The 57,671-nt window shown below is 43.1% G+C and carries 42 protein-coding genes and 1 pseudogene (1 of these 43 running past the window's edge); 29 read left to right on the top strand and 14 right to left on the bottom strand.

Translation table 11 applies throughout. From position 1 onward, the window contains the following. The 14 genes from accD to C8N29_RS13265 form a co-directional block, all read left to right on the top strand. Positions 1–845: the 3' portion of an acetyl-CoA carboxylase, carboxyltransferase subunit beta gene (accD, locus tag C8N29_RS13330; protein WP_107866566.1), read on the top strand. The gene continues 16 nt to the left of window position 1, outside the view; 845 of the gene's 861 nt are visible here — the last part of the coding sequence; the start codon falls outside the window, past its left edge; its stop codon occupies positions 843–845. Between the two features lie 109 nt (positions 846–954). Next, entirely contained in the window at positions 955–2,211 is a 1,257-nt protein-coding gene (folC, locus tag C8N29_RS13325) for a bifunctional tetrahydrofolate synthase/dihydrofolate synthase (protein ID WP_107866565.1), read from the top strand. Positions 2,212–2,214: 3 nt separating this feature from the next. After that, the gene (locus C8N29_RS13320; protein WP_107866564.1) at positions 2,215–3,480 is read left to right on the top strand and encodes an SPOR domain-containing protein; all 1,266 of its coding nucleotides are present in this window, start codon (positions 2,215–2,217) and stop codon (positions 3,478–3,480) included. Then, positions 3,456–3,983, top strand: a complete 528-nt coding sequence (locus C8N29_RS13315; RefSeq protein WP_107866563.1) for a DUF2726 domain-containing protein — start codon at positions 3,456–3,458, stop codon at positions 3,981–3,983. Before C8N29_RS13320 ends, C8N29_RS13315 begins: the two co-directional genes overlap by 25 nt. Before the next feature lie 7 nt (positions 3,984–3,990). Continuing rightward, the gene (gene rlmKL / locus C8N29_RS13310; RefSeq protein WP_107866562.1) at positions 3,991–6,132 is read left to right on the top strand and encodes a bifunctional 23S rRNA (guanine(2069)-N(7))-methyltransferase RlmK/23S rRNA (guanine(2445)-N(2))-methyltransferase RlmL; all 2,142 of its coding nucleotides are present in this window, start codon (positions 3,991–3,993) and stop codon (positions 6,130–6,132) included. Then, positions 6,129–6,398, top strand: coding sequence for a glutaredoxin family protein (locus C8N29_RS13305; RefSeq protein WP_107866561.1), 270 nt, complete (start codon positions 6,129–6,131; stop codon positions 6,396–6,398). Before rlmKL ends, C8N29_RS13305 begins: the two co-directional genes overlap by 4 nt. A gap of 460 nt (positions 6,399–6,858) precedes the next feature. Continuing rightward, positions 6,859–7,242, top strand: coding sequence for a twitching motility response regulator PilG (gene pilG, locus C8N29_RS13300; protein WP_107866560.1), 384 nt, complete (start codon positions 6,859–6,861; stop codon positions 7,240–7,242). Positions 7,243–7,272: 30 nt separating this feature from the next. Further along, positions 7,273–7,641: a twitching motility response regulator PilH gene (pilH, locus tag C8N29_RS13295; RefSeq protein ID WP_107866559.1), complete on the top strand. Its 369-nt coding sequence runs from the start codon at positions 7,273–7,275 to the stop codon at positions 7,639–7,641. Between the two features lie 15 nt (positions 7,642–7,656). Beyond that, a complete protein-coding gene (locus C8N29_RS13290; protein WP_107866558.1) occupies positions 7,657–8,187 on the top strand; it encodes a chemotaxis protein CheW in 531 nt (176 codons plus the stop codon). Positions 8,188–8,240: 53 nt separating this feature from the next. Beyond that, positions 8,241–10,361: a methyl-accepting chemotaxis protein gene (locus C8N29_RS13285; RefSeq protein ID WP_107866557.1), complete on the top strand. Its 2,121-nt coding sequence runs from the start codon at positions 8,241–8,243 to the stop codon at positions 10,359–10,361. 33 nt (positions 10,362–10,394) lie between these two features. Continuing rightward, positions 10,395–11,258, top strand: a complete 864-nt coding sequence (locus tag C8N29_RS13280) for a CheR family methyltransferase (RefSeq protein WP_107866556.1) — start codon at positions 10,395–10,397, stop codon at positions 11,256–11,258. Positions 11,259–11,509: 251 nt separating this feature from the next. Further along, a complete protein-coding gene (locus tag C8N29_RS13275) occupies positions 11,510–19,312 on the top strand; it encodes an Hpt domain-containing protein (protein WP_107866555.1) in 7,803 nt (2,600 codons plus the stop codon). A 50-nt stretch (positions 19,313–19,362) separates the two neighbouring features. Beyond that, positions 19,363–20,331: a chemotaxis protein CheB gene (locus tag C8N29_RS13270; RefSeq protein ID WP_170106991.1), complete on the top strand. Its 969-nt coding sequence runs from the start codon at positions 19,363–19,365 to the stop codon at positions 20,329–20,331. A 60-nt stretch (positions 20,332–20,391) separates the two neighbouring features. Continuing rightward, positions 20,392–20,886, top strand: a complete 495-nt coding sequence (locus tag C8N29_RS13265) for a hypothetical protein (protein WP_107866553.1) — start codon at positions 20,392–20,394, stop codon at positions 20,884–20,886. Positions 20,887–21,260: 374 nt separating this feature from the next. On the opposite strand, the gene C8N29_RS13260 is transcribed toward C8N29_RS13265, so the two are convergent. Next, complete coding sequence (locus C8N29_RS13260; RefSeq protein WP_107866552.1) at positions 21,261–22,136, bottom strand: crotonase/enoyl-CoA hydratase family protein; 876 nt, start codon at positions 22,134–22,136, stop codon at positions 21,261–21,263. Between the two features lie 103 nt (positions 22,137–22,239). On the opposite strand from C8N29_RS13260, the gene C8N29_RS13255 reads away from it, so the two are divergent. The 5 genes and pseudogenes from C8N29_RS13255 to C8N29_RS13240 all read left to right on the top strand — a co-directional run bounded on the left by C8N29_RS13255 (position 22,240) and on the right by C8N29_RS13240 (position 26,436). Further along, positions 22,240–22,941, top strand: a complete 702-nt coding sequence (locus C8N29_RS13255) for an NAD(P)H-dependent oxidoreductase (RefSeq protein ID WP_107866551.1) — start codon at positions 22,240–22,242, stop codon at positions 22,939–22,941. A gap of 65 nt (positions 22,942–23,006) precedes the next feature. After that, complete coding sequence (locus C8N29_RS13250; protein WP_107866550.1) at positions 23,007–23,201, top strand: type II toxin-antitoxin system VapB family antitoxin; 195 nt, start codon at positions 23,007–23,009, stop codon at positions 23,199–23,201. Then, entirely contained in the window at positions 23,198–23,599 is a 402-nt protein-coding gene (gene vapC, locus C8N29_RS13245; RefSeq protein ID WP_107866549.1) for a type II toxin-antitoxin system VapC family toxin, read from the top strand. The genes C8N29_RS13250 and vapC overlap by 4 nt, the downstream gene beginning before the upstream one ends. 36 nt (positions 23,600–23,635) lie before the next feature. Further along, positions 23,636–24,099: pseudogene (locus C8N29_RS17435) on the top strand (type IIL restriction-modification enzyme MmeI); the annotation flags it as partial. Positions 24,100–24,129: 30 nt separating this feature from the next. Then, entirely contained in the window at positions 24,130–26,436 is a 2,307-nt protein-coding gene (locus tag C8N29_RS13240; RefSeq protein ID WP_420836672.1) for a class I SAM-dependent DNA methyltransferase, read from the top strand. A 143-nt stretch (positions 26,437–26,579) separates the two neighbouring features. Here the strand turns inward: C8N29_RS13240 and C8N29_RS13235 are convergent, their stop codons facing one another. After that, positions 26,580–26,891, bottom strand: a complete 312-nt coding sequence (locus C8N29_RS13235; RefSeq protein ID WP_107866548.1) for a GIY-YIG nuclease family protein — start codon at positions 26,889–26,891, stop codon at positions 26,580–26,582. A gap of 123 nt (positions 26,892–27,014) precedes the next feature. Next, positions 27,015–27,971, bottom strand: coding sequence for a lipoyl synthase (gene lipA / locus C8N29_RS13230; protein ID WP_107866547.1), 957 nt, complete (start codon positions 27,969–27,971; stop codon positions 27,015–27,017). Between the two features lie 237 nt (positions 27,972–28,208). Here lipA and sthA point away from each other — a divergent pair, with 237 nt between their 5' ends. Then, positions 28,209–29,606, top strand: a complete 1,398-nt coding sequence (gene sthA / locus C8N29_RS13225) for a Si-specific NAD(P)(+) transhydrogenase (RefSeq protein WP_107866546.1) — start codon at positions 28,209–28,211, stop codon at positions 29,604–29,606. Between the two features lie 42 nt (positions 29,607–29,648). Here sthA and C8N29_RS13220 read toward each other — a convergent pair whose 3' ends face one another. From C8N29_RS13220 to C8N29_RS13185, 8 genes are all read right to left on the bottom strand, one after another. Beyond that, complete coding sequence (locus C8N29_RS13220; protein WP_107866545.1) at positions 29,649–30,350, bottom strand: SRPBCC family protein; 702 nt, start codon at positions 30,348–30,350, stop codon at positions 29,649–29,651. A 187-nt stretch (positions 30,351–30,537) separates the two neighbouring features. Then, positions 30,538–31,239: an START domain-containing protein gene (locus C8N29_RS13215; RefSeq protein ID WP_107866544.1), complete on the bottom strand. Its 702-nt coding sequence runs from the start codon at positions 31,237–31,239 to the stop codon at positions 30,538–30,540. Positions 31,240–31,585: 346 nt separating this feature from the next. Continuing rightward, a complete protein-coding gene (gene lipB / locus C8N29_RS13210) occupies positions 31,586–32,194 on the bottom strand; it encodes a lipoyl(octanoyl) transferase LipB (RefSeq protein WP_107866543.1) in 609 nt (202 codons plus the stop codon). Beyond that, positions 32,194–32,478, bottom strand: coding sequence for a YbeD family protein (locus C8N29_RS13205; RefSeq protein WP_170106990.1), 285 nt, complete (start codon positions 32,476–32,478; stop codon positions 32,194–32,196). Before C8N29_RS13205 ends, lipB begins: the two co-directional genes overlap by 1 nt. 527 nt (positions 32,479–33,005) lie before the next feature. Then, positions 33,006–33,581 carry a flavodoxin family protein gene (locus tag C8N29_RS13200; protein WP_107866541.1) on the bottom strand — a complete coding sequence of 192 codons (576 nt, stop codon included), beginning with the start codon at positions 33,579–33,581 and terminating at the stop codon, positions 33,006–33,008. Positions 33,582–33,873: 292 nt separating this feature from the next. Next, positions 33,874–35,028 carry a D-alanyl-D-alanine carboxypeptidase family protein gene (locus C8N29_RS13195; RefSeq protein ID WP_107866540.1) on the bottom strand — a complete coding sequence of 385 codons (1,155 nt, stop codon included), beginning with the start codon at positions 35,026–35,028 and terminating at the stop codon, positions 33,874–33,876. A gap of 87 nt (positions 35,029–35,115) precedes the next feature. Beyond that, the gene (locus C8N29_RS13190; protein ID WP_107866539.1) at positions 35,116–36,813 is read right to left on the bottom strand and encodes a bifunctional protein-serine/threonine kinase/phosphatase; all 1,698 of its coding nucleotides are present in this window, start codon (positions 36,811–36,813) and stop codon (positions 35,116–35,118) included. A gap of 140 nt (positions 36,814–36,953) precedes the next feature. Continuing rightward, positions 36,954–38,543, bottom strand: a complete 1,590-nt coding sequence (locus C8N29_RS13185) for an MFS transporter (RefSeq protein ID WP_239987170.1) — start codon at positions 38,541–38,543, stop codon at positions 36,954–36,956. Positions 38,544–38,932: 389 nt separating this feature from the next. Between C8N29_RS13185 and C8N29_RS13180 the strand changes: the two genes are divergently transcribed. The 4 genes from C8N29_RS13180 to nirD all read left to right on the top strand — a co-directional run bounded on the left by C8N29_RS13180 (position 38,933) and on the right by nirD (position 46,000). Further along, positions 38,933–40,132 carry an NAD(P)/FAD-dependent oxidoreductase gene (locus C8N29_RS13180; protein ID WP_107866538.1) on the top strand — a complete coding sequence of 400 codons (1,200 nt, stop codon included), beginning with the start codon at positions 38,933–38,935 and terminating at the stop codon, positions 40,130–40,132. 11 nt (positions 40,133–40,143) lie between these two features. Continuing rightward, positions 40,144–42,828, top strand: coding sequence for a nitrate reductase (locus tag C8N29_RS13175; RefSeq protein WP_107866537.1), 2,685 nt, complete (start codon positions 40,144–40,146; stop codon positions 42,826–42,828). 176 nt (positions 42,829–43,004) lie between these two features. Then, positions 43,005–45,533, top strand: a complete 2,529-nt coding sequence (nirB, locus tag C8N29_RS13170) for a nitrite reductase large subunit NirB (protein ID WP_107866536.1) — start codon at positions 43,005–43,007, stop codon at positions 45,531–45,533. A gap of 143 nt (positions 45,534–45,676) precedes the next feature. After that, complete coding sequence (nirD, locus tag C8N29_RS13165) at positions 45,677–46,000, top strand: nitrite reductase small subunit NirD (protein WP_107866535.1); 324 nt, start codon at positions 45,677–45,679, stop codon at positions 45,998–46,000. Positions 46,001–46,019: 19 nt separating this feature from the next. On the opposite strand, the gene C8N29_RS13160 is transcribed toward nirD, so the two are convergent. Further along, a complete protein-coding gene (locus C8N29_RS13160; protein WP_107866534.1) occupies positions 46,020–46,604 on the bottom strand; it encodes a Maf family protein in 585 nt (194 codons plus the stop codon). Between C8N29_RS13160 and C8N29_RS13155 the strand changes: the two genes are divergently transcribed. Next, positions 46,603–46,983, top strand: a complete 381-nt coding sequence (locus C8N29_RS13155; protein WP_107866533.1) for a gamma-glutamylcyclotransferase family protein — start codon at positions 46,603–46,605, stop codon at positions 46,981–46,983. The genes C8N29_RS13160 and C8N29_RS13155 overlap by 2 nt on opposite strands. Here C8N29_RS13155 and C8N29_RS13150 read toward each other — a convergent pair. Further along, on the bottom strand, positions 46,949–49,072 hold the full coding sequence (locus C8N29_RS13150; protein WP_107866532.1) for a carboxy terminal-processing peptidase: 2,124 nt from the start codon (positions 49,070–49,072) through the stop codon (positions 46,949–46,951). The genes C8N29_RS13155 and C8N29_RS13150 overlap by 35 nt on opposite strands. 179 nt (positions 49,073–49,251) lie before the next feature. On the opposite strand from C8N29_RS13150, the gene nagZ reads away from it, so the two are divergent. After that, the gene (nagZ, locus tag C8N29_RS13145) at positions 49,252–50,265 is read left to right on the top strand and encodes a beta-N-acetylhexosaminidase (protein WP_107866531.1); all 1,014 of its coding nucleotides are present in this window, start codon (positions 49,252–49,254) and stop codon (positions 50,263–50,265) included. A gap of 296 nt (positions 50,266–50,561) precedes the next feature. On the opposite strand, the gene C8N29_RS13140 is transcribed toward nagZ, so the two are convergent. Continuing rightward, positions 50,562–50,858, bottom strand: a complete 297-nt coding sequence (locus C8N29_RS13140) for a hypothetical protein (RefSeq protein WP_107866530.1) — start codon at positions 50,856–50,858, stop codon at positions 50,562–50,564. A 302-nt stretch (positions 50,859–51,160) separates the two neighbouring features. Between C8N29_RS13140 and C8N29_RS13135 the strand changes: the two genes are divergently transcribed. The 3 genes from C8N29_RS13135 to C8N29_RS13125 all read left to right on the top strand — a co-directional run bounded on the left by C8N29_RS13135 (position 51,161) and on the right by C8N29_RS13125 (position 57,621). Beyond that, a complete protein-coding gene (locus C8N29_RS13135) occupies positions 51,161–52,381 on the top strand; it encodes an RCC1 domain-containing protein (RefSeq protein ID WP_107866529.1) in 1,221 nt (406 codons plus the stop codon). 230 nt (positions 52,382–52,611) lie between these two features. Further along, complete coding sequence (locus C8N29_RS13130) at positions 52,612–53,823, top strand: RCC1 domain-containing protein (protein WP_107866528.1); 1,212 nt, start codon at positions 52,612–52,614, stop codon at positions 53,821–53,823. Positions 53,824–53,856: 33 nt separating this feature from the next. After that, entirely contained in the window at positions 53,857–57,621 is a 3,765-nt protein-coding gene (locus C8N29_RS13125; protein WP_107866527.1) for a calcium-binding protein, read from the top strand. Positions 57,622–57,671: the final 50 nt, after the last annotated feature.

Genomic DNA, 57,671 nt, shown 5'->3' with positions numbered 1-57,671 from the left:
AGATTTTACCGAATGCGAGCAGAAACAACGTCGACGAGCGTAAAGTGTCTGTCCCAGAAGGGGTATGGCGTAAATGCCCTAAATGTGATGGAGTGCTGTATCAAGCGGAAGTTGAACGTAACTTACATGTTTGTCCCAAATGCGACCATCATTTGCGTATCAGTGCCCGTCAACGTATTGACTTATTTTTAGATGGCGAAGGGCGCGAAGAAGTCGCCATGCAGTTGCTGCCCGAAGACCGATTAAACTTCAAAGACAGTAAACGTTACGTTGACCGTTTAGCTGATGCACAAAAAGAGACGGGTGAAACCGACGCACTTGTTGCCGTCAAAGGGACTGTTAATGGCATGCCTGTGGTCGTGGTCGCTTTTGAATTCAATTTTATGGGCGGCTCTATGGGGGCAGTCGTAGGCGCACGTTTTGTGCGTGCGGCTGAAGTGTCACTGCGTGAAAAGATACCTTTGATTTGTTTCTCCACCTCAGGTGGGGCACGTATGCAGGAAGCCCTTTTTTCATTGATGCAAATGGCACGTACATCGGCCATGATTGAGCAGTTAAAATTACAAGCAATACCTTACATTTCGGTACTCACTGACCCTGTCTATGGCGGAGTATCAGCAAGTTTGGCCATGCTGGGCGATATCAATGTCGCTGAGCCTTATGCCTTAATTGGTTTTGCTGGCCCGCGAGTGATTGAACAAACGGTCAGACAGGTATTGCCTGAAGGGTTCCAGCGCTCGGAATTTTTACTAGAGCACGGTACTGTAGACATGATTGTACATCGTCATGAAATGCGCGATACCCTATACCGTATTTTATCTAAATTAATGGGGCGTGCGGTTTAACCTTAGCCTATAGTCCCCATACGAACCCCCATGAGCCTTTCATCATGACGACATCATAACGGCGTATCATTGGGGCGTTTTATTTGAAAATATTCATTAGTAACTTCGCATGTCTTTAGAACTTCAAACACTGTCAGATTGGTTGCGCCATTTAGAAGGACAACATGTTAAGTCCATTGATATGGGTTTAGAACGTGTACAACGTGTGGCCGATGAGTTATGCGTTTGTGACTTGGGGTGTCCTGTGATTACGGTCGCAGGGACAAATGGTAAAGGCTCGACTGTGACGACACTGACAGCTATTTATCAACAAGCGGCGTATCGAGTAGGGACATATACTTCACCACATATTCACTTATTTAACGAACGTATCGCCCTAAACGGACAGATGGTCGATGACCAAACCCTAATCGCTGCCTTTGTTCAGGTTGAGGCTGCGCGTGAGCGCGCTGCGATATCATTAACCTATTTTGAATTTACTACCTTAGCGGCCTTTTATATCTTTCAACAGGCAAAGTTAGATATTGTAATTCTAGAAGTTGGCCTAGGTGGGCGTTTAGATGCTGTTAATATCATTGATGCCGATGTGGCAGTCATTACGTCTATTGGTATAGACCACACAGATTGGTTAGGTGATACCCGAGAAGCGATTAGCCGCGAAAAAGCAGGGATATTTCGCTCGCAGCGGCCTGCGATTTGTGGTGATTCAAATCCGCCACAACCTTTATTAGATTACGCAGCAGAATTAGCTGTGCCGTTGCAACGTGTTGGCCAAGACTATCGCTATCATGTTCAAGAGAACTCATGGTCATGGTCTAATAATCAGCATCATTATGAAGGCTTGGCTATCCCCAAATTAGCGATAGCAAATGTGGCAACTGCCTTGGCCGCCGTACACGCCGCTCCCTTAGTCGTTGATGCAAAAACTATCCATATCGCCATTCAGCAGGCACAGCTCGCAGGTAGAGCCGAACGAATTGTCTATCACGGCAAAGAAATCATCTTAGATGTTGCACATAATCCTCACGGTGCAGCCTTTTTTATGCAACAATTACCCCATGCCTCACACAGAACCCTAGCCGTATTTGCGATGTTGGCTGATAAAGATATAGCAGGTACGCTAGATGTCTGTTTGGGGATGGTAGATGAATGGTTTATTGCGGGCTTGTCTGTCCCCAGAGGTACAACGGCTCAACAGCTTGCTCCATTGCTTATTGAGCGTGGCATGCATATAGGTGGAACATATCATTCTGTGGCAGCGGCAATCCGTAGTGCGTGCCAGCATGCGCAAACAGGCGATAGAATCTTAGTATTTGGCTCTTTTTATACTGTAGCTCATGCTAAACAGTGGTTACAGACACATTAAATTATGGATACAGCAGTTAAGCAACGTCTTTTAGGTGGTCTCGTTCTTGTCACGGGTGCTGCTATTTTATTGCCTCTTATGTTAGATGGTTCTGGTGCAAAACTATTAAGCCATTTAGAGCCTATTCCTGCCAAACCTGTTGCAGCAACGGTATCACCGACAGAGCCAAAACTGAATCAACAGCAGCAAGAAGCGGAAGCTGCGATTGATGAAGCCAATCAAACAGACCCTGAGTTTTACTCTTTAACGAAACCAGACACCCCCGTTGTTGCAGCCGTTCCTCCTGTTGCAAAAACACCAGAGCAGTTGGCTGCCGAACAAGCTGCACGAGAGCGTGCTGCCCAACTTTTAGCCAGTCCTGACGAAATCTCGGTAGAAGAAGCACAAGCCCAAAAACAAGCGGCAGATAAAATAGAGCGTGATTTAGAAAAACAAGCCCAAACGCAAGCCGTAACGCCAATCCTGACGCCAGCGGATAATCATTTGCAAGCCATCGACGCCCAACAAAAAGAAAAAGAGCGTCTAAAAAAGTTAGAAGCCGAAAAAGCCTTGGCAATATTAGAAGCTAAAGATAGTCAAGCGCAAAAAAATGCCGAAAAACTAGCTCAAGAAAAAGCAAAAAAGGCTGAAGAACAGCTCAAAGCGGATAAATTTGCGCAAGAGCAACTAAAAGCTGACAAAGAAGCACAACTGAAAGCCGAAAAATTAGCCGCTGACAAAGCGAAAGCAGACGCCAAAAAGAAAGAAGAGGAAAAAGCTAAACTCGCACTAGAGGCTAAAAAAGCGGAAGATAAAGACAAAGCAGAGCGTTTAGCGGCGGAAAAGGCAGAAAAAGAAGCACAACTCAAGGCGGATAAACTAGCGGCTGAGAAAGCTAAAAAAGCGAAGGAAGAGAAGCTCGCTCAAGAACAAGCAAAGGCTGAAAAATTAGCTGCTGACAAAGCGAAAGCAGACGCCAAAAAGAAAGAAGAGGAAAAAGCTAAACTCGCCTTAGAAGGCAAGGCTAAAGAAAAAGCAAAAGAAGAAAAGTCACAATCGGCATGGGTCGTACAAGTGGCCAGTCTCAGTGATAAAAACAAAGCGGAAGGTTTGAGCGCCAAATTAGCCGCCAAAGGTTATCGTAGCCGAGTGGTGAAAAGTGGCGACACTTGGAAAATTGTTGTTGGGCCAGAACTCGAAAAAGAAACCGCGAATAGCTTAAAGGCTAAGATTAGTGCCGAAAGTGGCTTGGGTGTGTCTGGCGCATGGGTTGCACCTTGGAAACCCTAAGTACATTAAATGGCACATTATGGTTGTTAATTTTAGGCTGTCTGTTAATTCTGTTTGTCGCACTGCTGTTTAGGGGGACAAATAAAAAAGATGAGCCTATGGATGTTGATGACATGGCGGTGTGGCCTTATGTGCCGAGAGAGTTGATGACCCCACCCGAACGTGTCTTGTATGTGCGTTTACGCCAAGCCTTGCCAGAGTATTTAATTTTTAGCCAAGTACAGTTATGTCGAATGATTGAAGTGTCTCCTGAGGCCGATAAACAGTCATGGTTTAATCGTATCAATCGTATGAGTGTTGATTTTGTGATTTGTGCGCCAGATGGTGCGCGTATCTTAGCTGCTATCGAACTAGATGATAGTAGCCATCAACGTGCTGACCGTGTGAAAGCAGATAACAAAAAAGACAAGGCTCTTGCTTCGGCGGGCATTCGTATTATTCGCTGGCCTGTCAAAGGTATGCCAAACGCACAACAAATACGTGCCGATTTTTTAAGACGTTGAGAAAGTTATGTCCTTATCTACTTGGGTCGTTGCCTGTGCAGATGGCCTAGAATCCTTATTGGCACAAGAAGTGAGTACCATCGGTGCAACGGTGGTCAAACAAGAACCGAGTGCAGTGTGGGTTGATGCAGACTTAAAAACAGCATATCGCCTTTGTCTGTGGTCGCGCTTGGCTTCTCGTGTCTATAAACCCTTATTCAAAATTCAGAGCGACACCCCCGAAGATTTATACCATGAAGCCAAACAATATCCGTGGCAGGATATTTTTAGCTTAGACAAAACCTTTGCTGTACGCGCTGTCGCTACCAAAGGGGTAGTTGCCCATACACAATATATGGCATTGAAGTTAAAAGATGCCATCGTTGACCATTTTCGTCAACAGACTGGTCAGCGTCCGAGCGTGGATACACAAGCCAGCGACATCAATATTCATGTCTTAATTCAGCCAAGTAGTATTACCGTCAGTTTAGATATGTCGGGGGAAAGTCTACATCGTCGTGGTTATCGACGTATGATTGGTGATGCCCCGTTAAAAGAAACCTTAGCCGCCGCCATTTTGATGCAAGCAGGTTGGCCACACCAAAAATTTGAGGCATTAGTAGACCCCATGTGTGGCTCAGGCACGTTTTTAACCGAAGCGGCCTTAATGTTTGGCGATGTTGCGCCGGGTTTAATGCGTGACTATTTTGGCTTTTTAGCATGGGAAGGCCATCAGCAATCTGTCTGGCAAACCTGTTGGCAAGAAGCTAAGGAGCGTCAGCGTGTTGCGTTAGATAAAACATGGCCTCATCTATATGGTTATGATGCAGACCCCGAAGCACTCAAAGCAGCCACTAAAAATATTCAAGCCGCAGGTCTAAGTCGTTTTATTCAATTGGGTGTGCGAGAGTTAGCCTTTTTAGAGCCAAAGCCAGTCGCGATGGGGCTATTAGTCACCAATCCCCCTTATGGTGAGCGTTTGGGTGAAGATGACACAGCGATTTATTTGTATAAAGCATTAGGACGGCTAGCAAAGGAACGTTTTGGTCATTGGCAAGCGGCAGTATTGGCAGCAAAAATTGAACATGTAGATGCCCTCGGCTTTGAGCATCTGCACACACAAAAATTACGTAATGGCGACCTCAATATTTTTGTCCGACATGGCCAGATACAATCCGTTCCCAGACCGACCCCATACCACTTTAGGGAAGTAGAAAATAGTCAAATCCCACCTGAAGCGGATGGGTTTGCTAATCGACTACGCAAAAATATTCAACACACCTTAAAACAAGCCGAAAGAGAACACGTGGTTTGTTATCGGGTATATGATGCCGATTTGCCTGAGTTTAATATTGCGATTGATATTTATGGCGATTGTTTACACGTACAAGAATATGCCCCTCCCAAAACAATTGACCCTGAAAAAGCGGCAACCCGTTTTAAGTTAGCCTTACAAGTGATTCGGCAAGTGTTTGGTTTACATCGTGACAAAGTCTTTATTAAAGTCCGAGCACCGCAAAAAGGCCAACAACAATACGAAAAACAAAATCAGCGTAATAAACTCAACGAAGTACAAGAAGGCGATGCACGGTTATTATTGAATTTAACGGACTATTTAGATACGGGCTTGTTTTTAGACCACCGTCCTATACGTCTTAAAATGGCGCAACAAGTTGCAGGCAAACGCTTCCTCAATTTGTTTGCGTATACGTGTACTGCCAGTGTGCATGCAGCCTTAGGCGGGGCAGAGGAAACGGTGAGCGTGGACTTATCCAACACCTATCTCAATTGGGGCAAACGTAACTTTGCTCTGAATGGGATTGCCGAACATTATCACCGTTTTATAGCTGCTGATGTAATGACATGGCTCAATGACTGTCGAGAACGTTTTGATGTTATTTTTATCGACCCTCCGACATTCTCAAACTCCAAAAAAATGCATGATGTATTTGATATACAGCGTGACCATGTAGAGTTATTAACCTTAGCGATGCGTTTATTAAATACCGATGGCATCTGTTATTTTTCAACGAATTTTCGTCGCTTTGAATTAGATGAAGTCGCGATGCAATATCTGGTTTTTAAAGAAATCAGTCCAGAAACCATTGGTTTTGACTTTAAGCGTAATGCCAAAATTCATCGTTGTTGGCAGGTGAGCTTACGACCATGATATCGACCTTATTCACCTTGTATGGGACTAAAGGCTGTCATTTATGTGATGAAGCCGAGCAAATACTGGGACAGTTACAACGGGTACAAGCGATTAAATGGCAGTATATAGATATTGCGTTAAGTGAGCGCTTAGTAGAGAATTACGGCCTAATTATTCCTGTACTTCAACATAGCTCAGGGCAAGAATTAAGATGGCCATTTTCTTTGTTAGACGTGGCTGCTTTTAATGCGCAAGTCATGTCATTGTCAGAAGTAGAGCGATAAAAACTAGAGGGTCATTAAGATAATAGAAAGTGATGACTATGTAGGGTTTGGTGCATTAAGCAGCAATAAAACCTCACATTGCTGCCTATTTGTGCAACATGACACAGCTCAAGCAAAAGAAGATTGTTTAAGTTTCTTAAAAGCGTTAACTTTGCATAAAGCATGAAGTTATCATGCTAAGCCTTTGTAATTTATTTAGGCGGAAGTTTTTGGGCTAAGTTCATTACACTATGGATTCAGCGCAAAAACTATGTTAAAAGAAAGATAAGTCCCCCCGACAATATTTGGATTTATGTGAGCTAGCTTTTACTTTGGTGTCTTGTGTTACAACGAGTCACCCTCCATGTAAACTCGATGCCAAAAACAAATAAAGCTACATAAATGATAAAACGGGGGTTCTGGTTTAACTTTCCGAATTCCACAATTGGCATTATGGCCACATAACAGGAAGGCGACTCCGATGGAAGAAAATTTTGATGGCTTAAAAGTCATGGTTATTGATGACTCTAAGACTATTCGTCGTACAGCAGAAACCTTATTACAAAAAGCAGGTTGTACGGTTATCACAGCAACAGATGGTTTTGATGCACTCGCTAAAATTGCAGACTCTAACCCTGACATTATTTTTGTTGACATTATGATGCCACGCTTAGACGGCTATCAGACTTGTGCCTTAATTAAAAATAACTCAGCCTTTAAGTCTACACCTGTCATTATGTTGTCGAGTAAAGATGGTTTGTTTGATAAAGCCAAAGGCCGTATCGTTGGTTCTGACGAATATTTGACTAAACCATTCAGTAAAGAAGAATTGTTTAGTGCTATTCGTCAGTACGTTAAGTCCTAATCTGTCAATAGTGATGATAACGAGGACAGTATGGCTCGAATATTGATTGTAGACGACTCGCCTACAGAGACCTATCGTTTTAAGGAAATTTTAGAACGTCATGGTCATGTGGCTTTAGAAGCAACTAATGGTGCCGACGGAGTGGCTGTCGCTCGTGCAGAATTGCCTGATTTGGTATTAATGGACGTGGTTATGCCTGGTATTAATGGGTTTCAGGCAACACGTCAAATTACTAAAGGTACGGATACAGCACATATCCCTGTTGTCATTGTGACGACTAAAGATCAGGAAACAGACCGTGTTTGGGGTAAGCGTCAAGGTGCACGTGATTATTTAACCAAACCTGTGGATGAGACATTATTGATGGCGGTCATCCAAAATTTAATACCCAATAAATAATAATAGGTAGACAGCATGGCAGCCAAAGGCTTTATCAAACTACTCGAGATAGCCGAACGTTCTAAAAAACGTGGAATGGGTTTGCTGGGGCAGGGAGCTGATGCTTGGACAGGTGTAGGCTTCATGCTGGCTGGAGAGTATTTTTTAGCACCCATAGGCGAAGTTGCTGAAGTTCTTAAAGTGCCGCGTTATACCATGATTCCTGGTGTAGAGTCGTGGATGAGGGGCTTGGCAAATGTTCGTGGTCGGTTGTTACCCATTTCTGATATGTTGATGTTTATGGGGCGTAAAACCAGTCTGAATGAACAAAAACGTCGGATTGTAGTTGTCGATCATCAAGATATGTTTACAGGCCTAGTTGTCGATGAAGTATTAGGGATGCAGCATTTTACCGCTGTTGATTATACGCTTGACATTAAGGCGCCATTTGTTGAAGCAGCCCCGTTTGTGCAAGGGGCTTTTGTGCGTGATGGCCGTACTTGGTATGTGCTGTTATTAAGCCGTTTAATAGAAGATCCGCGCTTTATAAAGGCTGCTGTAGCTTAGACGAAGTGCGATTTAAAGAGAATAAAAACAGGTTTAGGGGAGATCTGTCCACTATGAAATCACCAGTGCAAAATTTGCGCAAATCTCTTGTAGGGATTAACTTTAAGAGCCTGTTGTCTAAAAATACGTTTAAGGCAATCTTTAGTCGTAATTTCTGGAAGTCACTTGCAGATACGCCAGATGCGACCCGCTTCTTATTAGCGTTTATTATCTTCATTTTATTAACTGCTGGCTCCTTTGTGGTTGTGGCTAAAAAGAGCTCGACAGGTCGTCAGATGATTCAACATGCTTCTGAATTGCGTGTGTTGTCCCAAGATATTGCTAAAAACGCGACAGAAGCGGCATCGGGCAACCAACAAGCCTTCGAATCACTCAATAAAGCAGCGCAAGAATTTGAGCGTCGCTGGACGGCATTAAAGTCTTTACACGATGAGTCTTATGCGGATACTAAAGCGGTACAAGCTGTATGGGATCGCGTTTCTAAAAATATTCAGGCGGTGAGTGCTGGCGAAAAAACGGTTAGTAACTTACATGATTTAGTCGCAGGTATCGCCGATGCTGTGCCTGAATTACAAGCAGAAAATGATGCCATCGTTGATGCTATGGTGGGTTCGGGCGTCTCTTCTTCACAAGTCGTACTCGCCAAACAACAATCGGTATTAGCAGAACGTATTTTACGCTCCGTGAGTAGCGTGCTAAATGGTGATGAAAATGCAGTGATGGCAGCCGATGACTTTGGTCGTGACTCCGAGACCTTTGGTCAAGTATTGAATGGGTTATTAAAAGGTGATCCTGAGCAAGGTTTAGCCGCAGTACAAGATCAGCAAGCAAGAAGTTCATTGGTTGCAATTAGCAAGTTGTTTGAAAGCTCAGTACAACAAGGGGCTAACGAAATTTTGCAATCTTCGCCAGAATTGTTCCAAGTACGTGAGGCCTCCTCAGCTATTTTCCGTGATTCGCCAGAATTATTATCTACCTTGACTAAATTGACACAAGTCGTTGACGAAGAAGCAAACGCCGTACTAGCCACCGCAATTGGTGTATTATCGTTGGCTGCTACGTTAATTTCCTTATTCGGCTTTATTCGTGTTCGTGCCCGTCAAGACCGTGAACGTGCGCAAGCAGAAGCAGAAGCAGACCGTCAGCGCGCAGAAACGGTGGAATTAGAAAACCAACGTAACCAATCTGCGATTTTACGTTTGTTAGATGAATTAGGCGACTTGGCTGATGGTGACTTAACCGTACAAGCAACGGTATCCGAAGACTTTACGGGTGCGATTGCGGACTCTATTAACTATTCTATTGACCAGTTACGCCAATTGGTATCCACCATTAACCAAACTGCCGTACAGGTATCCGCTGCTGCGCAAGAAACACAATCTACTGCGATGCACTTAGCCGAAGCCTCCGAGCATCAAGCTCAAGAAATTGCGGGTGCGTCTGCCGCGGTGAATGAAATGGCGGTTTCGATTGACCAAGTATCTGCAAACGCAGCCGAATCTGCAGTCGTTGCGGACAGATCTGTAGCCATCGCCCATAAAGGGGCGGATGTGGTACAACGTTCTATCGAAGGTATGGATACGATTCGTGAACAAATTCAAGAAACCTCTAAACGTATTAAACGTTTGGGTGAATCATCACAAGAAATTGGTGACATCGTTTCTCTGATTAACGATATTGCTGACCAAACTAACATTCTCGCGTTGAATGCGGCCATTCAAGCGTCGATGGCGGGGGAAGCAGGTCGTGGCTTCGCGGTGGTTGCCGACGAAGTACAACGTCTTGCGGAACGTTCTGCATCAGCGACTAAGCAGATTGAACAATTGGTTAAAACCATTCAATCCGATACCAACGAAGCGGTTATTTCCATGGAGCAAACCACATCTGAAGTTGTGCGTGGTGCTCGATTAGCACAAGACGCGGGTGTGGCACTGGAAGAAATTCAAAGCGTTTCGCGTAACTTAGCGGACTTGATTCAAAACATTTCTAACGCTGCGCGTCAGCAAGCAGCCTCTGCGGGTCATATCTCTAACACGATGAATGTTATTCAAGAGATTACGACACAAACAACCGCAGGTACCATTGCAACCGCACGCTCGATTGGTAACTTAGCAGAAATGGCCGCCGAGTTACGGTTATCTGTATCTGGCTTCAAATTACCAGAGTATGCCTAACGGGAATTGATTGTCTGTGATAGGAGAGCTGGCGTGGCACTACAGGATTGGGGAATCAGGCCAGTTACTCCTATCACAGATGAGCAGTTTTCACTGTGGCAAGCACAAATTGAAGCGCGTACAGGGATTACCTTCACTCAAACACGCAGACCTTTCTTAGAAATTTCCCTATCTACACGTATGCGAGAAATTGGAATAGACGATTATGATGTCTATTATGAGCTCGTCATGTCTGGCATTAGCGGTGAAAGGGAGTGGGTTGTTTTAGTTGATAGATTAGCTGTACAAGAAACCTCTTTTTTTCGACATGCCAGCTCTTACGCTTTAGTGGAACAGTATATAAAGCAGCGCTTGGCTGATAAGTCATGCTATTCACTGAATTTATGGAGTGCAGGTTGTTCTACAGGAGAAGAACCATACTCCTTGGCTTTTTTAGTCGAGGAAATGATAACTAATCATCAGCGTCAAGATATTTTTTATGGTATCACAGCGACCGATATTAGTTTCCCGACGTTAACTAAAGCAAAACAAGGGATTTATATCGAACGTAAACTACAAGGCATGCCTGATGCGCTGAAGTTCAAATATTTCACGCAATTAGGTAATAAACGAGACTGGCAAGTTAACAGTGACATAAAAAATAGAATTGCATTTGCGCAATTAAATTTGATGGAATTAGATAAAGCTCCATTTGCCGATATGGATGTGATATTTTGTCAAAATGTACTCATTTATTTTCGGCGTTTTCGTAAACGGGATGTTGTTACACAACTGGCAATGCGTTTACGAATCGGAGGCATACTCGTGCTAGGTGTGGGAGAAATTATGGATTGGCAGCATCCTTCCCTAGAAAGAGTTGAATATGCGGACACCTTAGCCTACCGTCGTATTGTTTAGAAGGACGGTACATAAAGACGAACTTAGAATACGTTGCTCAGACAACTACCCTAAGTCATCTATGCTAAGAATGGTTACTAACCTGACCGTCCTTGGACGAGGTTGTCGTCGAGTGATAGACTCTAGACGCTAGCCTCTTTGATAAATTATATGAACCCTAAGATGATAAATAGGATATAAATTTTTAAACGCGTATTGCGCATGATTTATATTCAATAACCGCATCAAGTCCCCAGAGGGGGGGTAAAAAGATGAGTGATAACCATAATTTTCTCGCTTTGGATTGGGTTAAAAGTGAAATCCAAGAGACCTTAAAGCAGGCACAACAAGCCCTAGAAGCCTATATCACAAATCCAAGTGATGTGGCTAAATTACGCTTTTGTTTGGCTTATTTGCATCAAGTATGCGGCACCTTGCAAATGGTCGAGTTCTTTGGTGCAGCTTTGCTTGCGGAAGAAATGGAAAAGTTATGTTTATCACTGGTAAATAATAAAGTTTCAGATACACAACAAGCACATCATGCTTTAATTGAAGCGATGTTACAGTTGCCTGCCTATTTAGAGCGTTTACAAATAGCTAAACGTGACACGCCGTTTGTATTGTTGCCAACTATCAATGCATTACGTATTGCGCACGATGAAACCCCGTTGTCGGAGTTAGCTTTATTTAAGCCTGATTTTAGTCGAGTATTTTCTGTATTAGGGCAGTCAGGTGTAGCAGCTAACCCAGCGGCACTCAAAAAGCTGCGTCATGGTTATCAGTTAAGTTTATTGGGCATTATTCGTCAGCAGCAATTACAACAACAATACGAGCAGCTTCTCGTTATTTTTGAAAAACTTAGCTTATTTATGGGGGCAAAAGCCTTACAAGCCTTGTGGCAAGTTGCTTCAGCCTTAGTCGAAGGCTTAATGCATAATCACATCCCCTTAACGCCAGCAATTAAGACATTATTGGGAGAAGTAGAGCAGGAGTTGCGTAAGTTCGCAGTTTATCCTCAGCACACCCCGACCTTAGATTTATTAAAAAACATTTTGTACTATCTCGCTAAAAGTCGTGGCGAAAGTTATCGTATTGTGGCCATGCGCGCCTTGTACCGTTTAGATGAGGCCTTGCCAACTCTAGATGTCGTTGAGGCTGAAAAAGAAAAACTAGCCGCACCTGACCGCCATGCAATGCAGTCCGTGATCAAAAGTGTTTCTGATGAGTTAGCAGGCGTTAAAGAGACAATTGATGATTTGACCTATTCTGACCATCCTAATATTAGAGCCTTAGAGCCTTTATTACCTGTCTTGCGTCAAGTATCTAGCACCTTACAAGTGTTGGGCTTAGCACATTTGCAACGCAGTATTTCTGAGCAAGTACGCACATTAAATAAAGCATTAAACTTTGGTGTATTGCCTGAAGGGGCATTATTAGTTGTGGCGAGTGCTTTGATTGAAGTCGAGTCAAGTCTGCAGCAACTGACAGAAGAGCAAGTCTTTGCTATTGGTGATAGTGACTTTGGCGGTAACGCCATGATTGACCAGTTATCAGCCGCGCAAGGTGCTGTGTTAAGAGAGTCACGCACCGCCTTAGAAAAAGCGAAAGAATGTATCGTTGAATATATCAGCTCGCAATGGAGTCCACAGTACTTACAAGAATTACCCAATTTATTAAGTACAGTACGTGGTGGCCTGACCATGTTAGATTTGGCGCGTCCTGCACAAATATTGGCGCGATTATCGGAGTTTATACAACACCATTTGCTGAGTGATGATTACCGCCCCAGTTGGTCAGAGATGGATACGCTCGCAGATGTTATTTCGTCGGTAGAGTACTATTTAGAGCGTGTTGCTAATCATCATCAAAATAATAATCTGCTCGATTTGGCTGCCCAATCCTTAGAAAAGTTAGGTTATGGTTTGGTATTAGTCCCTCCGCCAGAGCCTGTTGCACGTAGAGCAGAAGCCAAAACACCTGCGGAAAAAGAGTTACCTGAAATTGATTTTGGCACATTACCAGAGTCCACTTTAGAGAAGACGCTCTTGAATATGCCCGCGGTACCACTGGATGAACCGATGGATTTAGAAAAAATTGACCAGCGCAATCCTGATGTTGACCATGTCTTAGATATGGAAAAAACCTTAGTCTCTATGCCAGCATTAAATATACCCTTGGCTTCGGATGATTTAGCTGAATTAACACAGCAGTTGGAAGATAGCGATAGCCGCACGCAAATCAATATGCCTGCTATTAAAGAACTAGAGCCAACAAAGAGTGCAACAGAGCCTGACGAAAATCTGTTTAGTAGTACCTTAACATTTGATGCAGAAGCCATTCTTGGCGATATGAGTTTTAGTCCTAAGTCTAAACATGTAGAGCCAGCATCTTCAGAACCTGTTGCGCCGCAGCCAGTACGTTTTGATGATACGGAGTCGATGTACAGTGACTCGGAAGATTTAGCCCCGACACTCGTTAATATGCAAATTCCTGCCGCATTGTTGAATATGACGGTCACCGATAATCCTCAATCTGCACCGCCAGTTGCGGTAGATGTCCCGTCAGAGCCTGTCATCGAGGCGGAACAAACACTCGAAATGACGGTGACTATGACGCAGGAGCCTGAGCTTGTAACGCCTAGTACACCAGCCATTTCACAAATGCCTGTGAGCAAGGCTGCGCCTGTATTACGTTTTGAAATCAGTGCCGTGGTTCCAGAAGATGACTTTAGTGAAGATGACGAAATTCGAGAAATCTTTATTGAAGAAGCGGAAGAAGTCTTAGAAACGATTCATACCTATCTGCCTAAGTGGGCGGCTAACTACGAGAACAAATCGGCTTTAACTGAAGTCCGTCGTGGTTTTCATACGCTCAAAGGGTCTGGGCGTATGGTAGGTGCAAAAGTCACGGCTGAATTAGCATGGTCTATTGAGAATATGCTGAATCGGGTGATAGATAAAACGGCTACGACAACCCCCGCTATGATGACGTTGATTCAGAATGTCGTCTCTGTGGTGCCTGATTTAATTGCCAACTTCCAACAAAAAGAAACCCCCAGTATAGCAACGCCCGCGCTGATGACTGCTGCCGAGATGTTTGCCAAAGCGCAAACTGTTAGTATGGAAGATGTGGAGTGGGCGCTAGCCGTTGCGCGTCATCAAGTGAGTTTAGAACCTATAGAAGACCATATTAGCAGTGAAGAGCCAGAAGTCACGAGTGCAGAGGCATTTGCCGAAACCGTGGTAATTCAGCCAGCTGCTAGTGTCACTATGCCTGCTGACACAACAGCCGATGAACTCACTTTTGAGAATATGACTATCCCCGATTTACCTGCGTTAGCCCTTAGCGATGTCAAAGACTTGACCGAAGAAGCAGAGTTATCGGAAGCAGTATATATTGAAACTGACTTGATGGATGAAGACTTTGCCGTACCGATGGATTTAGGCGAAGAAGCAGCGTTGACACCATCGCCAGCTCTCTTTGCGCAAAATGATAAGCCAGAGACTACTATCAGCACGAACGTTGAGCCTGTAAAACTCGCCGCACCTATTTTAGATGTCCCTCAACATATTGCGATGCCAGAAGACGACTTCAGTCAAGATGACGAAATTCGAGAAATTTTTATCGAAGAAGTCGAAGAAGTTTTAGAGACAATCAATACCTATTTCCCCAAATGGGCAGCAAATTTTGACAATAACGCCGCATTAACAGAGTTTCGTCGTGGATTCCACACCTTAAAAGGCTCAGGCCGTATGGTTGGAGCAAAAGTTGAAGGAGAGTTGGCATGGGGCATTGAAAACATGCTCAATCGTGTTATCGACAAAACCACAAAACCCTCAGCTGAAATGGTCAGGCTGATTACTGAGGTGATTAATGTTATCCCTGAGTTAATTAGTAACTTCCAAAATAAAGAAACGCCGCGCTTAAATACCTCCCCACTCATGAGTATCGCTGACCATTTTGCTCGTGCACAAGTGGTCTCTATTGCTCAAATTGAAGCAGCAGTTGCATGCGCAAATGGTCAAACAGGTGTTGCCCAGCAGACTGAAGCAGCAATTGAGCCGTTAGTACCTGATGTTGAGTCGGCGAATGAGTCAGTAGAGATTGACCTTGAGGCTGTTGCAGAATCATCTGAACAAGCTGAGGATAACGAAGATGAAGATCTGAGTGATGCCTTTGAAGAGTTAGCTGCTAGCTTAGCAGATATGCCGACAGCAACCATAGCGACTGAAAACGAGCATCTGCAAGACCCTGTATTGATTGATATTTTTACGACAGAGGCAAATAGCTACTTAGACGAAATTGCAAATTACCTTGCGCATTTACCCGCACAATACAATGCGATGCCTGTAACAGACCAAATTTTGCGCGCACTACATACCTTGCGCGGTAGTGCAGGGATGGCGGGGGTCAAAACGGTTGCAGAGATTGCGGCACCGATGGAGCATTTATTTAAGGATTTACGTACCCAAGGCCGTGGTTTACAAGCAAAACACATGGAGTTATTGTCAGAGACCCATCGTCTGATTAAGCAAAGTATTAATGATGTGAGTCAAGGCGGGGCGGGAACAGTCGCCGAACGTCATAGCTTGATTAGCCGTATAGAACAAGTCGCACATGCCTCAGTCTCTGATGATGCCATTACAGCGCCTATCACGACCAATACAGCAGGTTTAGTGGCGTCTTTTATTGATTTGGGCATAGAGCTATTATTAGATGCGCCTTGGGAATTGTCTGGATGGTTACAATCGCCAGAGCACGACGATATTATTCAAAGTCTACTACGCGAATTAGAATTATTAGCGCCTGCCGCCAAGCAATCGGCGGTATCGCCTTTATCGGAGCTTGCTGACCAGTTAATTTGTGTTTACCGTTTTGTTGCCGAAGATACTACCAAAGCCTTAGCAAATGAACAGTTGTTAGAAGATTTGTCGAGTGCCCATGACGAAATTATCAATATCTTTGATACTTTAGCCGCCTGTCAAACGGTACAAGCCAATCCCAAACTCATGGCACGCTTGCGTGAATGGGGTGGTGCACCTGTTCAACTAGCGACTACAACAGATACATTTGCAGCCTATGTACCCGCAGAAGCCGAAATAGATGACGGTGCAGATGCTGAGTTGTTGGCAATTTTCTTAGAAGAAGCCGAAGAGGTTCTCACTGCGGCTGATGACGAGCTCACGAACTGGCGTAATAATCTGGAAGATAAACAACCTTTACGTGTACTCCAACGCCATTTGCACACCTTAAAAGGCGGTGCACGTATGGCGGTAGTCACCAGTTTAGGTGATTTGGGGCATGAACTAGAATTCTTATACGAAGATTTAGTCAATAACCGTTATCAAGCGACACAAGTCTTACTCGATTTGTTACAGCGTTGCCATGACCGTCTGGCGCAAATGATTGAAGATTTACAACGGGAAGGCCGTTGTAAGTATGCAAAAGACTTGGTCACTGTGATTGATTTATATCGTCATACACCCAAAGATACTGTTATTTTGGATTTTTTCTCATTAGCGGCAGGTGGCTCGACTAAGGCGGCTATGCCTACATCAACACAGCCATCTGCCGCATTGCCAGAAAGCCAAGCAACGTCTGTTCAAAACCTCGAAGCAGCTACTATCAGCACCATGCCTAGTGTGGCCAGCCCTGTCGAGGTACTAGCCGAAGACTTAGACCCTGAGTTGTTAGCAATTTTCTTAGAAGAAGCACAAGAAATTGTGGATGAGACGAATGCAAGTTTACAAGCATGGGTACAAGAGCCAGCGAATATTGCGCCTGTACAAATTTTACAACGTGGTTTGCATACCTTAAAAGGGGGTGCACGTATGTCGGGTGTCAATTCACTGGGTGATTTGGCACATGAAATGGAAAATATTTACGAGGGCGTGTGTCAATTACGTTATCAAGGCGGTACAGAAGTATTCGCCTTATTACAACGCTGTCATGACCGTATTGCCGATGCTGTAGATAAACTGCAAAAAGAAGGAAAATCGCTTGCTGTGACAGATTTAGTGGAGCAATTAAAACGCTACTTAGCAAGCCCACAAAGTTATGTCGATAGTCAACCCACGATTGTCCCTGCGATTAAAATGCCTGTACCCACTGTAGAGACGAAGTCTAGTGTCTCTGAAGTGCCTGTCGCTGAAGAAGCTCCCAAACTACCTGTATTGTCATCAGGGGTAATGCCATCGATGACAGGTAATTTCCGCCAAGCGACAAATGTACAGCAAGCGGCACAAGAGATGATTCGTGTTTCCTCTGAATTGATGGAAAAACTTATTAACCTTGCAGGTGAAACGTCGATTGTTCGCTCGCGTGTAGAAATGGGTGTGCACAGTTTCGGTCAAACCGTAGAGGAAATGGGCGCAACAGTACAACGGTTGGTTGACCAATTACGTCGTATGGAAGGTGAATTAGAAGTTCAAATTTTGGCAAAACATACCCAAGAAGGTGGCAAATATGAAGATTTCGACCCCTTGGAAATGGACCAATATTCGTCGTTGAACCAGTTATCTAAGTCTTTATCCGAATCTGCATCCGACTTATTTGATATTAAAGCCACCTTGATTGAAAAAGCGCGTGATACCGAAACGTTACTTTTACAGCAATCACGTCTAAATACCGAATTGCAAGAAGGATTGATGAGCTCTCGCATGGTGCCCTTCTCGCGTTTGGTGCCACGTTTACAACGTATTGTGCGTCAAACATCAGGTGAATTACGCAAACCTGCAGAGTTGTATGTTATCAATGCTGAAGGTGAAATGGACCGTACCTTATTAGAACGGATTGTTGCTCCCTTAGAACATATGTTGCGTAACGCCGTTGACCACGGTTTAGAAAACCCTGCCGAACGTGCTGCTGCGGGTAAGGAAGCTATGGGACGCGTAACCTTATCGATTGGTCGTGAGGGGGGAGAAATTGTTCTGACACTCGCTGACGATGGTAAAGGCGTTAATATTGATGCGGTACGTAAAAAAGCCATTGAGCGTGGCTTGTTAGATGAAAATAGTACGATTAGCGAACGTGAATTATTGCAGTTTATTTTCCATGCGGGCTTTTCTACGGCGCAAAAAGTGACTCAGATTTCGGGTCGTGGTGTGGGGATGGACGTTGTTCAGAGTGAGATTAAACAACTGGGTGGTACCGTTGTTATTCAGTCTGAACAAGGCAAAGGTACAACCTTTGTTATGCGCTTACCCTTCACTGTGGCTGTGAGCCGAGCCTTGATGGTACGTATTGGCGAAGATGTGTATGCGATTCCGTTATCACAAATTGAAGGTATTGTGCGCGCGAGCCCCTACGAGTTGGAGACATATTACGCCCCCAATGCGCCCGCATTCGAGTATGCAAATATTGGTTATAAGTTGCACTACTTGGGCGAGTTTGTGCACGGTATTCGTGTCCCTAGCTTATTTGGTCAAACCCTACCATTACCCATTTTATTGGTGCGTGGCGCAGACCAACGTGTTGCTATACAGGTAGACCAATTAATTGGCTCGCGTGAAATTGTGGTTAAGTCTGTAGGGGCACAGTTGGCTTCGGTAGCAGGTATTTCGGGAGCAACCATTTTAGGGGATGGTTCGGTTGTTATCATTCTCGATACGATTGCGATGTTACGTGCAGCCGCACTACAAAAACCGCGTCAAAAACAAGTGGTCGAGGAGACAACCCCCGCAGTTCAAGAGCGCTCAACGCGTACCGTCATGGTGGTTGACGACTCGGTTACAGTACGTAAAGTGACTTCTCGTTTATTAGAGCGTCACGGTTATGATGTGGTCTTAGCCAAAGATGGTCTAGATGCAATTACCAAACTGGAAGAAATTCGTCCAGATATTATGTTGCTTGACATTGAAATGCCGCGTATGGACGGTTTCGAAGTGGCATCGTTGGTACGCCACAATCCCAACTTGTTGGGCTTACCCATTATTATGATTACCTCGCGTACGGGTGAAAAACACCGTGAACGCGCCTTCCAAATTGGGGTAAATGCCTACATGGGTAAACCATTCCAAGAGCAACAATTACTTGAAACGATAGCTGAGTTATTAGCGACAGTTTCTGAGCGGTAAATAAGGTTATGACAAGCAAAAGGAATCCGCGTGTTGCTATCGTGTGCGATATGAGCCTGCAACGATTAGCACTCGCGCATGCAGTAAAAGGACAAGGTTATGACCTTGTCCTCAACTGTGCGCCCGATAGATTAGATAATAAATTATTCAATGCCGCTGACCCTGATGTATGGTTGATTGATTTACAGGAAGAAGATGACGATTTGATAGAGCGAGTGCTGGCAACTGATGTGCCCGTTCTATTTGGACTTGATGTAGCCCCCACTCAAGGCACGCGTCAGTATCCGCGTTGGGAACGACGGGTTTTTATTAAATTATACGAAGTTGTCGGACATCCTGTTGTTCAAGAGAATTTAGAGCCTTTAGAGCGTGGCCCTAGCAATCCAACACGTCCCAAACAAATCGTTATTCCCGACGAGTTATTTAAGCGTAAATATCAACGGGTTGAGTTTGTCTGTGTACTTGCCGCCTCCTTGGGCGGACCTGCTGCCGTCAAAGAGTTCTTGGACTATGTGCCTAAGGGAATTCCTGTGGCCTTTGTGTTGGCACAGCATATTGATGGCCGTATGCAAGAATCCCTGACACGGGTTTTAGTGCGACATAATCATATGCCGTGTCTGATTGCACGTGGTGGAGAGCAGTTAAAAAATAGTGAGCTTTTGATTGCGCCTGTTGAAACAGAAATCGACTTTAGTGCCGATGGTCAGGTGGTTTCGCGTAATATTAAATGGGACGGCCCATACTCACCGTCAATAGACCAAGTGATTGCCAATGTCAGTCGCCGTTTTCAAAAACGAGCAATTTCCATTATTTTTAGTGGCATGGGCAGTGACGGCTCTATCAGTGGGCCGTTGATGGTCGAAGCAGGGGGGGTGGTTTGGGCGCAAGATGAGCAAACATGTGCTTGCCCTAGTCAACCTGATGCCATGCGTGCAACGGGCTGTGTTTCTTTTACAGGAACACCGTTTGATTTAGCCAATCGTTTAGTTAATTATGTAAATCAAACCTTAAATACCTAATATAGTTATTAGAGCATTATGCTAAGTCTTTTAATAACACTCAATCCATTGAGGTAAACTATGGCACAAGCACAGCTTCCCACATTAGGGCAAACCACCCTACTGAGTGCAACAACGGGTAAATTAGACGTTTGTTTGCTGCCATTATGGCAAAAAAGGTTATTATTGCCTGCGGTCACCGTCTTAGATGTACTACCAGCGACGGGCATCAAGTCACCTAAAAAAGCCAAAAAAAATGGCCTCTTAGGGCAGATTTTATGGAATTCAGAACAAGTACCTGTGGTTAACTTTGAAGTATTATGTGGGCTCTCGGCAGCGTCTGAACCCCAAAAAGTGGCTATCATTCACAGTATTAACCATAACGAGAAGCTAAGTCATTATGCAATTGCGTTGCAGGCAGAGCCGCTTGCCGTTAAAGTAAAAATTGCCGAACTGGAAGACTTAGAAAAAGCGACCGTCACCGCGATGGAGTATTTGCAAGTACGTTACCAAGAGGCAATGGCAGTCATTCCAGACCTTGATGCCTTAGAGGCTAAAATCTTAACACTCATATAAAATATCGCCGAGATAGTTCTGTCGATATGTCCGTAAAAGTGCTCATATCAGTGAGTAACAGCCAGAAAATACAGGGCATATTTTCTGGTTATTCAAGCGAAAACCTTAGGGTCTGCTGACGTTTTGATTGTGGTTGCGAAAGAAGCTATTTTTTAGAGGATACGCGGCGCGAGTCGTGTAGCTTGGTTATTCTAAATAAGCGATGAACAACAAATTAACCTCAAAAAATCGTTCTTTCCCTGAAGATTGCGTTAAAAGTAGACTCATACTACGTGACAAAACTTGCCAATAGAATCACTATTTGCTGCGTTTTGTGCCTTGCCTGAGTCCATGTTTATCAGCAACGCTGCTCACATGCAAAACGTCAACAGCCCCTATTTCCACCAAGGATAAAATTCAGGCATTTGACTGGCTTTCCCTGTAAATTCAGGGGCGCGTTTTTCTAAAAAGGATTTTACACCTTCTTTGCCATCGTCAAGACTGGTGTAAAACATGGCCAAAGAGTCTACTTTATGCGCTTCAATCGGGTGTGTTTGGGCGGCATTGCGATACATCATTTGTCGAGCAAAGGCGATAGCAACAGGTGAACGATTATCTATAAACTTATGGGCGAGTTTATAAGCTTCTTCTAACAAGGTTTCTGGGCTATAAATCGCTTTGACTAAACGGCCTTGTTGAGCTTCTTCGGCAGTTAAAATATCACCACTATACACCCATTCTAAGGCTTGGCTGATACCGACAATACGTGGCAAAAACCAGCTTGAACAGGCTTCTGGCACTACGCCAATTTTGCCAAAAACAAAACCAATCCGTGCTTTAGAGGAGGCTAAACGAATATCCATTGCCAAGGTCATGGTTGCGCCAATGCCCACGGCTGCGCCATTAATCGCACCAATCACAGGTTTTTTGCAATCAAAAATAGCCAAGGTGACACGACCACCTGTATCTCGTACCCCTGCAATCATTTCTTCATCGTCTAAGCGCTGTTCCATATCGGCTATTGTCGGTTGTAAGTTTTCATTCAAACCAAAGACATTACCTTGTTTGCTTAAATCCATGCCAGCACAAAAGGCTTTACCTGCGCCTGTCACCACAATCGCACCAATATTGTCGTCGTCACTGGCAGTTTTGAAGACGTGCTCTAATTCATTGGCCATCTCAACGGTAAAGGCATTCATTTGTTCGGGACGGTTGAGGGTAATCGTCAAAATACGGTTTTCGACTTGATATAAGAGGGTCTGATAAGTCATGTTATTATTTACTCCTAAAAGCTGCTATGTAAAAAGCCTAGTTGCTTATACTGGTACTTTCGTGCTGAAATCAAGTTTATTTTTAACCAAATGAGTTTTAATAATGAATGTTTTGATTGTTCACGCCCATCACGAAGCCAAATCGTTTAATAGCGCCTTGATGCACTTGGCCACCGAGCAATTAACGGCTGCTGGTTATCAAGTACAGGTGTCCGATTTATATGAGATGAATTGGAATCCTGTGGCTTCTGCTAACGATTTTGCCCAGCGCAAAAATCCTGAGTATTTGGTGTATGCCTTAGAACAGCGTCATAACTACGAACAACAAGCAATTGCACCTGATATTGCGGCTGAGTTAGAAAAGTTAAAAGCAGCGGATTTGGTGATTTTTAACTTTCCGTTATATTGGTTTTCTGTGCCTGCGATTTTAAAAGGGTGGATTGACCGCGTGTTAATTTCGGGGGTGTGCTATGGCGGAATGCGTTTTTATGACCAAGGTGGCTTAAAAGGTAAAAAAGCTTTAGTGACTTTAACTTTGGGTGGCCGTGAGCATATGTTTGGTGAAAAAGCTATTCATGGTGAGTTGGTGGATGGCATGTTGCGTCCTTTGTTGCGTGGTACTTTAGCGTATGTGGGCTTTGAGGTGTTGCCACCGTTTATTGGCTATCATGTGCCCTATATTAAACCCGAAGCACGCGAGCAAATTTTGGTGGATTATAAAAATTATTTAGCCAATTTAGACAGTTTAACGCCATTACGTTATCCGCATATGGATGAGTTTGATAGCAAGTTGTATCCGAAGTAATCGTAGCTAAAATTATCTATAATGTGTATATTACAATATAAAATACACATTATAGAGTTCAAAAAATGCGTACCAATATTGTGATAGATGATGCTTTAATGCACGATGCTTTAAAAGCCACAGGATTAAAAACCAAAAAAGAAGCGGTTGAGTTGGGGTTAAAAATGCTCATTAAACTCAAGCAACAAGAGTCGATTAAGGCTTTTCGTGGAAAACTGAAATGGGAAGATGACCTTGAAGACATGAGACTCAATCAATGATTCTTATAGATTCAAGTGTTTGGATTGACTATTTTAATGGCCAACCCACGCCATCCGCTAATAAATTAGATAGTTTGCTTGGTGTTGAACCGCTTGCTATTGGCGATTTGATTTTAACGGAGGTATTACGCGGATTTCGTGTAGATACAGATTATCAAACTGCGAAAAAATTATTGCTTACATTAACGGTGTTTGACATGTTAGGGACAGACTTAGCCATACAAGCCGCCGATAACTTTCGTTTTTTACGCAAACGTGGCGTTACCGTTCGTAAAACAGCAGATGTGATTATTGCCACACATTGTATTGAATATGGCCATTCTCTGTTATTTGCTGATAAAGATTTTATACCCTTCGTCACCCATTTAGGCTTAAAAGCGGTGACAACAAATACCTAAAGCTGTTTTTTACGCCTCAATACAAGGAGCGTTATTTTGTTATCCCCCAATCAAATTCGTGCCAATGCGCGTAAATTTAGTCTTGAATGGAAAGACGAAACTCGCGAACGAGCCGAATCTCAAACCTTTTGGAACGAGTTTTTTGCAGTATTTGGCGTTAATCGCCGTAAAGTGGGTATTTTTGAAGCCACATTTAAAAAGCTCAAAGGCACACAAGGCTTTATTGATGTGTATTGGCCAAAAAAATTGGTCTGTGAGCAAAAAGTCGCGGTGCAGATTTAGCCAAAGCCACCACGCAAGCTCTTGATTATTTGCAGTCAATTGCCAAAGTTGCTCAAGATGATTTGCCACGTTATGTGATTGTCTGCGATTTTGAGCATTTGCATTTATTGGATATAGAAACACAACAACAGCAAAAAATTTTAGTCGCTAACTTAGCCGATAACATTGAGTTATTTGGTTTTATTTCGGGCTACGAAACTGAGTTTAGACAACAGCAAGAAGCGGTCAACATTGCTGCCGCCGAGCGCATGGGACGTTTGCACGACCAACTCAAAGAAAACGGTTATGATGGCCACGAATTGCGTGTGATGTTGATTCGCTTGCTATTTTGTTTGTTTGCCGAAGACACGCAAATTTTTAATAAAAATCAATTTTACAATTTTTTAGTGCAACGTACCCAACAAGATGGCTCTGACCTTGCCGCATGGATTAGCCAATTATTTGATACGCTAAACCGCGAAAAACGCCTTAAAAATTTAGATGAACAGTTAAATGCCTTTGCGTACATTAACGGTGAGCTGTTTAAAGAGGTGATTCCGCCTGCGGCTTTTGATGCCAAAATGCGTCAAGAGCTAATAGACGCGTGTGCAACTGACTGGCAGGCGATTTCTCCCGAAATTTTTGGCGCGTTGTTTCAATCGGTAATGAATAAAGAGGAACGGCGTAACTTAGGGGCGCATTACACCAGCGAGCAAAACATTTTAAAAATGATTAACTCGTTATTTTTACAAGAATTAAGAGACGAATTAGCAACTATTAAAACCCATAAACAAGTGAGTGTGCGTGCCGCCAAGTTAGATGTTTTTCACGATAAAATAGCCCAATTAACGTTTTTAGACCCTGCCTGTGGTTGTGGTAACTTTTTGGTCGTGGCTTACAGAGAATTGCGTTTGTTAGAGCTAGAAGTGATTGAGCAAATTCAAAAAGACTCAACGCAGTTAATCATGGATGTTTCGGCTTTGATTCGTTGTAATGTTAATCAGTTTTATGGCATTGAGATTGAGGAGTTTCCGTCACAGATTGCGCGGGTGGCGATGTGGTTGATTGACCATCAAATGAATTTGTTGGTGTCTGACCGCTTTGGGATGCACTATGCGCGTATTCCGCTCAAGCAAAGTGCGACTATTTTAAATGCTAATGCCTTACAAACCGATTGGCCTGTCACGGATTATATATTGGGTAATCCGCCGTTTATTGGTCATCAATGGCGTTCAGCCGAACAACAAAATGATGTTGACTTAGTTTTTCCTAAAGATAAAAAATTTGGCAAAGTTGATTTCGTGGGAGCATGGTTTGTTAAAGCAGCTTGCATAATGAAAGATGCTCCAAAAACACGCACCGCTTTTGTATCCACCAACTCAATTACTCAAGGTGAGCAAGTGGGTATTTTGTGGGGTTGGATTTTTGAGCAAAATTTATGTATTCAGTTTGCTCATCGCACTTTTCAATGGCAAAGTGCAGCAACGGGCAAAGCGGCAGTACATTGTGTGATTATTGGTTTTGGTCAAGATAATACGCTTAAAAAGACGATTTTTGATTATGAAGACGGCAAAGGTTTACCATTGCCTATTAGTGCTAATAATATCAATGCGTATTTGGTCGATGCTAAAAATCAATTTCTAGAAAGTCGTCGTCAGCCTATTTGTTCTGTACCCGAAATGGTCAGTGGCAATAAACCGATTGATGGCGGTTATTATTTTTTTACGGAAAATGAAAAGTCAGATTTTATAAAAAAAGAACCTATTGCTGAGCCTTATTTTAAGCGATGGTTAGGAGGAGAAGAGTTTATCAATAATACGGTGTGTTATTTTTTGCATCTTGCTGACGTTTCACCTAAAGATTTGGCTAAAATGCCAGAAAGTAAAAAGCTGATTCAAAAAGTTAAAGAGTATCGTGCCGCTAGTCCGAGCTTACCAACGCAAAAAATAGCCGATTTTCCAACTAAATTTCATACGTCTTTTACATCAACAGAAAATTACTTGGCAATGCCTGAAATATCCTCTGAGCGAAGAGTTTTTATGCCCATTGCTTTTTTGGGTAAATCTGTTTTGTGTAGTAATAAATTAAGATTAGTTGCTGATGCGACAGTATTTCATTTTGGGGTGCTTAACTCAACCATGCACATGGCGTGGATGAGAACTATAACAGGTCGTCTAAAAAGTGATTATCAATATTCAGTTGCTATTGTTTATAACAACTTTCCGTGGCCATTAAACCCAAGCGACAAACAAAAACAAACTATCGAAGCTGCTGCACAGACGGTACTAGACGCACGGGCGGCACACCCCGAATGTTCGTTAGCCGATTTATACGACCCTTTAACCATGCCTGCTAATTTGCTTAAAGCCCATCAACAACTCGACAAAGCGGTAGATGCCGCCTATGGCAAAAGCAAATTTGCTAATGAGGCAGAGAGGGTAGCGTTTTTATTTGAACTGTATCAACAATATACTGCGCCCCTTCAACCCTTCGACAAGCTCAGGGCAAGCCAAAAATCAGGGGACGATTCTGTTGCATCTGTTGAGCCAGTTAAGCCCAAAAAAATTAAAAAATAGTATTCCCTTCGACTCCGCTCAGGGAACATGACTCCCCTCAGGGAACAGCTTTAATTTTTGTTGATTGAGCGTAGTCGAATCAACTATAAGCCCCTTCAACTCCGCTCAGGGAACTTTTTGCGCTGGCTGAGCGTAGTCGAAGCCTAGTGTGAATTGAAGTTTTTATAATGGCTCTGATTTTGGCATTGTGACAATGAGGGCAGTTGATTAAATTTGCCAACTATCAACGCCTCTTTTTTCTTCCGACTCCAGCCTTGTACTTGTTTTTCTCGATAAAAAGCAGCGTCAATTCTGTCAAACTCCTCAGTATAAACCAGCTTAACAGGCAGTCTTTTCGCTGTGTGTTTTGCACCTTCTCCTTGTTGGTGTTGCCATAATCGTAATTGGATATTTGTTGTGCTGCCAGTGTAATAACTACCGTCAGCACATTGTAAAATGTATAAGTATCCTTTCATAATTTAGTCCTTTAAAAGTTATTGCCCCTTCGACTCCGCTCAGGGAACACGACTCCGCTCAGGGAACTTTTTGCGTTGGTCTAGTGGCGGTCACTGAGCGTAGTCGAAGTAAGTCGAAATCAATCACCCCAACGCCTTTCCTTCATACTGCCTATCTGCATGATACGAAGAGCGTACCATTGGCCCACTCCAAATATTGGTGAAGCCTAATTTTTTGCCATAATCCGCATATTCTTTAAATTCATCAGGATGGACAAAACGGTCAACAGGTGCATGATTTTTTGACGGCTGTAAATATTGGCCAATGGTGACGAGGTCAACATTGTGGGCGCGTAAATCGTCCAATACGGCTAACACTTCTTCTTTGGTTTCACCAATCCCGACCATCAAACCACATTTGGTTGTCACGTCTGGACATTCTTCTTTAAAGCGTTTAAGCAACGTGAGAGAGTGTTGATAATCCGAACCAGGTCGAATCGCTTTATAAATTCTTGGCACGGTTTCGATGTTGTGGTTAAACACATCGGGTGGACATTCACGCATAATCCGCAAAGCAATATCCATGCGTCCTCTAAAATCAGGTACTAACACTTCAATTTTGGTGTTTGGATTCAACGAGCGTGTTTGGCTAATACAGTCAACAAAATGTTGTGCGCCACCATCTTTTAAGTCGTCACGGTCAACCGAAGTTACGACGACATATTTTAACTTGAGATTAGCCACTGTTTCGGCTAAATGACGTGGTTCATCAGCATCTAAAGCATTAGGACGGCCATGCGCGACATCGCAAAAGGGACAACGGCGCGTACAAATATCCCCCATAATCATAAAAGTAGCTGTGCCACCGCCAAAGCATTCAGGCAGATTAGGACAAGCGGCTTCTTCACACACCGTATGTAATTTTTGTTCGCGTAATAAGCCTTTAATACGTTGTACTTCGTTGGGGTTAGAAATACGAACACGAATCCAGTCTGGTTTGCGCGGTAGGGTTTCGGTAGGAATCACTTTCACTGGAATACGAGCAACTTTTTCAGCGCCGCGTAATTTTTCGCCAGTGACGACTTTGACGATTTCACTCATTCATCGGTACTCAATGAGGGGCAGAGATGGTCGCTGTGACCTAAGAAATACGCAGTGTGGGCGAACTGCACAAATGAGGGTGCATGTTCTTGGGATGATTCAGCGCATAGCTAGGAGGCAACGAAGATAAATATTCAGCAGACTCTCTTAAACATCTGATTGACTTGCCTTATTTTAACGTAATATAGCAGACGATTAAACCAAGGTTTTTCACGAACAGCGTATAGGAAGTAATAAATGCAAACAGCGCATGATTATGATGTAGTAGTGATTGGTGCAGGCCCCGCAGGCGAGGGAGCAGCCATGAAACTGTCTAAAGAAGGCAAAAAGGTAGCAATAGTCGATGCGCGTGGTCAAGTAGGGGGCAATTGTACCCATGTTGGCACCATTCCCTCTAAAGCCTTGAGACAGACAGTATTCAACATTATGCGTTATCAGCGTGATGTCATGTTTCAACGGGTGGGGGAGTTACGTAACGTACCATTATCGCAAGTGTTGGCACGCGCCCATACCATTATCGAACAACAAGTGGCCGTACATAGCCGATTTTATGACCGTAATGAGGTCGATGTGTATTATGGACAAGCCCACTTTGTGGATGCGCAGCATTTAAGTATCAAAACACGAGAGGGTGGCACAGAATTACTCAGTTTTGCTTCGGCGGTACTTGCCACAGGCAGCCGTCCGTACCATCCTGAAGATATTGATTTTAGCCATCCACGGGTCTTTGATAGCGATAAAATTCTGACCTTAGATTATCCTGTGCATAAATTGATTATTTATGGTGCGGGGGTCATTGGTTGTGAATACGCCAGTATTTTTGTTGGGCTTGGCTACAAGGTCGATTTAATCAATACGCAAGTGCAATTATTATCTTATTTAGATGACGAAATCGCTGATGCTTTATCGTACTATCTACGCGAGTTAGGCGTCTTAATTCGGCATCAAGAGCAGTATGAACGAGTTGAAACCTTTGATGATTGTGTGGTCTTACACCTGAAATCGGGTAAAAAAATTAAGGCTGACGCAATTTTGTGGTGCAATGGACGTACAGGTAATACCGATAATTTAGCGTTGGAAGCAGTGGGTTTACAGGCTAATAGTCGAGGCCAAATTACGGTTGACCAGCAATACAAAACCGCCATTCCACATATTTTTGCTGCAGGTGATGTGATTGGTTGGCCTTCGTTGGCATCGGCTGCTTATGACCAAGGTCGTTGCGCCGCAGCACATATTTTAGGTGTGGCAGATACCCCTCGAGTGGAAGATGTTCCTACAGGAATTTATACCATTCCTGAGATTTCGTCGTTGGGTAAAACCGAAAAACAACTGACGGAAGAACGTGTCCCCTATGAAGTTGGGCAAGCCTTTTTTAGGCATTTGGCGCGCGCACAAATTACGGGTGAAACCGTAGGCATGCTGAAAATTTTATTTCACCGTGAAACCTTAGCTATTTTAGGTATTCATTGTTTTGGTAATAATGCGGCAGAAATTGTCCATATTGGCCAAGCGATTATGCAGCAGAAGAATGGCGGTAATACGCTACGCTATTTTGCCAATACGACATTTAACTATCCCACCATGGCGGAAGCCTATCGTGTCGCCGCACTTAATGGACTAAATCGTTTATTTTAATTTAGGTGGGGGCATTTTTTGCCCCCTAAAATCATGGTTGATTTATTTTTCAATAAAGGTAAAAGGTAGCGGTGTGGTTGCATCTTTATATTGTGGCAGTTGCGCTTGTCGCGCGAGCCCCATCATGTTGACAAAAGGCCCTTTACTTTGCGCAAAATTGATTGCCCATGCAGGCACATTGCCACCAGGGTTAATAAAGCCTTCGGACTCCACTAAGGTGGTATTGGCATCAATAGGCGTCCATTTCACGGTATAGTTTTCGGCTATCATTCTCACATAAGGGGGACGAGGTGCTAAAAAATTAGGTAAAGCACTGACACGCATAAAGACATAAGGACGTTGCGGCGTCATCGGTTCAATGACGGTACGTAAGACAACATCACGGTCAGGTGTGCCAATCGGAGCATCATGTACGATGTAATAAATATATTCTCGGTCAGAGACTTTTTGTAAAAATTCGACTTCAAGTGTCGCAAAATACCAACGTTTATAATTATCGAAGTCGCTTTGTACACGGGCTAGGGCTTCAATTGAGGCATCAATGGTGCTGACGACACGAAAAGAGCGGATATTTTGACCGTCTTCATTTTTTACATACACCTTAATACGGTGTAGTTTACTTTCTTTGGCTAGACGCCATTCTGAGCGATTGGGTGTATCGCGTAAGTCTTCTAAGTCACGATTGGCAAGCGCAGTCTGAGAGAGTGTTAATAAGCAGAGACTAAGACACAGTTGTTTTAGCATGTTGCACCTCTGGGCGTTACCCTTAATCATTGCAGGTTATACAACATTCAGGCGGTTTCGATGTCTACCTGTCATGTGTTGGACGAGTGGAGATTGTGCATCCTGCTGATGAATTGGTACTGCTTATGCGCTTAATGGGGTATGACATTGAGCGACATAAGCCTACACATCCTAAATGTCCCAATCGCTATTCAAAAAAGGTAAAGGGTAGCGGCCCTTTGGCATCACGAATTTTAGGGTCAGCCGCCAGTCGTTTCATTCCCATCATATTGGAATAAGGGCCTTTGCCTTGGGCAAAGTTCACTGCCCAAGAAGGTGCAACTCCACCAGGGTCAATAAAACCTTCGGCTTCTAAGAGTGTTTGGTCTTTGCCAACAGGTGAAATTTTAACGCTATAGTTTTCGGCTTCCATGCGTACATAAGGGGGACGGTCGGGTAAGTAGTCAGGTAGCGCAACGACTTTGACACCAATATAAGGTTTTTTAGCGGTCATTGGTTCAATCGTGGTGCGCAAAATCACATCGCGGTCGGGCGTACCAATCGGGGCATCATGAACCAAATAATAGATAAATTCGCGGTCGGAAACTTTTTTAAGTAACTTAACTTCGAGTGCACCAAATTGCCAGCGCATATAACTGTCTACATCACCTTGAATACGGGCAATGACTTCGATAGGTGCGTCAAATAAGGCTTCTACTCGAAAAGACCGAATCGCTTTACCTTCTTCATTTTTGACATAGGCTTTTATGTTGTGGCGTTTATCATTTTTAGAAAGTCGCCATTCATTTTTATCAATCGTGTCACTACGCACATCATCCAAGTCTCTTTCGGCAAGGGCAATACTTGGCAGTGATGCAATCAGTAAGGTGGCACACAGTTTTTTCAGCATAGGAGTACCTCAGCAGTGGAGCTTTTGCTTCCCAGCAAAGCGATGATTGTTATTGATATGACGGGGCTGTGGTCTGTGGTGGTCTTGACGCCCATCATATTGGTCATCTTTAGTTATGTATACAGCATTGAGCAATGCAGCTTAGCTGACTTGCGTGTATGATGTCTCAATTTGAGTGTTTACAGTATCGTAGATTTAAGGGGGTGGGGTATGTAACAAATTGTGTTGCGATACCGCCTTGCTACAGATACGAACTGATAAATAAACTGACTAGTACATCACATAATGACGATAACTAATTGAAATCTAATTGTTCTACTATTTTTTGCCGACAGAATCCCATAATTTACGGATAAAAGCGCTTTTGTATTTGCTCTGTAACAAGGTGTCCTAATTCACTTAGTGAGTAGGGTCGAGTACACAGAGCATTAACTTGTGTCATTTCTAGCCCCTGATAACCACAAGGATTTATACTAAGAAAGGGGGTTAAATCCATGTCTACATTCAGAGCAAAGCCGTGGTAACTACAACCTTTACGAATACGTAGACCTAAAGAAGCAATTTTTTTACCCTCTACATAAACACCGTGCGCTTGGCGATTGGCATAAGCGGGAATGTTGAGTGTCAGTAAGATATTGACTAAACAATCTTCAAGGCCTTCAACCAGTTCTCTCACGCCAAGCTGTAGACGTTTGACATCAAATAAACAATAACCCACTAATTGCCCTAAACCGTGATAGGTCACTTGGCCGCCACGGTCAGTCTGTACGATAGGAATAGCAGTCTGATTGAGAATATGTTCATGTTTGCCCGCTTGACCTAAGGTAAATACCGCAGGATGCTGGAGTAACCATAATTCATCAGGTGTATCTGCGTCACGGCTGTCAGTAAATGCGCGCATTTTTTGCCATGTGTCTACAAAATCAACCTGTCCTAAGTCACGAATAATCAACATCAGTAAACCAATTTAATTTCGGGGGCGGCATTAAAATCAGCATATAAATTATTGATTTGCTCACGGGTTTCTAGATAAAGGTTTACTGTCACTGACAGATATTTGCCGCCACTGGAGGCGCGCATAGTGAGGTCTTTGGCCTCAAAACCTTGACAGTGTTTGACGGCAATATCGGCTACAACTTGCGCCAACGGATAACGCATTTCACCTAAGACCTTAAAGGTGTGGCGACGTGGCAATTCCCATGCGTCAATATTTTGGACGGTGATTTCGGGGCTTGTCATAAAAGTACCTAACAGAAAGTCAACAAACTCTATTATAGGGTCTATTGACATTTTAATTGTGGTTGCGAAAGAGGCTGTTTTTTAGAGGGTGCGCGGCGTGAATCGCGTAGTTTGGTTATTCCAAATAAGCGATTAACAACAAAGTAGCCTCAAAAAATCGTTCTTTCCCTTTGGGTTGCGCTAAAAATTGACTCATTTTACGTGACAAAACTGGCCAATAGAATCACTATTCGCTGTGTTTTGTGCCTTGCCTGAGTAAATTTTTATCAGTAACGCGGGTCACACACAAAACGTCAACAGACTCTATACTGACGGCCTTTTTTTAGGCGTAATTATCGATGGGCTTTTGCGGTTTGGGTGCAATGTGATGGGCAAGGATATTGAGTACATATCTTCAGCTACTCTATCTTCGGTAGAGGTGATGCTCAGGGACATTGATGTGAGGCTAAGTTGGGAAAAAATTGGGCTATCGGCACGAGGTCAACAGCCCATGATGTTTAGCAATGGGTTCGTTCAGTAGAGCGGTATTACGCTGTCCGCCCTTTGATGAATTGCTCGGTTACTTCAACCACGCGTGCAGCAAAAAGTTTGGCGGTTTCTAAGTCGCCCGCTAATGGGCCCTCGTCTGGCGAGGCATCTGAAGGTGATTGTGCAAAAGCACCACCAAAACCTGCTAAATAGTTAATATCGTTACGTGTTGCGGCTTTACTATTAGCGGGTAATAACCCTGTACCGACCCAAATCATGCCGTGTTGCATGGCGAGCGTCCATAAATATTGAACGGTTGCATATTTATCGCCATTCATTGAGGCTGAATTGGTAAAGCCTGCGGCAATTTTATTTTTCCATTTTTGTTGAAACCAAGGCTTAGAGCTGGCATCAGCAAACACCTTAAAGACACCAGAAACACTTCCCATATAGGTAGGTGCACCAAAAATAATGGCATCAGCCGCTTCCAGTGTTGCCCAATCGGCATCACTGATATCAGCCACAGAAATCAAACTAACCTCTGCACCTGCGGCTTGTGCACCTGCGGCAACGGCTTCTGCTTGTTTTTTGGTGTGGCCATAGCCACTGTGGTAAGCGATTGCAATTTTAGCCATGTTATTCTTCCTCACATTGGTCGCAAAAGGGTAACTGTCAACTGTATCAGGACTTACGCATTTCACCGAAATTAGCGCGTTTTGTGAACATAAAACCGTTAATAACGGTTGAAGCGTGAACAAATAAGCGATAGCTCCGTAAGTCCTATGTATGCCAGATGCCAGTCTGGGTGTGAAAGGATAGTAGTCTGAGTAAAATAAGGAAGCTAGGCTAAGAACGATGGATAAGTTGTTGCTGAAAAGGAAACACTGAGCTATCCCTCCTCAAGTAGAGGAGGAATGAGAACACACTTTAGAACAGATTGGCAAAGAAGCGTTTAAGGCCATGCCAAATACGTACAAAAAAGTTAGCTTCTTCAACGGCTTGGAGTGTAACTAAAGGTTGCTCAGCAACGGTTTTACCATCTAGCGTAGCCACTAATTTACCCACTTCTTGACCTTGTTTTAGGGGAGCATCTAACGAGGGTGCAAGTTGTAAACTAATTTGTAATTTATCTTTTTCGCCGCGTGCAAGTGTGACGTTCATATCATTGGCTAAACCAACACTGACATGCTCATTTTTACCAAACCATACCACAGGTTTAGCGAGTTCTTGATTTTTACTGCGTACTAAAGCGGTTTCAAAATTACTAAAGCCCCAATTAAATAAGGCGCGGGTTTGGTCGGCACGCGCTTGCATGCTGTTTGTTCCCATCACCACTGAAATCAAACGCATATTGCCGCGTTTACTCGATGCAGTTAAACAGTACCCTGCGGCATCAGTATGGCCTGTTTTTAAGCCATCGACCGTAGGATCAGTAAACAATAAGGCGTTACGATTGCCTTGTTTGATATTGTTGTAGGTAAATTCTTTTTCGGAGTAAATGGGATAATATTTGCTACTGTCTTTGATAATGGCATGGGCTAATAAGGCCATATCATAAGCTGAGGTATAATGACCTTCTTGGGTTAGCCCAGTTGCATTGCGGTATTGAGTATCTTTCATGCCTAAGCGTTTGGCTTCGCCATTCATTAATTCGGCAAAGGCGGTTTCGCTGCCTGCCAAATGTTCGGCTAAGGCTTTGGAGGCATCGTTGCCTGACTGAATAATGACGCCACGTAGCATATCTAATACCGAGGCATAACTATTCACGGGCACATACATACATGACTCTGCACTGGTACCACGACACCACGCATTTTCGCTCATTAACACTTGGTCTTCTTCTTTGAGTTGACCTTTTAATAACCGTTGTTCGACTAAAAAGCTGGTCATCATTTTGGTTAATGAAGCAGGGTCTACATGTAAATGAGGATTAGATTCAGCCAGAATTTTGCCTGAATCATAGTCCATTAACACATAAGCCTTATTTTCGATGACGGGCGGGGCGGGAATGACGGTAGTTGCGTGTGCCACATTGATAGCGAGGGCTGAAAAACCTAAGGCTAAGGCAAAACGAGAGCTCATTGATAGTATCCTAAGCAAAATCAAATTGGCACAAAGTGTAGCATTGTCATGTCATAAATTATGTATAACTTGATTGACAAAATTGCCTTATTGTTTAAGCCATAGGGCAAGCAAAATACCATTCGTTATCAATAATAGAATACTGGTCACTTGCCAAAATAGTAGAGGATTTTGCTCTAGCCACGGTTTGTTGTGTAAGGTCAGTTGAGGATTAGGATGTTCTAGGTCGTTGAGAAATTCGCTTAACTCGGCATAACGGTGTTCTGGATTCAGGCTCAACGCACGTGCTAAGGCAGCATCAATCCATAAGGGAACGTGCGGATTGTATTGGCAGGCACTGGTATAGCGTAACTTGCGAAATTGACTCAAACTTTGACAGTCTTTGTAATATTCGCCATAAGCGTAGTGAGCTGTCAATAATTCGTAGAGGGTCATGGCAAGGCTGAATTGGTCGGCACGTTGGTCGCGGGCAATCCCTAACGCGTATTCGGGGGCGGCATATTCGGCGGCTCCTGCGCGTAATTTGAGATTATCACTCAGGCTGCCAATACTGGCACTGCCTAAATCAATCAGTTTAACTACCCCATTGGTGCATAAAAAAATATTATCGGGTTTGATGTCTTGATGCAGTGTTTCGCGGCGGTGCAAGGCGCGTAAGGCGTGCACAACGGGCTTGGCAAACGCTAAAATGGTTTCAACCGCCGCTTCTGGGTGTGTCATTCGCCATTGCCGTAGTGTTTGCCCTTCCAGATATTCTTGAATCAAATACAAATAATGACGAGCACGGCTCGCAGGATAGGTATTGACAATATGCGGATGATGAAAGCGTTGGCCTATCCAATCTTCTCTGACAAAGGCTTTGAGGGCATCAATATCATCAATTAAATTGGGCGAGGGGGTTTTGAGAACAAACTGATGCCCCTGAGCACAGTCTTTGACCAAATAAATATGGCTGCGGGCATTGATTTGAATTTCTTGCTCAACCTGATAACCATCAATGGTATCGCCAATACGCAATTCGGGTGTGAGTGGCGCTAAGTATTCAAGCTGTTGACTATCTTGTGCATGGGGTAAGTCGATGATTTCCAATAGTTGACAAGAGCGGTTATCGTCGCTGTGGTGACTGGCTGCACAAGCTAATACTTCTTCACAACGAGTTTCTAGGCTTTCGCTATGGGTCGCAATAATGGCTTTGAGCTCTTTTTCGGGCACAAAACTGTGAATCCCGTCGGTGGTTAAAACAAAAATATCTCCCTGTTGTAAGTCGGTTTCTAAATAATCAATATCAATACGCCAGTCCATCCCTAAGGCTCGTGTCAGTTGATTGCCATGACGACTGTTAAGCGCGTGGTCGGTAGTCAGACATTCCCATTCCTCACCGCGTAAACGCCATAAACGGGTATCCCCGATATGAAAAATGTAGCCACGTTGCCCGCGCATGATGAGTGCTGTAAAGGTGGTCAAATAGCCCTGATGATGATGTTGATAATGTTGACCTTGACCATGTAACCAACGATTGAGTGCGGCTAAGACTTTAGAGCCAGCCGTTTTTATTGACCAACTGCTAGGCGTGGCAAAAAAATCACTCAAAAAATTGGTGACACTGGTTTCGGCAGCAATACGCCCTCCATCAGCACTGCTCACACCATCGGCAATAGCGGCGGCAGCGGTGTGTGCGCTAAGACCATGCCCTTGGGGTAAATGTAGCCCTAAGGCGTCATCATTGGTGGCTTTAGGGCCTGTCTCTGTCCGTTGTGCAGCACGCACTGTGAGTTTATGGCTCATACAATCCTTGCTATTTACTCAATACCATGAAAAGCGAATCTACGATTCAGGTTTATGGCGGATGTGCAGTGCATCAGCTAACATGAAGGAACCCGTCGTGCATGGCAGTGCAAACGGGCGACCCAGAGACATCAGCGAAGTTATTCAACCGCAATCAAATGCACATTGCCATGTTCGTCTTTTTCGACCATGTGACCTTTAGGTTCATCTAAGAAGAATGCACTGGCTAAAGCTAATGCCGAAATGCCAGCAAGCACCCAAAAGAAAGTTGCTGGACTCACCATACTAAGTATGGTTAAAAAAGTCACACCACCGACATTACCATAAGCACCTGCCATGCCTGCAATTTGACCTGTCATACGGCGTTGAATTAACGGCACAACAGAATACACCGCCCCACAAGCCCCTTGCACAAAAACAGAAGTTGCTAAGACAGTGGCAATTGCCATGACAATCGACCATTCGCTACCCATTTGTGACATAGCGGCATAACCAATGGTTTGACCTAATAAGCAGATGACCAACATTTTACGACGGCCATAAGCATCAGAAAACAAACCACCACTGGGGCGAGCAAACAAGTTCATCACCGCAAAACAGCCTGCGGTCATGCCTGCATACACAGGGCTAACGTGGAAAGTATCAATGAAAAACAACGGTAACATGGACACAACGGCTAATTCCGAACCAAAACACGCCATATAGGATAAATTCAAAATAGCTACTTGTTTAAATTTATAGCTTGGCGCAGCAGGGTGCTCACCTGTAAATAAGTGTTTGTTGACGTGCCAAATTTTAGTCCATTGATAAAGTGCTAAGGCAGCAATAACAACATAAGCAATCAATGCACCTTCGGCAGATAATAACTTTAAGCCTTCGGGCGACAAACGCCATGTTAATAAGGCTAAAGCTAAATATAATGGCACGTTCATTAAAGCATAAAAAATAAAATCGCCTTTGCTAGTGACTTCTAAGCCACCCATTTTTTGTGGTTTGAAGTAAGTAGCACCTTTAGGTGTATCAGACACATTACGATAGAAAATTACACTGTAAATTAAGGCAATGACACCTGTTGTGCCGATTGCATAACGCCAGCCGTCATCACCACCAAAGGCTAAGGCTAATAAGGGCATGGTCATACTGGCAACCGCAGCACCAAAGTTACCCCAGCCACCATAAATACCTTCGGCAATACCCACTTCACGCGCAGGAAACCATTCGCTGACTAAACGAATGCCAATCACAAAACCTGCACCCACAAAGCCTAGTAAAAAGCGCATCACCGCTAACCATTCAAAACTTTGAGCGGCGGCAAATAACAAGCACAATGCCCCACAAAAGGCTAATAAGAAACTATAACTTTTGCGTGGGCCAAATTTGTCAACTAACACGCCAATTAAAATCCGCGCAGGAATGGTAATTGCCACGTTAAGCATTAAAATCGCTTTGACTTGTTCAGGTGTCAGACCAAAGTATTGTTTTAATACAGGCATTAACGGAGCGTGAGCAAACCAAATTAAGAAGGTAATAAAGAATGCTAGCCAAGTGAAGTGTAAAGTACGGATTCGTGGCTCACTCCATGTAAAGAGTGGGATAGTTTTTAAAGCCATATGCTGCCTCGCAACGGTAAAACCCAATAAATCATGATGCGGCTTTGCGTGTAACCCTGATTTATTGAGCTGATGAAACTCAAAGGAAAGAGGGACTAGACGCGCCGTTGCGTTAATCATGTGAAGCCCTAAGCAATTGTTATGCCATTTACGCTAAAACCTTGTGGTTATTGGTTTTGCCTTAAAAAGATTACTTTAAGCGGATTGTTTGCTTGTGGTGCATTTGGTGCATTTTTATGAGGCAAGGCATGGTAATGGTGCATTTTACTATTTATTAAACAAGATAAATTCATTCTTTTTAATATGGCATATATTTTGCTTAAATAATTTCAGAAAATTCTTTTTTAGACTTACGTGCTGATAGCGTAATGACTAAAACTTCTGAAAAATTTATCTCATCCTTTAGCAACGTGGCTAAGAGAGACAACTAGATTTTGTAAATCTAGTGTTGGAAGCTCTTGGTCTTTTGCTCATCCATTCATGTAAGTCCTAGATAATAGGCATTGGCAATGAACAAACAAAAATTAGTCGTGGTCGGTAATGGTATGGCAGGTATGCGTACCGTTGAGGAATTATTAACGCTCGCGCCTGATTTATATGACATTACTGTCATTGGCAAAGAGCCGCACGGCAATTACAACCGTATTATGTTGTCACCTGTGTTGGCAGGTGAAAAAACCTTTGCTGAAATTGTGCTGCACAGCCCTGACTGGTATTTGCAACAAGGCATTGAGTTGGTCAGTGGTCAAGTGGTGGTGGATATTAACCGTAAGACCAAACAAGTATTAACCGATGCAGGGCTGAGCTTTGATTATGACCGTTTGTTATTAGCAACTGGTTCAGTGCCATTTATTATTCCCATTCCTAATCATAATCATGCGTGTGTGTTAAGTTTTAGAGATATTCGTGATGTAAATACCATGCTCGAAGTCACGCAACATAAACAACGGGTGGCGGTGATTGGTGGCGGTTTATTGGGTTTAGAAGCGGCTAATGGTTTGTTAAAACGCGGTGTCGATGTGACGGTGATTCACGATATGCCTTGTTTGATGAATCGTCAGTTGGATAGCGAAGCTGCCCATTTGTTGCAAAAACAACTCGAAGCTAATGGCATGAAGTTTAGAATGGGGGCGATGACTAAAGAAATCGTTGCCTTAGATGATGGTCACTTAAGTCATATTGCCTTCAAAAATGGTGAGGATTTAGCCACTGATTTAGTGATTATGGCAGTGGGTATTCGTCCTAATGTGGCGTTAGCCAAACAAATTGGTTTGCAAGTCGATAAAGCGATTTTGGTCAATGACACCATGCAAACCTTTGACCCATCTATTTATGCAGTGGGCGAATGTGTGCAACATCGTGGCGCGTTATTTGGTTTGGTTGCGCCCTTATACGAACAAGCCAAAGTGTGTGCCACACATCTTGCCGAGATTGGTATTGGTCGTTATGTGCAAAAAGCCACAGCCACCACGCTCAAAGTCAGTGGTGTCAACTTATTTTCCGCAGGTGATTTTTCGGGGGCAAATGCGGAAACCATTGTCTTAAGAGATACCTCTTCAAGCATTTATAAACGCTTGTTTATTAAAGATAATAAGTTGGTCGGTGCAGTGCTATTTGGTGATGTGCAAGACGGTAATTGGTATTTTGATTTAATCAAACAGCAACAGGATATTAGCGATATTCGTGCTGATTTAGTGTTTGGTCAATAGGAGTGCAAGTGATGCAAATTAACTCAACAGTGCATACCACTTGTGCGTATTGTGGTGTCGGTTGTGGCATTAAAGCCACGGTAGAAGATACAGATAAACGTATTGTCAGTATTCAAGGGGATACAGAGCATCCTGCTAATTATGGTCGTTTGTGTTCTAAAGGTTCATCCTTAGGTGAAACTATTAGTTTAGAAGGCCGTTTATTAGAGCCACACATTGCAGGACAAAACGTTTCTTGGCCAACAGCAATTGATAAAGTGGCCAATGAATTTAAACGAATTATTGCTGAACATGGTAAAGAATCGGTAGCATTTTATGTGTCAGGTCAAATTTTGACTGAAGATTATTATGTCGCCAATAAATTGATGAAAGGTTATATCGGCACAGCCAATATCGACACTAATTCGCGTTTGTGTATGTCCTCCGCCGTGGCAGGCCATAAACGCGCCTTTGGTGCAGATACCGTGCCTGCGAATTATGATGATTTTGACCACGCGAATTTGATTGTTTTAGTGGGTTCTAATACCGCTTGGTGTCATCCGATTATCTTCCAACGCATTAAAGCGATTAAAGCACAACGTCCTGAGTTAAGGATAGTTGTGGTTGACCCACGCGAAACTGCTACTAACGAAATCGCTGATTTACATTTACCCATTAAAGCAGGCATGGATGTTTTATTATTTAATGCTTTATTAGTGCAGTTGGCCGAACGTAATGCCTTAGACCCTCAATATATTGCTCAATATACCGTTGATTTTGAGAAGGCTTTTGCTGCTGCTAATCAAGATGTTGGTGACAAATCAACCTTAGCCGAACGTATTGGTGTCGATAGCCAAAGTTTAGCCACTTTCTTTGATTGGTTTTGTCAAACGCCTAAAACCATGACCTGTTTTTCGATGGGGGTTAATCAATCCAGTGCAGGCACAGACAAAGTAAATGCCATTATTAACTGTCATTTAGCAACAGGTCGAGTGGGTAAAGAGGGCGCATCACCGTTTTCGTTAACAGGTCAACCCAATGCCATGGGCGGTCGTGAAGTGGGTGGTTTGGCCAATATGTTGGCGGCACACATGGACATCGAAAATCCTGTACATCGTGAGCGAGTCCAACGATTTTGGCAATCGCCTGTTATTGCCGATAAGAGTGGCCTAAAAGCGGTTGATTTATTTGATGCCATGTATGAGGGCAAAATTAAAGCCGTCTGGATTATGGCGACTAATCCTGTGGTGTCTTTACCCAATGCCGATAAAGTGCGTGCGGCTTTAGAAAAGTGCGAATTGGTTGTTGTCTCGGATTGTATTACCGATACCGATACCACGCGCCTAGCCGATGTGTTGTTACCCAGTTTGGGTTGGGGTGAAAAAGATGGCACAGTCACCAACTCCGAACGGCGAATTTCGCGTCAACGTGGCTTTTTGCCAGCCCCTGCCCAAGCCAAACCTGATTGGTGGGCATTAAGTCAAGTGGCACAAGCCATGGGTTTTGACGGTTTTGATTATCAATCGCCTGCGGACGTATTTAATGAGCATATTGCTTTATCGGCCTTTGAAAATGATGCCAATATTGAATCAGGCTTACGCGATTTTAACTTGGTGGGTTTAGGTCAATTAAATACCCAACAATATAATGCTTTACAGCCGATTCAATGGCCTGTCTTAAACAAAGACCAAGGCACAGCACGATTGTTTGCTCAAGGTCAGTTTTATACGCCTAATCGTTTAGCGCGTTTTATGCCCTTAACCAGTCGTGCGCCAAAAAATCCGCTCAGTGCCGAATATCCCTTTATTTTAAATACAGGTCGGATTCGTGACCAATGGCATACCATGACACGGACAGGATTAACGCCAAGATTGTTGCAACATATTGGTGAACCTTATGCCGAATTGCACCCAAATGATGCAAAAAAACTCGCCATTCAAGCAGGCGATTTAGTAGAAATCAACTCAGCATGGGGTAAAGCGGTGGTCAGGGCGCAATTAAGTGATGGCCAACGTCAAGGCTCGGTGTTTGTGCCTATGCACTGGACAGGCGTGTTAACGCGTCAATCCAGAGTGGGCGCAGTAGTTAATCCTGCCGTTGACCCTGTCTCTGGCCAACCCGAAAACAAACATACCCCGATTAAGGTGTCAAAATTTAATTCAGCATGGCATGGTTATTTATTAAGTCACACGCCCTTAACCTTACCTGAGTGTGATTATGCGGTGGCGATTCGCCTCGAAAAAGGTTGGCGTTATGAGTTGGCTCACCATCAAAAACCGCATGATTGGTTAGATTGGGCGAGTATATGGCTACAACAACCGCAGGGGCAACGCCTTGAATATCAAGATATTAGTGCAGGTCAACAACGTTATGCGTGGTTAGAGGGCGACAAATTAAGCGCATTGGCATTTTTTGGGGCAGAAGCCAATTTACCGCCACGCGCATGGTTAATGTCTTTATTAAATCAACCCTTAGATAAACTCAGTCGTCGTGCCTTATTGTCGGGCAAACCTGCCGACCCTAATGCCGATGTTGGCCGAATTATTTGTGCCTGTTATGGCGTAGGAGAAAAGACCATCGAACGAGCAATTGCTACAAATAATCTAAAAAGTGTGACAGAAATTGGAAAATGTCTCAAAGCTGGCACGAATTGTGGATCATGTCAGCCAGAGTTACAGAAAATCCTTTCTCGCCTAATTTCGGTTGTTCAGGCTTAAACTTAGCTCTTTCCTATAAAGGAGAGAAGTAGAGTGAGTGAGTCTGACAACAAACACGGATAATACTAATGTGGGTGTTATCAATAAACGTGTCCTTTACATTCTTTCGCAGACAACGCCGTCTGTTTGTACTGAAAAAACAGTACCTCTAGCTAGCAACTCAGCAGGAGACAGCAATGCGTATAGTCATGATTGGTCACGGTATGGTTGGCCACCGTTTTTTAGAAAACTTGGCAAAAAAAGCCACAGTTCCTCACGAAGTGATTGTCTTGGCCGAAGAGCCGCGTCCTGCCTATGACCGTGTACAATTATCCGCTTTTTTTAGTGGTAAAACCGCCGAAGACCTCAGTGTTACCCCTCAAGACTTTTTTAGCAACACAGGCTATGGCTTACAGTTAAATACCCGTGCGACAGGTATTGATACGGCTGCTAAAACCGTGACTACCCAAAATGGCGATGTGTTTCATTATGACAAATTAGTATTAGCCACAGGTTCTTATCCTTTTGTACCCCCTGTACAAGGTAACAACCGTGAAGGTTGCTTGGTGTATCGTACCATTGAAGATTTATATGCTATTAAACAAACCGCCGCTAGCTCAAAAGTCGGGGTGGTGGTTGGTGGCGGTTTATTAGGTTTAGAAGCCGCCAAAGCCCTGAAAGATTTAGGGTTAGAAACACATGTGGTTGAATTTGCGCCACGGTTAATGGCAGTACAAATTGACGATATGGGTGGTAAAGTATTACGCAAAAAAATTGCCGAATTAGGTGTAGGTATTCACACCGAGCGTAACACCGTTGAAATTGTGGATGGTACAAATTGTCGTCATGCCATGAAGTTCTCTGACGGCACTAGCCTCGAAACTGACATGATTTTGTTTTCCGCAGGTATTCGTCCGCGTGATGATATTGCTCGTGCGAATGGTATTGCGGTCGGTGCGCGTGGCGGTATTGTTGTCGATAATTTCTGTCGTACCAATGCACCCGATGTCTATGCCATTGGTGAATGTGCTTTATGGGATGGCAAAATTTATGGCTTGGTTGCGCCGGGTTATCAGATGGCCGAAGTCGCTTGTACCCATATTTTAGGTAACGAAGACAAACAATTTACGGGCGCAGACATGAGCACCAAACTCAAATTGATGGGTGTCGATGTTGCGTCAATTGGTGATGCTCATGGTGCGACCGCAGGCAGTATCAATTACAGTTATATTGATGAACGTAGCCAAACTTACAAAAAATTAGTCGTTTCTGCCGATGGTAAAAAGTTATTGGGTGCAGTGTTAGTGGGTGATGTTGATGCTTATGGCGATTTATTACAGCTCAAACTCAACGACATGACCCTACCAGAAAAACCCGAAGCCTTAATTTTGCCTGCTACCGATGGCAGTAAACCTGTTGGTTTGGGTGTTGATGCTTTACCCATGAGCGCGGTGATTTGTTCTTGTAATAATGTCACTAAACAAGATTTATGTACTGCCATTGAAGGCGGTGTCATGGAGCTAGGCGAATTAAAATCGTGTACCAAAGCAGCCACCAGTTGTGGCGGTTGCTCCGCTTTAGTGGGGCAAGTCTTAAAATGTGAATTACAAAAACGAGGTGTCGAAGTCAAAAAAGACATTTGCGAACACTTCGCTTATTCACGTCAAGAAATGTATCACCTTGCCAAAATTGGCAATATTCGTACGTTTGAAGATTTTATTGCTAAACATGGCAAAGGGGATGGTTGTGATATTTGTAAACCCACTGCTGCGTCAATTTTTGCCTCTTTATGGAATGAGCATATTCTCAAAAAGCCCTTAGCAGGCTTACAAGACACCAATGACTACTTCTTAGCCAATATGCAAAAAGATGGTACTTATTCCATCGTGCCGCGTATTCCCGGTGGTGAAATCACGCCCGAAGGTTTAATTACCATTGGTGAAGTGGCGAAAAAATACAAACTTTACACCAAAATTACAGGCGGCCAACGTATCGACTTATTTGGTGCGCGGGTTGAACAATTGCCTGTGATTTGGAAAGAGTTAGTCGATGCAGGTTTTGAATCAGGTCATGCCTACGGTAAATCGTTACGTACCGTCAAATCATGTGTGGGGTCAACATGGTGTCGTTATGGGGTGCAAGATTCTGTGGGTTTTGCCATTGATTTAGAAAATCGTTATCGCGGTTTACGTAGTCCACACAAACTCAAATTTGCGGTGAGTGGTTGTACGCGTGAATGTGCCGAAGCCCAAAGCAAAGACGTAGGAGTGATTGCCACCGAAAAAGGCTGGAACTTATATGTCTGTGGTAACGGTGGTATGAAACCACGTCATGCCGAATTATTAGCAAGTGATTTAGATAGCGAAACCTTAATCAAGTATGTAGACCGTTTCTTAATGTTCTATATCCGTACTGCCGACCGTTTACAACGGACTAGCGTCTGGCGTGACAATTTAGAAGGTGGTTTAGATTACCTCAAAGACGTGATTATTAACGACTCTTTAGGCATTGCCGATGAGTTAGAAATGCAAATGCAATATGTGGCTGACACCTTTGCCTGTGAATGGAAAGAGGCGATTAACAACCCAGAAACCCTCAAGCGTTTCCGCTCTTTTGTCAATAGTGATGAAGTGGATAATAACGTGGTCTTTGTTGAAGAGCGTGGCCAAATTCGTCCTGCAACTGCCCAAGAAAAAGCAGGGCGTATTGCAGTGGCAGAGGTTTAACTTCGACTTCGCTCAGCTACCTTCGACTGCGCTCAATGTGCCCTGAGCGCATAAGGACGTTCCCTGAGCGGAGTCGAAGGGTTATTTTTTCAAACCACCAAGTTTTGTAGGATGGGTCATTGACCCATCAAGAGAGAAATACCATGAATAGTTTAGTAAAAATTTGTCCAGTGGCCGAACTACCAGTCAATTTAGGCGTGGGTGCTTTAGTCAAAGGCCAACAAGTTGCCGTATTCAAATTACCTAATGGTGATATTTTTGCTATTGGCAATTTTGACCCATTTAGCGAAGCCAATGTCTTATCACGTGGTTTAGTCGGTGATTTACAGGGGCAAAAAGTGGTTGCCTCACCCATTTATAAACATCACTATAATTTACAAACAGGTGAATGTTTGGAAGATAGCACAGTTAAAGTACCTGCTTATGATGTAGTAGTGCAGGATGAGTATGTGTATATTCGGGCTTAATCACTTTGTACAATGAGGGCTAAATACTAAAATAGCCCTCTTGCTGCAAAAACGTCACTAATTGCATCAATGGTAAGCCAACTAAACTGCTAGGGTCATCGCCCTCAAACTTTTCAAACAAACAAATGCCTAAACCTTCACTTTTGAAACTGCCTGCACAATGATAAGGGCGTTCTTTTTGTAAATACCTTTCGATTTGTCTTGTACTTAATGGCCTAAAGTAGACACGATAGTGAGAAACATGCGTATATAAACGTTGTGTGTGGCTATTAAATAGGGCTAAGCCCGTATAAAAATCAACAGCATGACCACTAAACATACGTAATTGAGTCACGGCATTGTCATGGTTTAACGGTTTACCCAAACTTTGTCCTCTAAAGTCGGCCACTTGGTCGCTACCGATGAGTAAATGACAAGGGTACTTGTTGGCCAATGCCTTAGCTTTCAACATAGCGAGGCGTAAGGCTAAGTCGACACTATTTTCATCGGCTTGCTGACTTTCATCACAGGCTGGATTATCTTGACTAAACTCAATACCTAAACGGGCTAAAAGACTGCGTCTGGATTCTGAACTCGAGGCCAGTACTAAAGGTAAGGCGGACATGGAAAATTCCTATTTATTTGTTTATGGCACACTTCGGCCTCACTCAGGCCATCACATGGCTGACTGGTTAGCAGGACAGGCGCATTATATTGGCGCAGGGCAACTCAAAGGTTGTTTATATCAAGTCAGTTACTATCCCGCATTAGTTGTAGGGGAGGACTGGGTGCAAGGGGATATTTATGCCTGTACCACAGAAATTTGGTCAACGTTAGATACGTTTGAAGAGGCGCTGGGTGAAAACCCCGAATATGAACGTAGATTAACGCCTATTTTATTAGCAACAGGACAGTGGTTGAGCGCATGGACTTATTGGTACACACGCTCAACACAGGAATTGACACGGCTTAAGGCTGGCGTTTGGCCACCACATCCTGAGTAGCTTTGCTGCCTGACTCCGTTGCGTCTAATAAGATTTGTGCGGCCTCGGTGACAAAGGCTTCATCTTCAGGTTTTTCCTTTTTATTGGGGTCACTAAAGTCTTCTGGCGTCTCTTCGTCATTGGCGGCTTCTGCTTCGCGCCATGACTTTAATAGCTCTTGGCCTTTGGCTTTCCGACGCTCATTTTCGATAGCAAGTCGTTTGGCATCTAATTCATCTTGCTCTTGACGACGTTTTTCCTCATTTAAGGAAATACGTGTATCTTTTTTGAGACTTTCGGCGAGCGCGATTTGTTCGTTTAAATAACGGAAATCAGGGTCTTCTTTTTGACGCTGAGCTGATTTTACCCGTAACAAGGGCAGTTGACGCTGATAACTACCATAAGACATATAACGAACGGGTGAAATCGTATCCCACGGTAAGGCATGTTCTAATGCAGACTCGCCAATCTCAGTCCCTTGTAAAATATTGGGAAATAAGACATCAGCTTCTACGCCTTTGTGTTGTGTGCTAGCGCCTGAAATACGATAAAACTTGGCTTCGGTGAGTTTGATTTGACCATGATTTAAGTCGCGTAACGATTGGACTGTGCCTTTACCAAAGGTCGTTGAACCTACCACTAAACCACGCCCATAATCTTGTATCGCACCCGCAAAAATTTCGGCTGCCGAGGCAGAGAGGCGATTGACCATCACCACTAACGGCCCGTCATAAGCCACTGCACCGTCAGAGTCACTATACACTTCGACTTCGTTACTGGCCGTTTTGACTTGGACGGTTGGCCCTGAGTCAATAAAGAGACCAACTAAAGAATTCGCTTCACTTAACGAGCCGCCGCCATTATTACGTAGGTCGAGTACCAAACCATCGACTTTTTCTTCTTTGAGTTGATTGATGAGCATTAAAACATCGCGGGTGGTACTGCGATAATTAGGGTCACCTGCTTGCATCGCGGCAAAATCTGCATAAAAAGTAGGCAGTTTAATCACGCCAATTTTATAGGTTTTATCGTTACGCGTAATCGTCATCACGCGTTTTTGAGCGGCTTGGTCTTCGAGTTTGATGGTGTTACGGACAATATTAATGACTTTCGTTTGATGTTCATCAACGGCATTTGCAGGGAGAACTTGTAAGCGTACTGTGCTGCCTTTAGGCCCGCGAATTAAATCCACTACTTCGTCAATACGCCAACCAATCACATCAACAAAGTCTTCATTGCCTTGGGCAACGGCAACAATACGGTCACCGGGTTTCAGTTGTTTAGATTTTTCAGCAGGCCCAGCAGGCACTAGACGGACAATTTTGGTGTATTCATCTTCGCCTTGTAATACTGCACCAATACCCTCTAAGGTTAAACTCATATTGATGTTAAAGTTTTCGGAGGAACGTGGCGAAAAATATTCGGTATGTGGGTCATAAGTCTCGGTAAACGAGTTCATAAAGACTTGGAACACGTCATCGGCTTTATTACGATTTAAGTTATTACGTTGGGTTTCGTAACGTTTGGTTAATAGTTTGGCAATATCTTCATTTTTCTTGCCAGATAAACGTAAACTGAGTACCGCAGATTTAATGCGTTTTAACCAAATTTTATCCAGCTCATCGCTCGAAGAAGCCCACGGCGCATTATCACGTTTAGTTTCTAAATAGTCATTTTGCTCAAAATCAAAACGGTCTATGCCTTTATTGAGTTGCTTAAGCACAAAGTCAATACGTTGATTGGCACGTTGTTGGTAGCGTGCATAAATGGTAAAGGCATGGCTCAAATCACCACGCATTAAATCATCATCTAATTGATGGCGATAAGCCTCAAATTCGTGGATATCACTCGCTAAAAAATAACCGCGTGTGCTATCTAAGTCTTTGATGTATCTATCAAAAATCTGACTAGAAAGACTATCGTTTAGCTTTTTATGCTCATAGTGCAATTCTTTTAGCATGGCCACACTAATCCGTGCCGCTTTAATTTCTTCGCGGGTCGGTTCTAGTTGTGATGGTGCTGCTGCTTGTTTGGCAAAAACAGCAGAGAAAAATACGAGACCGCCAAGGGCGGCAGACCATAATAGGTGTTTGCGCGAGATTACGGACATGAGCTTCTTTAATGAGTGATGAGCCAGCGGGCTACTGGTTTTATTTGATTATAGTAAAGCTAGATTATTTTTTATAGCACCTAGAATGTGAAAAAATACATAACAATCACAGAATCATCGCTTATTATTAACACTAAGAGTTTGATAACAATAGATTGTTTATTTTTAGGAGAACGAACATGAATGGCGCATTGATGCTAGATGTGGTGGGTGTCGAGTTAGATGCCGAAGAAAAAGAGTTATTGGCGCATCCCGATGTGGGCGGCTTGATATTTTTTGCCCGTAATTATACAGGGCCAGACCAAATCCAAGCCTTAGTACACAGTATTCGAGCGATTCGCCCCGAAATTATTTTAGCGGTTGACCAAGAAGGCGGACGTGTACAACGCTTCCGTGAAGGCTTTGTCCGTTTACCCTCGATGAAGACCTTTGGTGATTTATTTGCCCACAATGCAGATGAGGCCTGTCGTTTAGCTCATCAATGTGGTTGGTTAATGGCAACAGAAGTCTTGTCGGTGGGGGTGGATATTAGTTTTGCCCCGATTTTAGATGTCGATTGTGGTTTGAGTCGTGTCATCGGTGACCGTTCTTTTCATGAAAATCCACAAGTGGCTGTCGCGTTATTGCGCGAGTTTATTCGTGGGATGCATCAAGCAGGCATGGCAGCCACAGGCAAGCATTTTCCTGGGCATGGCTCGGTAGAGGCCGATTCACACGTCGCAATTCCTGTAGATAAACGAAGTTTTGCCGAAATAGACGCCTTAGATTTAGTGCCATTCAGAGCCTTATGTCATGAGTTACAAGGCATTATGCCTGCACATGTGATTTATCCTGAAGTAGATGATAAGCCCGCAGGCTTTTCGCCAATTTGGTTGCAAGATTTATTACGTCAACAAATGGGCTACAAAGGCGTGATTTTTTCGGATGATTTAAGTATGGAAGGTGCAGGTGTCGTGGGCGGTTATGCTGACCGTGCAGATGCTGCCTTAAATGCAGGCTGTGATATGGTACTCGCCTGTAATAATCGTCAGGGCGCAATCCAGATTTTAGAGTATTTAGAGCGTAATCGCCGCACTGTCAATCAATCACGTTTTGATGCGTTAAGAGGCAAAGCGAAATTACAGTGGAACGATTTGCCACACAATCCACAATGGCTAGCGGCAGAAGAGTCTATACGTGAGTTAGTTAGATAAAGTGTAATATCACCGTTTGACGGTGAGTTAAAAAGCGTATGTGTTCTCGTTAATCATTCAAGGCATTTTGGTGGCGTGCACTACCATCAAAATGCCAGCATAAATCGTCAATTTTTTGTCAAGACTGAGCCATCTATGGTGAGTTTAGCACCACGAAAGGGCTTTGCTGATTTTGGCCGAAACCAAAGTCATTCCCTCCGAGGGTGACCGTAACACTATTGTGAGACAGTTTTATTCATCATTTTTAAGGTGTGAATGGTTTTTATGCCAAATTTAGCTTGCCTTAAACGTTTACCCTATAAGTTATCTCGGGATGATGGGGGCAAAAACTGCTGAGCTTGTGTGGGCAGAGACGTGGGAGTTGGGTTGGGTGTTTCTTCCTTAACATAACGCTCCCACACACCATAGGCCAATAAGCCCCACAAAATAGTGAGAACTAAAATTTCAAAGAGTGTTTTGGGTTCACGTTCACGAATCGCTTGCTGCGTACTTTTGTGTGTACTCAGAATATTAAAGGAATCACAAGCAGGGCATTTGCCTTGAGGAAATTGCTTCGTTGAGCGGTTGCCACAATCTCGACAAAGATAAGCCATAATACGAATCCTCATTGCTATTAAAGTGAGCATAGCCGAAACACTATTATCTAAAAAGTATGAAGTGTGTTCATTTAACAGCACTTGATAAATTTTTATCTTATTTTTATTTGTAATCAAGTGTTAGGATATTATGATTCTAGCTAGACGATTTATAAACTAACTGGCATTTTTAAGATAAATAAAAATAACGATACAATAAGCTGTAACAAGCCTAATTAACACAAGGAGTGTGATGCGTGATATCCCCCAACGTCAATGATAAAAATAACCGTATCTTTTAAGATTAAGAAGGAGAGCGTATGCGATATGTACTTTATGGACTCAGTGCCCTGTTAGTAAGTGGCTGCATTCGCTCAGTTTATGAAGTGCCTGTCCTAGGGCGGGTCGTTGCAGGGCAAGGCGATACCCGCCCCTTTGAGCAGCCTTTACCCATTAACACGCAGCCTAAACGGTTGGCATTGGGCAGTGATTTTGCGATTGGTTTAAAAGAAGATGGTACGGTATGGAGTTGGGGTAGTGGGTCAAAGGGTGAGCTTGGTACGGGGAAGCAAGAAAATAGAGAAATTCCACAAGCTATACCCAATATGACCAACTTTTTAGAAGTGGCGGTAGGCAGTGAGCATGTATTGGCCTTGCGTAAAGATGGCACGGTATGGAGTTGGGGAGATAACAAAAAAGGAGCATTAGGGTATAAAGAAGAGGGTGTGCCTTATGGACCACCCAATGACATACGTTTTAGACCGCATCAACTCACACCTAAACAAATCCCTGAGTTAAAGGATGTGGTGAGTATAGCTACAGGTAGCTATTATTCGTTGGCCTTAGATAAAGAGGGGCGGGTATGGGGCTGGGGGAGTGGATTTTTTACGTTTAGCGTAGATGAAAAATTTAAACAACCGACCCCCAAATTAATTATACAAGATGAGCGTGCAGTAAAAGTGATTGGCGGCGGTGGTGGGGCTTATAGTTATGGCCTGTTGCGAAACACAGGAGAAGTGAAACTATCGTTTGCAGGCAAACTATTAGAACCCAAGTTTGATGCGCCTGTTGTTGATGTAGTGATGATACCTGGCAACAGTTATTTTCTATTAAATACAGGCAGGGTCTATGCATTAGGTAGCAATTCTAAGGGAGGATTAGCGCAAAGAGCAAAGGCTCAATATGAAACCCCCTTACTAATTAACGCACTGAGTCGCATTATTAAAATAGATAATTTTACAGCTTTGGACGAAAAAGGTCGCGTATGGCAATGGGGTGGCATTGCAGGTATCAGTATTGATCAGATTTTTACGGGTAATAACCAGTATGCGCAGTATTATCCCAAAATTTTATTAAATAATAAAAAAATAGTCGATATTTACTGTTGCACCATGGCTTTTGAGGAAGACGGTACGGTATGGGCATGGAGTAATGATACAGGTGGTAGAAGAGGTGATGCCAAACCAGTCAAGGGGTCTATGCGAGAACAAACGCATCAACATTGGACAACGCCTGTCCGTTCGTTATGGACGTGGAAATAATAAATTCAATATGTACAAAAAGGACAAACACCTGATATTTGTAACAAAGTGCTAGGAGTTTACGGATAACGCTAGACGGTTTGAAAACTAACTGGCATTTTTAAGATAAATAAAAATAACGATACAATAAGCTGTAAAAAGCCTAATTAACACAAGGAGTGTGACGCGTGATATCCCCCAACGCCAATAATAAAAATAGCCGTATCTTTTAAGATGAAGAAGGAGAGCGTATGCGATATGTACTTTATGGACTCAGTGCCCTGTTAGTGAGTGGCTGCATTCGCTCAGTTTATGAAGTGCCTGTCCTAGGGCGGGTCGTTGCAGGGCAAGGCGATACCCGCCCCTTTGAGCAGCCTTTACCCATTAACACGCAGCCTAAACGGTTGGCCTTAGGGCATAGTTTTGCCATAGGAGTTAAAGAAGATGGCACGGTATGGAGTTGGGGTTACGGAATGCTTGGACTTGGTAAGTTTGAAAGTCGAGGTACGCCACAAGCTATACCTAATATGACTAATTTTTTAGAAGTGGCGGTAGGCAGTGAGCATGTGTTGGCCTTACGTAAAGACGGCACGGTATGGAGTTGGGGAGATAACAAAAAAGGACAATTAGGTTATAAGGAGGAGGGTATACCTTATGGAAAAGAACCTAATATACGTTTTAGCGCTCAGCAACTCACGCCTAAACAAGTCCCTGAGTTAAAGGATGTGGTGAGTATTGCCGCAGGTAGTAGTTTTTCGTTGGCGTTGGATAAAGAGGGACGCGTATGGGGCTGGGGGAGTGCGTTAGAAATCATGAAAAAAGAAACTCAATCAAAATATATTTTTCCTGTTGTGGTTGTGCATGATAAAAACGCAGTTAAAATTATGACAGACCATACCAATGGCTTTGGTATGTTACTTAACACAGGTCAAGTTAAATTGTGGCAAACAAAAACACTCTATGAGCCCACATTTAATAGTCGCGTTGTTGATGTTGCCATGAGTTATAGCAATACTTATTTTTTGCTAGATACAGGCAGGGTTTATGCACTAGGCACTAATTATTCAGGTGAATTAGCTCAACAGGGGCGGTACGCTCATTATAAAGACAATCCACAGTTAATTACGCAAATAGGACGTATTATAAAAATAGATACTTATACCGCCTTAGACGAAAAAGGTCGTGTGTGGCAATGGGGGGACATTGCTGGTATCAATATTGATAAAACTTTTTCTGGAAATAATATTTACTCACAGTTTTACCCACGTATCATGACATCAGACAAAGATATTGTTGATGTTTACTGTTGCTCCTTTGCCTTGTCTAAAGACGGCACAGTATGGGCATGGGGCAACGATACAGGTGGCATAAGAGGCGATGCCAAACCCATCACCAACTCTTTTCAAAAACAAACACACGCACACTGGACAGCCCCTGTACGTTCTTTATGGATGTGGAAATAACACACTCGATACTCACAAAAAGGATGAATACCAATGAATACTCAAATTCAAGCCATTTTTGACCATGCTTTATTGGCTAATGCCGTCTACAAAAATTTGACCGCCAATACTACGCCTGAGGTATTTGCAGCCAGTTTGACAGGTTGGCCGCCAGCCTTAGCCACATATTTGTCCACACGCTATAAAGTCGTTGAGACTTATAACATGGGGGATAATGTGAGTGGTTATAATGGCGCGTTGTTTGTAGGCATTGTCGAAAATGATAATCAAAATAAATATATCTTTGCCAATCGAGGAACAGAGCCAACTAGCCCCTCTGACTTATTTGCTGATTTATTGTTGGCTATTTCGGGGGCAAATCAGCAGCTACCCGTTATGCAAGCGTATTTTGAGCAGGCATTGGTTAAAGTGAATGGCAATCTTCTAACTGTAACAGGGCATAGCTTAGGTGGATATTTATCAGTGGTGCTACAAAATCCTGATGAAAATGGGATATTTATTGATAAAACTTACACGTTTAACGGTGCAGGTATTTTTAATGTCGCACTGACGGGGTCTATTGTTAACGCTGGGCTAGTAGCACTTGGTTATGAACCAATTACTGTGAGTCCTTCGTTGCCTATAGAAAACTATTATACTGTGGAAGGGTTAACTGTTACCTCTGCCACAGGTGTTTATGGTGGAGTGAGAATTCCTGTCAATACCGATGTTATCGGATTGGGTGGCGTGGGTGGGCTAGAAGGTCATAGTATTGCTAATTTAACAGACGCATTAGCGGTTTATAATCTCATGGGCATGGTCGATAGTGACATTACTTTAGCAGAGCTTAATGGCATACATGAAGCGATGAGCAAAGATGGTTTGATAGAGAATGATGCTTTAGTCAAAGTCTTTGGTACACTGTTAACCAAATCATTGACTATTTTTCAACAAACCACTAAAGATAAAGTTGATTTACTAAATGTTTCTGCAAACAATAATAATGCGATGCACGAAGCAATATACGCAATGGTTAACGATTTAGCAACCACTGCCCAAGCCCTAAAAATAATTCCTCTCGTCAGTTTTACAAACCAAGGGGAGCTGCAATTATTTAATGCACAAATTCCTAATAATATTGCCTATCGTTATGCTTTGCAGGTCTTAAATCCATTTTTTGTTGAAAGTAGCGATTCGGCAAATACTGAGACGATGTATCAAGTATTTAATGAACATCAAGAGTTAGACCTTTACGATGCAGATACCGAAAAAGGCACACTCACCTTAGAGTGGCTAGAAAAACGTCATGAGATGTTAAATACACAGATTAAAGCCAATATTCAAAATAGAGGTTTTATGACACATGAAGGTGAATATAACTATTATTATGAAGCAATCATTAATAATGAACGAGTGATTGTTAAAGATATGTCAACAACGAGCCGAAGTTTAAACGACCCTGACAGCCCTATGGTCGAAAAAACACGTTATACAAAATTTGCCGACAAAAACAATGCTAATTTTACGGGAGGTGATGATAAAGACTACTTATTTGGTCATCAAGGCAATGATGTTTTATATGGTCTGGAAGAAGAGGATTATTTAGAAGGTGGCGAAGGTGATGATACCTTAGACGGCGGAGAAGGACGTGATATTTTAGTCGGTATGACAGGTGATGATAGTCTCAAAGGAGACAAGGGCAACGACACCTTAGAAGGCGGTGCAGGAAAAGATACATTGGACGGTGGGGAAGACCACGATAAATTATATAGCCATTCTGGCGACGACACCTTAAAAGGAGGGTTAGGTGATGATTTATTAGATGGCGGTAAAGAAAATGATACTTTAGACGGAGACGATGGTAACGACATTCTGCTCGGTCAACTCGGAGATGATATTTTACATGGCGGTAAAGGCAATGATTACTTATACGGTGGAGAAGGTGAAGATGAGTTATTTGGTGAGGCGGGGAATGACCTTATTGTCGGTGGTAAAGGGATATTAACAACGGCAAAAGGGGGTGAAGGTAATGATTTAATATTTAGTGATACAGTTTGGGCGTATGAAGATACATTAATAGGCGAAAGTGGCAACGATTATTTAGCCGCTTATGGTGGTAATGACATCTTAAAAGGCGAGGCTGGCAACGATTATCTCTTGGGGTACACAGGAAATGATAGTCTGTTAGGAGGAGCGGATAACGATGTTGTACAAGCAGGCGAAGGTGACGATACGCTAGTCGGTGGTTTGCATCATGATTTATTACGCGGCGGCAATGGCAATGATACGTATAGCTATACTCAGCTTGAAGGTGTAGATTTAATTGAGGATAGCGACGGTAAAATCGTGATACAAAATGTGACATTGGCTGTCACTGATTACAATAACGAAAAGAAATTATGGCAAAGTAATACAGGTCAAGAAATACGTCGACTCTCTAATGAAGAGGGAAATTTGACTACCGTCTTAATAGGTCAGCATAACAATCAAATAGTTATCTCAAATTTTCAACAATCGCAATTTGGTTTGACTTTTTCTGGGGGTGAACAGGAGCGAGTCATTAATGTGTCTGACCCAGCCAAACAAGGGACGAACCAAAATAATATTATTGAAATATCAAATCATGTATATGGTTTAGAGGGTAATGATTATTTATATGGTACAGTCAATAATGACAAGTTATATGGAGGCATTGGCGGAGATTTTTTAATTGGCCTATCGGGTGATGATTATATCGAAGGTAATGGTGACGACGATATAATATTTGGTGGTGATGGTGACGATATTTTATATGGAGACAGTGGGGATGATGTTATTTTTAGTGCCTTAAAAATACCCGTCAGTTTTTACTCTTGGGGATTAGATAGAAAAATACCTTTGTCCTCTATTCATACACAGAATCCCGCTGAAGGACAATTTGCAGATGAGTTTGATAATATTAGTTATAAAATTGAACGTGTTTTAGATACGGAAAATGAAAGTTATACCATTTATTTTAATGGTATAGATGAAAATTTAGATGTGTTATTACCAGTTATAAAAATTTATGCCGAGATTTCAGGCGAAAAGTATATGTTATATAGTACATATAGCCCAGAAGTCTATTTTGAGTTGACAGATGAATATAACTATTTCTTGGATTTGCGATATGAAGGCCTTATAAATAATGACGATGTATATGGCGGTGATGGCGATGATTTTCTGATAGGTTCGGGTGGTATTGATAAAATATATGGAAATAAAGATAACGATTATTTATATGGGCGTGGTGGTGATGACTATTTGTATGGAAATGAAGGTAAAGATGAGATTTTTGGTGGAGATGGTATCGATTTAATAGATGGAGGTCTAGAAAATGATAAGTTATACGGTGGCTATGAGTCGGATGTGTTGTATGGTGGCATGGGTGATGATTTAGTGTTGGGAGATTTTCCAAATCTATATGGTACAACTACGCCACCTGATTCTATCAATAGCAGTCGTTATGGTCATGATATTTTATATGGTGAAAAGGGAAATGATACTCTGTTTGGCGGTGGCGCAGATGATTATTTATATGGTAACGAAGATGATGATGTTGTAGTTGGCAATGAGGGCAATGATTATTTATTTGGTGGAAAAGATAATGATATTTTATACGGTGATAGTCATGAGCAATCAGAGGCAGCAGAAGGGAATGATTATTTAGAGGGAGGCGAGGGAAAAGATACTTTATTTGGTAATGGAGGTGATGATGTATTGATGGGTGGGCAGGAGCGCGACGAGTTATATGATCCTAGCCAACTAAATGGACAATTATTCCCTCTAAAGCTAATTTAAGAATTATGTTTGGAGAGAAGAAATGGCAAAACGTTTTAGCCCTGAATTTA

The sequence above is a fragment of the Agitococcus lubricus genome, assembly GCF_003051055.1.
Lineage (GTDB): Bacteria > Pseudomonadota > Gammaproteobacteria > Pseudomonadales > Moraxellaceae > Agitococcus > Agitococcus lubricus.
This window is presented reverse-complemented; position numbering and strand designations above follow the sequence as displayed.

Bases quoted from the DNA above. Each gene is read 5' to 3' on its own strand.
- folC (WP_107866565.1), top strand. From the start codon at position 955: ATGTCTTTAGAACTTCAAACACTGTCAGATTGGTTGCGCCATTTAGAA.
- C8N29_RS13320 (WP_107866564.1), top strand. From the start codon at position 2,215: ATGGATACAGCAGTTAAGCAACGTCTTTTAGGTGGTCTCGTTCTTGTC.
- C8N29_RS13315 (WP_107866563.1), top strand. From the start codon at position 3,456: ATGGGTTGCACCTTGGAAACCCTAAGTACATTAAATGGCACATTATGG.
- rlmKL (WP_107866562.1), top strand. From the start codon at position 3,991: ATGTCCTTATCTACTTGGGTCGTTGCCTGTGCAGATGGCCTAGAATCC.
- C8N29_RS13305 (WP_107866561.1), top strand. From the start codon at position 6,129: ATGATATCGACCTTATTCACCTTGTATGGGACTAAAGGCTGTCATTTA.
- pilG (WP_107866560.1), top strand. From the start codon at position 6,859: ATGGAAGAAAATTTTGATGGCTTAAAAGTCATGGTTATTGATGACTCT.
- pilH (WP_107866559.1), top strand. From the start codon at position 7,273: ATGGCTCGAATATTGATTGTAGACGACTCGCCTACAGAGACCTATCGT.
- C8N29_RS13290 (WP_107866558.1), top strand. From the start codon at position 7,657: ATGGCAGCCAAAGGCTTTATCAAACTACTCGAGATAGCCGAACGTTCT.
- C8N29_RS13285 (WP_107866557.1), top strand. From the start codon at position 8,241: ATGAAATCACCAGTGCAAAATTTGCGCAAATCTCTTGTAGGGATTAAC.
- C8N29_RS13275 (WP_107866555.1), top strand. From the start codon at position 11,510: ATGAGTGATAACCATAATTTTCTCGCTTTGGATTGGGTTAAAAGTGAA.
- C8N29_RS13270 (WP_170106991.1), top strand. From the start codon at position 19,363: ATGAGCCTGCAACGATTAGCACTCGCGCATGCAGTAAAAGGACAAGGT.
- C8N29_RS13265 (WP_107866553.1), top strand. From the start codon at position 20,392: ATGGCACAAGCACAGCTTCCCACATTAGGGCAAACCACCCTACTGAGT.
- C8N29_RS13260 (WP_107866552.1), bottom strand. From the start codon at position 22,136: ATGACTTATCAGACCCTCTTATATCAAGTCGAAAACCGTATTTTGACG.
- C8N29_RS13255 (WP_107866551.1), top strand. From the start codon at position 22,240: ATGAATGTTTTGATTGTTCACGCCCATCACGAAGCCAAATCGTTTAAT.
- C8N29_RS13250 (WP_107866550.1), top strand. From the start codon at position 23,007: ATGCGTACCAATATTGTGATAGATGATGCTTTAATGCACGATGCTTTA.
- vapC (WP_107866549.1), top strand. From the start codon at position 23,198: ATGATTCTTATAGATTCAAGTGTTTGGATTGACTATTTTAATGGCCAA.
- C8N29_RS13240 (WP_420836672.1), top strand. From the start codon at position 24,130: ATGGGACGTTTGCACGACCAACTCAAAGAAAACGGTTATGATGGCCAC.
- C8N29_RS13235 (WP_107866548.1), bottom strand. From the start codon at position 26,891: ATGAAAGGATACTTATACATTTTACAATGTGCTGACGGTAGTTATTAC.
- lipA (WP_107866547.1), bottom strand. From the start codon at position 27,971: ATGAGTGAAATCGTCAAAGTCGTCACTGGCGAAAAATTACGCGGCGCT.
- sthA (WP_107866546.1), top strand. From the start codon at position 28,209: ATGCAAACAGCGCATGATTATGATGTAGTAGTGATTGGTGCAGGCCCC.
- C8N29_RS13220 (WP_107866545.1), bottom strand. From the start codon at position 30,350: ATGCTAAAACAACTGTGTCTTAGTCTCTGCTTATTAACACTCTCTCAG.
- C8N29_RS13215 (WP_107866544.1), bottom strand. From the start codon at position 31,239: ATGCTGAAAAAACTGTGTGCCACCTTACTGATTGCATCACTGCCAAGT.
- lipB (WP_107866543.1), bottom strand. From the start codon at position 32,194: ATGTTGATTATTCGTGACTTAGGACAGGTTGATTTTGTAGACACATGG.
- C8N29_RS13205 (WP_170106990.1), bottom strand. From the start codon at position 32,478: ATGACAAGCCCCGAAATCACCGTCCAAAATATTGACGCATGGGAATTG.
- C8N29_RS13200 (WP_107866541.1), bottom strand. From the start codon at position 33,581: ATGGCTAAAATTGCAATCGCTTACCACAGTGGCTATGGCCACACCAAA.
- C8N29_RS13195 (WP_107866540.1), bottom strand. From the start codon at position 35,028: ATGAGCTCTCGTTTTGCCTTAGCCTTAGGTTTTTCAGCCCTCGCTATC.
- C8N29_RS13190 (WP_107866539.1), bottom strand. From the start codon at position 36,813: ATGAGCCATAAACTCACAGTGCGTGCTGCACAACGGACAGAGACAGGC.
- C8N29_RS13185 (WP_239987170.1), bottom strand. From the start codon at position 38,543: ATGATTAACGCAACGGCGCGTCTAGTCCCTCTTTCCTTTGAGTTTCAT.
- C8N29_RS13180 (WP_107866538.1), top strand. From the start codon at position 38,933: ATGAACAAACAAAAATTAGTCGTGGTCGGTAATGGTATGGCAGGTATG.
- C8N29_RS13175 (WP_107866537.1), top strand. From the start codon at position 40,144: ATGCAAATTAACTCAACAGTGCATACCACTTGTGCGTATTGTGGTGTC.
- nirB (WP_107866536.1), top strand. From the start codon at position 43,005: ATGCGTATAGTCATGATTGGTCACGGTATGGTTGGCCACCGTTTTTTA.
- nirD (WP_107866535.1), top strand. From the start codon at position 45,677: ATGAATAGTTTAGTAAAAATTTGTCCAGTGGCCGAACTACCAGTCAAT.
- C8N29_RS13155 (WP_107866533.1), top strand. From the start codon at position 46,603: ATGGAAAATTCCTATTTATTTGTTTATGGCACACTTCGGCCTCACTCA.
- C8N29_RS13160 (WP_107866534.1), bottom strand. From the start codon at position 46,604: ATGTCCGCCTTACCTTTAGTACTGGCCTCGAGTTCAGAATCCAGACGC.
- C8N29_RS13150 (WP_107866532.1), bottom strand. From the start codon at position 49,072: ATGTCCGTAATCTCGCGCAAACACCTATTATGGTCTGCCGCCCTTGGC.
- nagZ (WP_107866531.1), top strand. From the start codon at position 49,252: ATGAATGGCGCATTGATGCTAGATGTGGTGGGTGTCGAGTTAGATGCC.
- C8N29_RS13140 (WP_107866530.1), bottom strand. From the start codon at position 50,858: ATGGCTTATCTTTGTCGAGATTGTGGCAACCGCTCAACGAAGCAATTT.
- C8N29_RS13135 (WP_107866529.1), top strand. From the start codon at position 51,161: ATGCGATATGTACTTTATGGACTCAGTGCCCTGTTAGTAAGTGGCTGC.
- C8N29_RS13130 (WP_107866528.1), top strand. From the start codon at position 52,612: ATGCGATATGTACTTTATGGACTCAGTGCCCTGTTAGTGAGTGGCTGC.
- C8N29_RS13125 (WP_107866527.1), top strand. From the start codon at position 53,857: ATGAATACTCAAATTCAAGCCATTTTTGACCATGCTTTATTGGCTAAT.